This window comes from Streptomyces sp. NPDC057445, from assembly GCF_042802855.1.
In the GTDB taxonomy this organism is placed as follows: Bacteria; Actinomycetota; Actinomycetes; order Streptomycetales; family Streptomycetaceae; genus Streptomyces.
Genome location: NZ_JBHVDH010000003.1, coordinates 261665 through 316871, shown reverse-complemented (window position 1 = coordinate 316871; position 55207 = coordinate 261665). Strand labels below are relative to the sequence as shown.

At 70.7% G+C, this 55207-nt stretch carries 56 protein-coding genes and 3 pseudogenes; 31 read left to right on the top strand and 28 right to left on the bottom strand.

The genetic code is table 11. The features are described from left to right. Window positions 1–56: 56 nt before the first annotated feature. Entirely contained in the window at window positions 57–734 is a 678-nt protein-coding gene (gene afsQ1 / locus ACFU5O_RS09385) for a two-component system response regulator AfsQ1 (protein WP_351229557.1), read from the bottom strand. A 193-nt stretch (window positions 735–927) separates the two neighbouring features. Here afsQ1 and ACFU5O_RS09380 point away from each other — a divergent pair, with 193 nt between their 5' ends. Next, complete coding sequence (locus tag ACFU5O_RS09380) at window positions 928–1692, top strand: SigE family RNA polymerase sigma factor (RefSeq protein WP_384238342.1); 765 nt, start codon at window positions 928–930, stop codon at window positions 1690–1692. Between the two features lie 510 nt (window positions 1693–2202). On the opposite strand, the gene ACFU5O_RS09375 is transcribed toward ACFU5O_RS09380, so the two are convergent. Beyond that, the gene (locus ACFU5O_RS09375; protein ID WP_384238340.1) at window positions 2203–2919 is read right to left on the bottom strand and encodes a uridine kinase; all 717 of its coding nucleotides are present in this window, start codon (window positions 2917–2919) and stop codon (window positions 2203–2205) included. Window positions 2920–2973: 54 nt separating this feature from the next. Here ACFU5O_RS09375 and ACFU5O_RS09370 point away from each other — a divergent pair, with 54 nt between their 5' ends. Further along, complete coding sequence (locus tag ACFU5O_RS09370) at window positions 2974–3318, top strand: hypothetical protein (protein ID WP_384238338.1); 345 nt, start codon at window positions 2974–2976, stop codon at window positions 3316–3318. Window positions 3319–3410: 92 nt separating this feature from the next. On the opposite strand, the gene ACFU5O_RS09365 is transcribed toward ACFU5O_RS09370, so the two are convergent. Genes ACFU5O_RS09365 through deoC form a run of 3 tightly spaced genes read right to left on the bottom strand, consistent with a single transcriptional unit; the run spans window position 3411 to window position 6680 of the window. Then, window positions 3411–4304 carry an aldehyde dehydrogenase family protein gene (locus ACFU5O_RS09365; RefSeq protein WP_384238336.1) on the bottom strand — a complete coding sequence of 298 codons (894 nt, stop codon included), beginning with the start codon at window positions 4302–4304 and terminating at the stop codon, window positions 3411–3413. Continuing rightward, a complete protein-coding gene (locus ACFU5O_RS09360; protein ID WP_384238936.1) occupies window positions 4297–5733 on the bottom strand; it encodes an aldehyde dehydrogenase family protein in 1437 nt (478 codons plus the stop codon). The genes ACFU5O_RS09365 and ACFU5O_RS09360 overlap by 8 nt, the downstream gene beginning before the upstream one ends. Continuing rightward, window positions 5733–6680 (bottom strand): deoxyribose-phosphate aldolase, encoded by a 948-nt coding sequence (deoC, locus tag ACFU5O_RS09355; RefSeq protein WP_384238334.1) that lies wholly within the window; start codon window positions 6678–6680, stop codon window positions 5733–5735. Before deoC ends, ACFU5O_RS09360 begins: the two co-directional genes overlap by 1 nt. Before the next feature lie 475 nt (window positions 6681–7155). Between deoC and ACFU5O_RS09350 the strand changes: the two genes are divergently transcribed. After that, the gene (locus ACFU5O_RS09350) at window positions 7156–7812 is read left to right on the top strand and encodes a PH domain-containing protein (RefSeq protein WP_384238332.1); all 657 of its coding nucleotides are present in this window, start codon (window positions 7156–7158) and stop codon (window positions 7810–7812) included. 15 nt (window positions 7813–7827) lie between these two features. On the opposite strand, the gene ACFU5O_RS09345 is transcribed toward ACFU5O_RS09350, so the two are convergent. The 4 genes from ACFU5O_RS09345 to ACFU5O_RS09330 form a co-directional block, all read right to left on the bottom strand. Beyond that, entirely contained in the window at window positions 7828–9021 is a 1194-nt protein-coding gene (locus ACFU5O_RS09345) for a mannosyltransferase family protein (RefSeq protein ID WP_384238330.1), read from the bottom strand. 137 nt (window positions 9022–9158) lie between these two features. After that, entirely contained in the window at window positions 9159–10808 is a 1650-nt protein-coding gene (locus tag ACFU5O_RS09340) for a phospho-sugar mutase (protein ID WP_384238328.1), read from the bottom strand. A 571-nt stretch (window positions 10809–11379) separates the two neighbouring features. Then, entirely contained in the window at window positions 11380–12189 is an 810-nt protein-coding gene (locus tag ACFU5O_RS09335) for a purine-nucleoside phosphorylase (RefSeq protein WP_384238326.1), read from the bottom strand. Window positions 12190–12291: 102 nt separating this feature from the next. After that, a complete protein-coding gene (locus ACFU5O_RS09330; RefSeq protein ID WP_384238324.1) occupies window positions 12292–12729 on the bottom strand; it encodes a gamma-glutamylcyclotransferase in 438 nt (145 codons plus the stop codon). A 208-nt stretch (window positions 12730–12937) separates the two neighbouring features. Here ACFU5O_RS09330 and ACFU5O_RS09325 point away from each other — a divergent pair, with 208 nt between their 5' ends. Next, a complete protein-coding gene (locus ACFU5O_RS09325) occupies window positions 12938–14377 on the top strand; it encodes an NAD(P)H-quinone dehydrogenase (RefSeq protein WP_384238322.1) in 1440 nt (479 codons plus the stop codon). A gap of 134 nt (window positions 14378–14511) precedes the next feature. Further along, window positions 14512–15438, top strand: coding sequence for a DeoR/GlpR family DNA-binding transcription regulator (locus ACFU5O_RS09320; RefSeq protein ID WP_384238320.1), 927 nt, complete (start codon window positions 14512–14514; stop codon window positions 15436–15438). 676 nt (window positions 15439–16114) lie between these two features. On the opposite strand, the gene ACFU5O_RS09315 is transcribed toward ACFU5O_RS09320, so the two are convergent. Both ACFU5O_RS09315 and ACFU5O_RS09310 read right to left on the bottom strand, forming a co-directional pair. Next, on the bottom strand, window positions 16115–16702 hold the full coding sequence (locus ACFU5O_RS09315; protein WP_384238318.1) for a TetR/AcrR family transcriptional regulator: 588 nt from the start codon (window positions 16700–16702) through the stop codon (window positions 16115–16117). Window positions 16703–16779: 77 nt separating this feature from the next. Beyond that, entirely contained in the window at window positions 16780–18540 is a 1761-nt protein-coding gene (locus ACFU5O_RS09310; RefSeq protein ID WP_384238317.1) for an acetyl/propionyl/methylcrotonyl-CoA carboxylase subunit alpha, read from the bottom strand. Window positions 18541–19005: 465 nt separating this feature from the next. Between ACFU5O_RS09310 and ACFU5O_RS09305 the strand changes: the two genes are divergently transcribed. Beyond that, a complete protein-coding gene (locus tag ACFU5O_RS09305) occupies window positions 19006–19461 on the top strand; it encodes a hypothetical protein (RefSeq protein WP_384238315.1) in 456 nt (151 codons plus the stop codon). A gap of 101 nt (window positions 19462–19562) precedes the next feature. Here ACFU5O_RS09305 and ACFU5O_RS09300 read toward each other — a convergent pair whose 3' ends face one another. From ACFU5O_RS09300 to ACFU5O_RS09285, 4 genes are all read right to left on the bottom strand, one after another. Further along, on the bottom strand, window positions 19563–20180 hold the full coding sequence (locus ACFU5O_RS09300; protein WP_384238313.1) for a Maf family protein: 618 nt from the start codon (window positions 20178–20180) through the stop codon (window positions 19563–19565). 82 nt (window positions 20181–20262) lie between these two features. Beyond that, window positions 20263–20391 carry a morphogenic membrane protein MmpB gene (gene mmpB, locus ACFU5O_RS09295; protein WP_384238311.1) on the bottom strand — a complete coding sequence of 43 codons (129 nt, stop codon included), beginning with the start codon at window positions 20389–20391 and terminating at the stop codon, window positions 20263–20265. Window positions 20392–20609: 218 nt separating this feature from the next. Then, window positions 20610–20816: an acyl-CoA carboxylase epsilon subunit gene (locus ACFU5O_RS09290; protein ID WP_384238309.1), complete on the bottom strand. Its 207-nt coding sequence runs from the start codon at window positions 20814–20816 to the stop codon at window positions 20610–20612. A 21-nt stretch (window positions 20817–20837) separates the two neighbouring features. Next, on the bottom strand, window positions 20838–22433 hold the full coding sequence (locus tag ACFU5O_RS09285; protein ID WP_384238307.1) for an acyl-CoA carboxylase subunit beta: 1596 nt from the start codon (window positions 22431–22433) through the stop codon (window positions 20838–20840). 248 nt (window positions 22434–22681) lie between these two features. On the opposite strand from ACFU5O_RS09285, the gene ACFU5O_RS09280 reads away from it, so the two are divergent. From ACFU5O_RS09280 to hutH, 5 genes are all read left to right on the top strand, one after another. After that, a complete protein-coding gene (locus ACFU5O_RS09280) occupies window positions 22682–23533 on the top strand; it encodes a biotin--[acetyl-CoA-carboxylase] ligase (protein WP_384238305.1) in 852 nt (283 codons plus the stop codon). Window positions 23534–23673: 140 nt separating this feature from the next. Continuing rightward, window positions 23674–24996, top strand: a complete 1323-nt coding sequence (locus ACFU5O_RS09275) for an adenylate/guanylate cyclase domain-containing protein (RefSeq protein ID WP_384238303.1) — start codon at window positions 23674–23676, stop codon at window positions 24994–24996. A 66-nt stretch (window positions 24997–25062) separates the two neighbouring features. Next, window positions 25063–25881 carry an enoyl-CoA hydratase/isomerase family protein gene (locus ACFU5O_RS09270; RefSeq protein ID WP_384238934.1) on the top strand — a complete coding sequence of 273 codons (819 nt, stop codon included), beginning with the start codon at window positions 25063–25065 and terminating at the stop codon, window positions 25879–25881. A gap of 30 nt (window positions 25882–25911) precedes the next feature. Continuing rightward, window positions 25912–27045, top strand: coding sequence for a diguanylate cyclase domain-containing protein (locus ACFU5O_RS09265; protein ID WP_384238301.1), 1134 nt, complete (start codon window positions 25912–25914; stop codon window positions 27043–27045). A 102-nt stretch (window positions 27046–27147) separates the two neighbouring features. Then, entirely contained in the window at window positions 27148–28713 is a 1566-nt protein-coding gene (gene hutH / locus ACFU5O_RS09260) for a histidine ammonia-lyase (protein ID WP_384238932.1), read from the top strand. Between the two features lie 21 nt (window positions 28714–28734). Here hutH and ACFU5O_RS09255 read toward each other — a convergent pair whose 3' ends face one another. Continuing rightward, entirely contained in the window at window positions 28735–29085 is a 351-nt protein-coding gene (locus ACFU5O_RS09255) for a hypothetical protein (RefSeq protein WP_384238299.1), read from the bottom strand. Between the two features lie 118 nt (window positions 29086–29203). On the opposite strand from ACFU5O_RS09255, the gene ACFU5O_RS09250 reads away from it, so the two are divergent. Both ACFU5O_RS09250 and ACFU5O_RS09245 read left to right on the top strand, forming a co-directional pair. Beyond that, window positions 29204–29557, top strand: coding sequence for a hypothetical protein (locus tag ACFU5O_RS09250; protein WP_384238298.1), 354 nt, complete (start codon window positions 29204–29206; stop codon window positions 29555–29557). 265 nt (window positions 29558–29822) lie between these two features. Then, entirely contained in the window at window positions 29823–31085 is a 1263-nt protein-coding gene (locus ACFU5O_RS09245; RefSeq protein ID WP_384238931.1) for an Ig-like domain-containing protein, read from the top strand. Between the two features lie 194 nt (window positions 31086–31279). Here the strand turns inward: ACFU5O_RS09245 and ACFU5O_RS09240 are convergent, their stop codons facing one another. Further along, window positions 31280–32140, bottom strand: a complete 861-nt coding sequence (locus tag ACFU5O_RS09240) for a helix-turn-helix transcriptional regulator (protein WP_384238296.1) — start codon at window positions 32138–32140, stop codon at window positions 31280–31282. Window positions 32141–32267: 127 nt separating this feature from the next. Between ACFU5O_RS09240 and ACFU5O_RS09235 the strand changes: the two genes are divergently transcribed. Next, window positions 32268–33320 (top strand): NAD(P)-dependent alcohol dehydrogenase, encoded by a 1053-nt coding sequence (locus ACFU5O_RS09235; protein WP_384238295.1) that lies wholly within the window; start codon window positions 32268–32270, stop codon window positions 33318–33320. Between the two features lie 84 nt (window positions 33321–33404). Then, window positions 33405–33761, top strand: coding sequence for a DUF1330 domain-containing protein (locus ACFU5O_RS09230; protein WP_384238293.1), 357 nt, complete (start codon window positions 33405–33407; stop codon window positions 33759–33761). A gap of 154 nt (window positions 33762–33915) precedes the next feature. Here the strand turns inward: ACFU5O_RS09230 and ACFU5O_RS09225 are convergent, their stop codons facing one another. Beyond that, complete coding sequence (locus ACFU5O_RS09225; protein WP_384238291.1) at window positions 33916–34788, bottom strand: MBL fold metallo-hydrolase; 873 nt, start codon at window positions 34786–34788, stop codon at window positions 33916–33918. Window positions 34789–35039: 251 nt separating this feature from the next. Between ACFU5O_RS09225 and ACFU5O_RS09220 the strand changes: the two are divergent. The 8 genes and pseudogenes from ACFU5O_RS09220 to ACFU5O_RS09185 form a co-directional block, all read left to right on the top strand. Further along, window positions 35040–35111, top strand: a pseudogene (locus ACFU5O_RS09220) (BTAD domain-containing putative transcriptional regulator); the annotation flags it as partial. A gap of 94 nt (window positions 35112–35205) precedes the next feature. Further along, complete coding sequence (locus ACFU5O_RS09215; protein ID WP_384238973.1) at window positions 35206–35463, top strand: hypothetical protein; 258 nt, start codon at window positions 35206–35208, stop codon at window positions 35461–35463. A 50-nt stretch (window positions 35464–35513) separates the two neighbouring features. Further along, window positions 35514–35798, top strand: a pseudogene (locus ACFU5O_RS09210) (dihydrofolate reductase); the annotation flags it as partial. A gap of 482 nt (window positions 35799–36280) precedes the next feature. Beyond that, complete coding sequence (locus ACFU5O_RS09205) at window positions 36281–36448, top strand: hypothetical protein (protein ID WP_384238289.1); 168 nt, start codon at window positions 36281–36283, stop codon at window positions 36446–36448. A 584-nt stretch (window positions 36449–37032) separates the two neighbouring features. Then, on the top strand, window positions 37033–37851 hold the full coding sequence (locus ACFU5O_RS09200) for a molybdopterin cofactor-binding domain-containing protein (RefSeq protein WP_384238287.1): 819 nt from the start codon (window positions 37033–37035) through the stop codon (window positions 37849–37851). A gap of 120 nt (window positions 37852–37971) precedes the next feature. Then, window positions 37972–38442: a hypothetical protein gene (locus ACFU5O_RS09195; protein ID WP_384238285.1), complete on the top strand. Its 471-nt coding sequence runs from the start codon at window positions 37972–37974 to the stop codon at window positions 38440–38442. Beyond that, window positions 38439–39833, top strand: coding sequence for a hypothetical protein (locus ACFU5O_RS09190; RefSeq protein ID WP_384238283.1), 1395 nt, complete (start codon window positions 38439–38441; stop codon window positions 39831–39833). Before ACFU5O_RS09195 ends, ACFU5O_RS09190 begins: the two co-directional genes overlap by 4 nt. After that, a complete protein-coding gene (locus ACFU5O_RS09185; protein ID WP_384238281.1) occupies window positions 39830–40156 on the top strand; it encodes a hypothetical protein in 327 nt (108 codons plus the stop codon). Before ACFU5O_RS09190 ends, ACFU5O_RS09185 begins: the two co-directional genes overlap by 4 nt. Window positions 40157–40180: 24 nt before the next feature. Here the strand turns inward: ACFU5O_RS09185 and ACFU5O_RS09180 are convergent, their stop codons facing one another. Further along, window positions 40181–40648 (bottom strand): ArsI/CadI family heavy metal resistance metalloenzyme, encoded by a 468-nt coding sequence (locus ACFU5O_RS09180; RefSeq protein WP_384238279.1) that lies wholly within the window; start codon window positions 40646–40648, stop codon window positions 40181–40183. Between the two features lie 166 nt (window positions 40649–40814). Between ACFU5O_RS09180 and ACFU5O_RS09175 the strand changes: the two are divergent. Further along, window positions 40815–41067 (top strand): annotated as a pseudogene (locus tag ACFU5O_RS09175) (ArsR/SmtB family transcription factor); the annotation flags it as partial. Window positions 41068–41314: 247 nt separating this feature from the next. After that, the gene (gene pstS, locus ACFU5O_RS09170; RefSeq protein ID WP_384238277.1) at window positions 41315–42463 is read left to right on the top strand and encodes a phosphate ABC transporter substrate-binding protein PstS; all 1149 of its coding nucleotides are present in this window, start codon (window positions 41315–41317) and stop codon (window positions 42461–42463) included. A 60-nt stretch (window positions 42464–42523) separates the two neighbouring features. Here the strand turns inward: pstS and ACFU5O_RS09165 are convergent, their stop codons facing one another. After that, window positions 42524–43336 carry an aquaporin gene (locus ACFU5O_RS09165; protein WP_384238275.1) on the bottom strand — a complete coding sequence of 271 codons (813 nt, stop codon included), beginning with the start codon at window positions 43334–43336 and terminating at the stop codon, window positions 42524–42526. 38 nt (window positions 43337–43374) lie between these two features. Next, window positions 43375–43689 (bottom strand): ArsR/SmtB family transcription factor, encoded by a 315-nt coding sequence (locus ACFU5O_RS09160; protein ID WP_384238273.1) that lies wholly within the window; start codon window positions 43687–43689, stop codon window positions 43375–43377. A gap of 124 nt (window positions 43690–43813) precedes the next feature. Between ACFU5O_RS09160 and ACFU5O_RS09155 the strand changes: the two genes are divergently transcribed. Continuing rightward, entirely contained in the window at window positions 43814–44227 is a 414-nt protein-coding gene (locus ACFU5O_RS09155; RefSeq protein WP_384238271.1) for an arsenate reductase ArsC, read from the top strand. Window positions 44228–44454: 227 nt separating this feature from the next. After that, the gene (gene msrA / locus ACFU5O_RS09150; protein ID WP_384238269.1) at window positions 44455–44967 is read left to right on the top strand and encodes a peptide-methionine (S)-S-oxide reductase MsrA; all 513 of its coding nucleotides are present in this window, start codon (window positions 44455–44457) and stop codon (window positions 44965–44967) included. Between the two features lie 198 nt (window positions 44968–45165). Here msrA and ACFU5O_RS09145 read toward each other — a convergent pair whose 3' ends face one another. Beyond that, a complete protein-coding gene (locus ACFU5O_RS09145; protein WP_384238268.1) occupies window positions 45166–46251 on the bottom strand; it encodes a hypothetical protein in 1086 nt (361 codons plus the stop codon). Window positions 46252–46906: 655 nt separating this feature from the next. Beyond that, the gene (locus ACFU5O_RS09140; protein WP_384238266.1) at window positions 46907–48010 is read right to left on the bottom strand and encodes a hypothetical protein; all 1104 of its coding nucleotides are present in this window, start codon (window positions 48008–48010) and stop codon (window positions 46907–46909) included. Between the two features lie 60 nt (window positions 48011–48070). Between ACFU5O_RS09140 and ACFU5O_RS09135 the strand changes: the two genes are divergently transcribed. Continuing rightward, on the top strand, window positions 48071–49240 hold the full coding sequence (locus tag ACFU5O_RS09135; protein WP_384238263.1) for a cystathionine gamma-synthase: 1170 nt from the start codon (window positions 48071–48073) through the stop codon (window positions 49238–49240). Between the two features lie 169 nt (window positions 49241–49409). On the opposite strand, the gene ACFU5O_RS09130 is transcribed toward ACFU5O_RS09135, so the two are convergent. The 4 genes from ACFU5O_RS09130 to ACFU5O_RS09115 all read right to left on the bottom strand — a co-directional run bounded on the left by ACFU5O_RS09130 (window position 49410) and on the right by ACFU5O_RS09115 (window position 51028). After that, on the bottom strand, window positions 49410–49601 hold the full coding sequence (locus ACFU5O_RS09130) for a DUF1059 domain-containing protein (protein WP_384238261.1): 192 nt from the start codon (window positions 49599–49601) through the stop codon (window positions 49410–49412). A 79-nt stretch (window positions 49602–49680) separates the two neighbouring features. Further along, window positions 49681–49932, bottom strand: coding sequence for a hypothetical protein (locus ACFU5O_RS09125; RefSeq protein WP_384238259.1), 252 nt, complete (start codon window positions 49930–49932; stop codon window positions 49681–49683). Window positions 49933–49937: 5 nt separating this feature from the next. Next, window positions 49938–50426 (bottom strand): sigma factor-like helix-turn-helix DNA-binding protein, encoded by a 489-nt coding sequence (locus ACFU5O_RS09120; RefSeq protein WP_384238257.1) that lies wholly within the window; start codon window positions 50424–50426, stop codon window positions 49938–49940. An 89-nt stretch (window positions 50427–50515) separates the two neighbouring features. Then, window positions 50516–51028 carry a MarR family winged helix-turn-helix transcriptional regulator gene (locus ACFU5O_RS09115; RefSeq protein ID WP_384238255.1) on the bottom strand — a complete coding sequence of 171 codons (513 nt, stop codon included), beginning with the start codon at window positions 51026–51028 and terminating at the stop codon, window positions 50516–50518. A gap of 147 nt (window positions 51029–51175) precedes the next feature. On the opposite strand from ACFU5O_RS09115, the gene ilvA reads away from it, so the two are divergent. From ilvA to ACFU5O_RS09100, 3 genes are all read left to right on the top strand, one after another. Then, window positions 51176–52405, top strand: coding sequence for a threonine ammonia-lyase (gene ilvA, locus ACFU5O_RS09110; protein ID WP_384238253.1), 1230 nt, complete (start codon window positions 51176–51178; stop codon window positions 52403–52405). A 230-nt stretch (window positions 52406–52635) separates the two neighbouring features. After that, the gene (locus ACFU5O_RS09105) at window positions 52636–53652 is read left to right on the top strand and encodes an ATP-binding cassette domain-containing protein (RefSeq protein WP_384238251.1); all 1017 of its coding nucleotides are present in this window, start codon (window positions 52636–52638) and stop codon (window positions 53650–53652) included. A gap of 53 nt (window positions 53653–53705) precedes the next feature. Then, the gene (locus tag ACFU5O_RS09100; RefSeq protein WP_384238929.1) at window positions 53706–54509 is read left to right on the top strand and encodes an ABC transporter permease; all 804 of its coding nucleotides are present in this window, start codon (window positions 53706–53708) and stop codon (window positions 54507–54509) included. A gap of 93 nt (window positions 54510–54602) precedes the next feature. Here ACFU5O_RS09100 and greA read toward each other — a convergent pair whose 3' ends face one another. Next, window positions 54603–55100 (bottom strand): transcription elongation factor GreA, encoded by a 498-nt coding sequence (gene greA, locus ACFU5O_RS09095; RefSeq protein WP_384238249.1) that lies wholly within the window; start codon window positions 55098–55100, stop codon window positions 54603–54605. Window positions 55101–55207: the final 107 nt, after the last annotated feature.

Sequence of the window (55207 nt, the reverse complement as noted above, 5' to 3'; positions counted from 1 at the left end):
GCGCAGAGGTGCCGGCATCGTGGTCGGCTGCGGCCCGGTGGCCGCGCGTGCGTCGCTCATTGTGGGGCGTCCAGCCGGTATCCCACGCCCCGCACCGTACGGATCAGGGTCGGCGAGGACGGCACGTCCTCCACCTTCGCCCGCAGCCGCTGCACACACGCGTCCACCAGGCGCGAGTCGCCCAGGTAGTCGTGCTCCCAGACGAGACGGAGCAGCTGCTGGCGTGACAGCGCCTGGCCGGGGCGGCGGCTCAGCTCCAGCAGGAGACGCAGCTCGGTCGGAGTGAGCTGCAGATCCTCGCCGTTCTTGGTGACCGTCATCGCGGAGCGGTCGATCACCAGCGAGCCGAACGTCGCCGAGTCCGTGGACTCGCGCTCACCGCGCCGCAGTACGGCCCGGATGCGTGCGTCCAGGACGCGGCCCTGCACCGGCTTGACCACATAGTCGTCGGCTCCGGACTCCAGTCCGACCACGACGTCGATGTCGTCGCTGCGCGCGGTCAGCAGGATGATCGGCAGCTGGTCGGTGCGCCTGATCCGCCGGCACACCTCGAAACCGTCGATGCCGGGCAGCATCACGTCCAGCACGATCAGATCCGGCCGCTGCTCACGCAGCAGTTTCAGGCCGTCCTCTCCCGTCGCCGCGGTGGCCACACGGTGGCCCTGGCGTGACAGCGAGAGTTCGAGGGCCGTGCGGATGGCGTCGTCGTCCTCGATCAGCAACAGGAAAGGCACGGAGGTCATTCTGGCCCATGGGGGAGGCGGAGTTCGACAGGTGGGGAGCGCTCACATGCCCGTGGACAGTACACGCGCCCCCTGTGACAGCCCTGTGACAGTCGGCGGACACCGGCGTGAAGGTGCCCGGGCAGTCTTTTCCCCACAGCCGAAGACGGCAGGCAAGCAGACTCCAACCGACGGGGGGCGCGAGATGAACGCACTGCACAGCACCACCTCAAGCGCAGTTGTCACGCGTCTGCACGACGTCGTGAGGAGCACGGAGAAGTCCGGCGCCGCGAACGGGCGGGGGTGCGTTCGTGGCGCCGGACGCCAGTACAAGCCTTCGGCGTCGGCTCCTGCGTACATGACAGTCGTCGATGCGAACAGCGAGGGTGTGGGGGGCAACGGGGGAAGCGCGTACGGGGAGGCTCAGGGGGAGCGGAGCAGCAGCCTGTCGGAGGCGGAGTTCACCGCCTACGTCCAGGAGCGCCGCGCCTCCCTGTACGCGACCGCGTACCACCTGACCGGTGACCGGTTCGAGGCGGAGGACCTGCTGCAGAGCGCGCTCTTCTCGACGTACCGGGCCTGGGACCGCATCAGCGACAAGGCCGCGGTCGGCGGCTATCTGCGCCGGACCATGACCAATCTGCACATCAGCGCGTGGCGCCGCCGCAAGCTGAACGAGTACCCGACCGAGGAGCTCCCGGAGACGGCGGGCGACACGGACGCGATGCGCGGCACGGAACTGCGGGCGGTCCTCTGGCAGGCCCTGGCCCGCCTGCCGGAGACACAGCGCACCATGCTGGTGCTGCGCTACTACGAGGGCCGCACCGACCCGGAGATCGCGGACATCCTGGGCATCAGTGTCGGCACGGTGAAGTCGAGCATCTGGCGGTCGCTCCGCCGGCTGCGCGAGGACGAGGTCCTCAGCTTCGGCCGTGACGAGGAAGAGTCCTTCGGCGAGCTGGTGGCCTGAAGGCGGTACGGGGGAACACGGGGGAAGCACGGGGGAGTCGAGGGGATCACGGGGGATCTTCTCGACGCTGCGGTGAAACGCACGGGGCCGGCCAGGACCGAAGGGTCCGGGGCGGCCCCGTACGCGTTCGGGGTATCGGTGCGGGCGGCGCCAGGAGCTCGTCGGCCCAGGCCCGTGGGGGCACCCGGGGAGCCGGTGCTTCCAGGACAGGCGCAATGTGCCGGCCGGTCACCGCGGGCGCGCCGGGCGGCGCGGGGACGCACGGTGTGCCCGGTACCGGGCCGGGGCCGGCGTGTCCGTCCTCGGAAACCCGGTCTCCGGCCGAGACCGCCCGACGCCCGGCGACCCAGCCCGTCGGGGGTTCCCCGGACGGGCTGGGGGAGCGTGAGGACGGACGCACCGGACGCCGCCGCGGTACCGGTCGCCACACCTGTGCTCCGGAGGCCACACGGGCCCCGCACCCGTTCGTACCGGGCACACCGCGCAGCGGGCCGGCCGCGCCTCAAGGGCCTACGCGGGCTCCGGAGTCGGCGTCGGAGCGGGGGAGCGGCGGCAGCGGCCCGCAGCCGCGGCGGCCAGGCGGCCGAGGGCCTCCTCCTTGCCGCAGGGGTACGCGCCGAGCGCGGACTGGCGGGCGACGATGCCGCGTTCCGCGCGCATCAGCCGCCAGCCGCGGCGGACGAGGAACGGTACGGACTTGCGGCCCTCGCGCAGATCGCGCAGCAGCCGGCGGCGGAAGGTCGTCGAGGGACGCCCGCGCAGGCACAGCGCGTCGGCGAGCACGCCGAGTTCCTGGCAGCGGCTCACGATGTCCGCGGCGAAGATGCCCTCGGCGACGAACAGCGGCGTGCGCGCGATGTCGAGGGTCTCCCGGCCCGCGCGCGAGCTGGTGGCGATGTCGTAGAGGGGGACGGTGGTACGTCCCGTACGGCACAGCGCCACGACCGCGGCGACCGCCGCGTCCGCGTCCCAGGAGTCCGGGGAGTCCCAGTCGATGTCCGTGCTGCCCATGACCAGCGGCAGCGTGGGGTCGTCCCCTTCCTTGTAGAAGTCGTCGAGGCGCAGCACCGGGAGGCCGGAGCGCGCGGCGAGGGACGACTTTCCTGAGCCGGAGGGCCCGGAGAGCAGGACGACGCGCGTCGGAAGGGGTTGGGAACTCACGGGACACCAGTGTGAGGCATTGACTCCCGCGAGGGACCCCCGGGAGGTCCTGTTGGTATCGAGCATCACATCGGAACTACGCTGCGTGCTCGTCCCGTTACTTCTCGAGGCAGGATTCCCATGGCACGACACACATTGCTCAGGGCCGCCGGACTCGCGGTCACCGCGGTGGGCGCGGCGCTCGGCGCCGGTGCCGGCTCGGCCCAGGCCGCTCAGGTCGGCGACCTCGATCCCGCGGCGGCCCTGCACGCACTGGACGGCACCGCCGGGCACATGAGCGGTCCCGTCGAACACGTGCCGCTCAACCCGCTCGCGAACACGGGTGTGGACCCGCTCGACAATGGCGTCGGTACCCAGGTCGCCGACTTCAGGCCCGTCAACTCCCGGGAGCTCACCGGTTCGCTGGGGGGCGTCGACGACGTGCCGGTCGCCGGTCCGCTGCTGGGCGGCATCACCCCGGGCTGAGCGACTTCCGCACACGACGACGGGCCCGCGGGGGACTTCCCGCGGGCCCGTCGCCATGTGTCGGCAGGCAGGTACGTCAGTTCGTCGGTACGTCAGTACGCCGAGCCGGACGCGCCCAGCGAACCCGTCGGGTGCCAGACGGTCTTCGTCTCCAGGAGGGCGGTCATCCGCTTCGTGCCCGGGTCGGCCGACCAGTCCTCGGCGCGGGGGCGCAGCACCCGCTTGAGGTTGTCCGCGGCTGCGACCTCCAGCTCCTTCGCCAACTGCTCGTCCGCGCCTGTCAGGTCGATCGCGTTGACGTCCTGGTGCGCGGCGAGGGGAGTCGCGATCTCGGCCGTGCGGCCGGAGAGGACGTTGACGACGCCGCCGGGGAGGTCGGACGTGGCCAGCACCTCGCCCAGGGACAGGGCGGGGAGCGGGGCGTTCTCTGAAGCGATCACCACGACCGTGTTGCCGGTGGCGATCGCCGGGGCGACCACCGACACCAGGCCCAGGAACGAGGACTCCTGGGGGGCCAGGACCGTGACCACGCCGGTCGGCTCCGGGGTGGACAGGTTGAAGAACGGGCCCGCGACCGGGTTCGCCCCGCCCACGATCTGGCCGATCTTGTCCGTCCAGCCCGCGTACCAGACCCAGCGGTCGATCGCGGCGTCCACGACCGCGGCCGCCTTGGACTTCGAAAGGCCCTCGGCGTCGGCCACTTCGCGCGTGAACTGCTCGCGGCGGCCCTCCAGCATCTCGGCGATGCGGTAGAGGATCTGGCCCCGGTTGTACGCCGTCGCGCCCGACCAGGCGCCGAACGCCTTGCGCGCCGCGACGACGGCGTCACGGGCGTCCTTGCGGGACGACAGCGGGGCGTTGGCCAACCACTTGCCCTTCGAGTCGGTCACCTCGTACACCCGTCCGCTCTCGCTCCGGGGGAACTTGCCCCCGACGAACAGCTTGTAGGTCTTGAAGACACTCAGTCGTGCCGTCGACTCAGACATCGAGGTAGGCCTCCAGACCGTGGCGGCCGCCCTCGCGGCCGAAGCCCGATTCCTTGTAGCCGCCGAAGGGCGAGGTCGGGTCGAACTTGTTGAAGGTGTTGGCCCACACGACACCTGCGCGGAGCTTGTTCGCGACCGCGAGGATGCGGGAGCCCTTCTCCGTCCAGATGCCGGCCGACAGGCCGTACTGGCTGTTGTTGGCCTTGGCGACGGCCTCGTCCGGGGTGCGGAACGACAGGACCGACAGCACCGGGCCGAAGATCTCGTCGCGGGCGACGGTGTGCGCCTGCGTGACGTTCGTGAAGAGCGTCGGAGCGAACCAGTAGCCGGAGGACGGCAGCTCGCACGGCGCGGACCAGCGCTCGGCGCCCTCGGCCTCGCCGGTCTCGGCGAGGGCCGTGATCCGGGCCAGCTGCTCGGCCGAGTTGATCGCGCCGATGTCGGTGTTCTTGTCCAGCGGGTCACCGAGGCGCAGCGTGGAAAGCCGGCGCTTGAGCGAGTCCAGCAGCTCGTCCTGGATCGACTCCTGGACCAGCAGACGCGAGCCCGCGCAGCAGACCTGGCCCTGGTTGAAGAAGATGCCGCCGACGATGCCCTCGACGGCCTGGTCGATGGGGGCGTCGTCGAAGACGATGTTGGCGCCCTTGCCGCCCAGCTCCAGGGTGACCTTCTTGTCCGTGCCGGCGATCTCGCGCGCGATCGCCTTGCCGACAGCGGTGGAACCGGTGAAGGCCACCTTGTTGACGTCCGGGTGCGCGACGAGCGCGGCGCCCGTGTCGCCGTAGCCGGGAAGGATGTTGACGACGCCCTTCGGCAGCCCGGCCTGGCGGCAGATGTCCGCGAAGAAGAGCGCCGACAGAGGCGTGGTCTCTGCGGGCTTCAGCACCACCGTGTTACCGGTGGCCAGCGCCGGGGCGATCTTCCAGGCCAGCATCAGCAGCGGGAAGTTCCAGGGGATGACCTGGCCGGCGACGCCGAGCGGCCGCGGGTTCGGGCCGTAGCCCGCGTGGTCGAGCTTGTCCGCCCAGCCCGCGTAGTAGAAGAAGTGCGCGGCGACCAGCGGGAGGTCCGCGTCGCGGGTCTCCTTGATCGGCTTTCCGTTGTCGAGGGTCTCCAGGACGGCCAGCTCGCGCGAGCGCTCCTGGATGATCCTGGCGATACGGAAGAGGTACTTGGCACGCTCGGAGCCCGGCAGCGCGGACCACTTCTCGAACGCCTTGCGCGCGGCCTTCACGGCACGGTCGACGTCCTCGGCGCCCGCCTGGGCGACCTCGGAGAGGACTTCCTCGGTGGAGGGGGAGACCGTCTTGAAGACCTTGCCGTCGGCGGCGTCGGTGAACTCACCGTCGATGAACAGGCCGTACGACGGGGCGATGTCGACGACCGACCGCGACTCGGGTGCGGGTGCGTATTCAAAGGCCATGATGATCAGTCCACCGTCACGTAATCGGGGCCGGAGTAACGGCCGGTCGCCAGCTTCTGGCGCTGCATCAGCAGGTCGTTCAGCAGGCTGGACGCGCCGAAGCGGAACCAGTGGTTGTCCAGCCAGTCCGCACCGGCGGTCTCGTTGACCAGCACCAGGAACTTGATCGCGTCTTTGCTGGTGCGGATGCCGCCGGCGGGCTTCACGCCCACCTGGACCCCGGTCTGCGCCCGGAAGTCGCGGACGGCCTCGAGCATGAGCAGGGTGTTCGCCGGGGTCGCGTTGACCGCGACCTTGCCGGTCGACGTCTTGATGAAGTCGGCACCGGCCATCATGCCGAGCCAGGAGGCGCGGCGGATGTTGTCGTACGTGGAGAGCTCGCCGGTCTCGAAGATGACCTTCAGCCGGGCGGCCCCTGAGGCCTCCCTCACGGCCAGGATCTCCTCGTAGACCTTCATGTACTTGCCCGCGAGGAAGGCGCCGCGGTCGATCACCATGTCGATCTCGTCGGCCCCGGCGGCGACGGCGTCACGGGTGTCCGCGAGCTTCACGTCGAGCGCGGCGCGGCCGGCCGGGAACGCGGTGGCGACGGAGGCGACCTTGACGTCCGCACCGCCCAGGGCGGCCTTGGCGGTGGCCACCATGTCCGGGTAGACGCAGACGGCGGCCGTCTTCGGGGCCGTACGGTCGGTCGGATCAGGGTGGACGGCCTTGGCGGCGAGCGCCCGGACCTTGCCCGGGGTGTCCGCGCCTTCCAGCGTCGTCAGGTCGATCATCGAGATGGCCAGGTCGATGGCGTACGCCTTGGCCGTCGTCTTGATCGAGCGGGTGCCGAGAGACGCGGCGCGCGCTTCCAGGCCGACGGTGTCGACCCCGGGCAGCCCGTGCAGGAAGCGGCGCAGTGCGCTGTCGGACGAGGTCACGTCAGCGAATGCAGGTGCAATGGTGGGCATGGTCACCAGGGGAGCATATCTACGCGCGTAGCGACCTGTACACCCCCGCGATGGATCGCGGAGGGAAATAGCAGGTGGGAACATCTGCTCGTGATAGCTGTCACACGACGTCGCCGAGGTCCTTTCCACCGCAGACGCGGACCGCATCGGCCGGTACGACGTGGCCGTCACGCCCGGTGAGAGGGGGCCGGCCGTCCTCGGGCACTTCGCGACCGGCCGCCCTGAGGGATGTAGCCGAAGCGCGGGTGGGAGACGGGATCAGCGTCGTGCGAGCGGACGGTACCACCGCCGTCTCCGCCTCCGTGAACCGGTGCGTGGGCAGGAAGGTCTTCCCGGCGCGGAAGGTCCACGGCGACACGGACCGCCCCGGGCTGCGGCTCATCACCTGCGGCGGGGAACCGGCGGCCACCGGCCGGACGGCATCATCCTGTACGCCGATCTCGCCCCCTGAGGCGCGTGAGGCAGAATCGGGAGCATGACGACCCCCAGCCCGGGCCAGGGCCCCGAGCAGCCGGACGCAGAGCCGACGTACGCCGACCGTGTCCACCGGTCTGCTCCCGCGATGGCGGCCGGCGTGCTGATGCTCGCTCTGGTCGCCTGGATCGCCGGGGACGCGATGGTACGGGGCGAGGGCCGCGCGCCATGGCTGGGACTCGCGGGACTGCTCCTGGTGGTGCCGCTGATCGTCGCCTTCACCCTGCGGCCCGCCGTGTACGTCAACGACGACCGCATCCGGATCAGGAACCCGTTCCGCACCATCACGCTCCCCTGGGGCGCGGTCGCGGACGTGCGGGCCGGCTACTCCAGCGAGATCGTCACGCAGGAGGGCACCAAGTACCAGATGTGGGCGATTCCCGTCTCGCTGCGTCAGCGCAAGCGCGCCGCTCGACGACAGATGGTGGCCTCACAGGACGACCCCCACGGCCGTACCTCCGTGATCGCGGACGTCACCGACTCCACCGCCCGGCTGGCGCCCGCCGACCGGACCGTCGCCGATCTGCGGGAGACGGCCGAACGCAGTGCCTCCCGTCCCGGTGCCCAGGGCGAGTCGCAGGTGCGCTGGGCGTACGAGATCGCCGGACCCGCGGTCGTGGGCGCGATCCTCCTCGTGGTGCTGCTGGCCGTCGGCTGAGCCGGCGCACGGCCCTCATGGCGGCCCGGTCCACACCAGCAGCAGATACGCGCCGAGCCAGGCCGACGACAGCGCCGCCCCGCCCAGCACCAGGACGGCCGCCGCACACCGCGCCCGCGCCACCGCCACCGCGACCGGCAGCAACAGCGGGAACGCGGGTACGAGGAAACGGGCACGCGGGAAGAAGACACCGCCGCTGCCGAGCACGACGAGCAGCAGCACACCCGTGAAGACGAGCAGGACCAGCGGCTGGCGGTCCGCCACACAGAGCACGTACAGAGCCGCCGACAGCACCAGTACGACCGAGACCACCACCAGGAACAGCGTGGGGGTCGCGTCGTAGGCGAGATGCCGGCGCAGCTCCCACAACGTCCTGCGACCGCCGTCCCACTCGTTGCGCCACAGCTTCTGCACGGCGAAGTAGCCGTCCCGCCGCCCGACCCGCTGCCCCACCCAGGCGACGAACCCCCACCAGCCGAGCGGCGCGATCAGAGCCCCCACGAGCGCCCGCCGGTCCCGGGCCCGCACGCAGGCGAGCAGCCCGGCGACGGTCACGGCCGCGGCGACGGCGATCCCCGTCGGCCGGGTCAGCCCGGCCAGTGTCGCCAGCGAACCGGCCCACAGCCATCGGCTCCCGAGCGCCGCGTACAGGGTCCATGCCGTGAACGCCGTGAACAGGGATTCCGTGTAGCCCATCCACTGGACGACCGCGACCGGCGTCGCCCCCCACAGCACGGCGAGCACGGTCCCGGTGCGCCGCCCGTGCAGCCGGTCGCCGACCGAGAAGATCCCCCATGCGGCGACCAGCGACGACACCACGGCGATCGCGAGCGCCACGGAGGCACGGGTCCCCGGCGTCACCGCCGCGACGGCCCTCACCAGCGCCGGATAGAGCGGGAAGAACGCCAGGTTGTTGGAATCCATGGCGGTGCCGAGCTCCCGCTCGTACCCGTGGCCGGCGATGCTCAGGTACCAGCGGGAGTCCCATGACGTGGCGAGCGTCGGCCAGACGCCGCGGCCCTGGACGTGCGCCCATCGGGCCAGCACGAGCAGCCCGAACAGCCGCACCGTGACGTATCCGAGCAGCGCGGGCGCCGCCCTTCGCAGCGCCCGGAGCAAGCGGCTCTCCCCACCCCGCACGCCACCGCCCCCCGTGGCCGGCGGCCGACGGGAGGCGGGAACGGTGGCATGTGTTGCGGTCGGGGGCACGGCTGCTCCGGTGACTCGGCGGGCGGTACCGGGGTCACCTTCGCCCGCGGACCACTGACGGGCACGGGCCGCTGGGTCAGCTGCCGTAGGTGTTTCACCCGTACGGGGGCTGCCGCCCCGGAGCCGGAGCCGTGCCGTCAGATTCCGGCGGCCTGCGCGAGATCGTGCTTGACCGCCGCGAGGATCTCCACGGCGCGCGCCCGCGCGCCCGCGAGCTCGCTCGCGTCGGTGACCGGGACCACGACCTCCAGGTAGCACTTGAGCTTCGGCTCCGTGCCGCTCGGGCGCACGATGACGCGGGCGTCGAACTCGCCCTCGAGGCAGTACCGCAGACCGTCCGTCGGAGGCAGCTCCGCGGTGCCCTTCGCCAGATCCTCCGCCGAGACGACCTGGAGTCCGGCCAGCGTCACAGGCGGCCGCTCGCGCAGCCGGCGCATCGCGTCCGCGATGATGCCGAGGTCCTTCACGCGCACCGACAGCTGGTCGGTGGCGTGCAGGCCGTGCTCGACCGCGAGGTCGTCCAGCAGGTCCAGGAGCGTACGGCCCTGCTCCTTGAGCTCCGAGGTCAGCTCGGCGACGAGCAGCGCCGCCGTGATGCCGTCCTTGTCACGGACGCCTTCCGGGTCGACGCAGTAGCCGAGCGCCTCCTCGTAGCCGTACCGCAGACCCTCGACGCGGGCGATCCACTTGAAGCCGGTCAGCGTCTCCTGGTAACCGAGGCCGGCCGCCTCCGCGATCCGGCGGAGCAGCGACGACGACACGATCGACTCCGCGAACGTGCCGCGCGCGCCCTTGCGGACGAGATGAGCGGCGAGCAGCGCGCCGACCTCGTCGCCCCTGAGCATCCGCCACCCCCCGTCCGCACCGTCGTCGGGGACGGCCACGGCACACCGGTCGGCGTCCGGGTCGTTGGCGATGACGATGTCCGGCCGGGCCTCCCTCGCCTTCGCGAAGGCGAGGTCCATCGCGCCCGGCTCCTCAGGGTTGGGGAAGGCGACGGTCGGGAACGCGGGGTCCGGCTCGGCCTGCTCCGCGACGAGCACCGGCGCCGGGAACCCGGCACGCTCCCACGCGGCCAGCACCACGTCCTTGCCGACGCCGTGCATGGCCGTGTAGACGACCCGCGCGGTGCGGGGGGAACCCTCGCTCAGGACCGCGTCCGTGCGCTCCAGATACGCGTCCAGGACCTCGTTGCCGAGCGTGTCCCAGCCCGCCTCGGGGCGGGGCACGTCGTGGAGACTGCCGACGGCCTCGATCCGGGCGGCGATCTCTGCGTCGGCCGGGGGAACGATCTGCGAGCCGTCGCCCAGGTACACCTTGTAGCCGTTGTCGCGCGGCGGGTTGTGGCTGGCGGTCACCTCGACACCGGCGACGGCGCCCAGATGTCTGATCGCGAAGGCGAGCACGGGGGTCGGCAGGGGCCGAGGCAGCAGGACGGCGCGCAGCCCGGCGCCGGTCATCACGGCCGCGGTGTCGCGGGCGAAGTCGGCGGACTTGTAGCGGGCGTCGTAGCCGATGACGACGAGGCCGTCGGTGTGGCCCTGGTCCTTGAGGTAACCGGCGAGTCCCGCGGCGGCGCGAATGACCACGACGCGGTTCATCCGCATCGGTCCGGCCCCGAGCTCGCCGCGCAGCCCGGCCGTCCCGAACTGCAGCGTCCCGGCGAACCGTGCCTCCAGTTCCGCCGTGTCCTGAGCCTCGACGAGCCCGGCGAGCTCGTCCCGGGTCTCCGCATCGGGGTCCTCTGCCAGCCAAGCCCGGGCCTGTGCGATCAGGTCCTGCGCCACGGTGATGTGCCTCTCGGTCGTGTGTGGTTGTCGGTGTTGACGGAGCCGTGACTGCGGCCGGGGTGTCCGTCCTCAATCTCCCCCAGACCCCCAACGGGCTGTTGGTGGGTGGTGGGGCGGGGCCCCTCCGGGCTCGACTCCTCGGGGCCGGCGGCGTACCACCCACCTCACAGGCTGCCGGGCCGACCCTGCACGGCCCCGCCCCTGGGCGCGTTCCCGACTGCCGCCCGGTGGATGGTTCACCCGACACACGGCGATCGGCCACCCACCCCTGGCCACGAGGGGGGCCGTGGAGGGGTCGTGTCCGGGACACTAAAGCGTGATTTGTGGCGCGGCGCAGGCGCTGCCCTTTGAGGTGCTGGTCAGCGCGCCGTAAATCATGCCGTCCCGGATGCGAGCCCCGGAACGGCCCCCAACGCCCACCACCCGGTACCGGCCGACCCCGACAACCCAGCCCGTCCGGCACTTGAGGACGGACACACCGGCCAACAACACGGCATCGGCCAACCACGACAACCACACCCCGCACCCGCACCGCGCAGCGCCGCGCAGCGGACCCGCACGGTGACGACTACAGCCGCGCCAGCACCTGCGTCAGCAGCTCGCCCATCCGGGACGCCGAGTCGCGTCCCGCCTGCAGGACCTCCTCGTGGTTGAGGGGCTCGCCCGACAGGCCCGCCGCCAGGTTCGTGACCAGGGAGATGCCCAGCACCTCGGCGCCCGCCTCACGCGCAGCGATCGCCTCGAGGACCGTGGACATGCCGACGAGGTCGCCGCCCATCACCCGGACCATGTTGATCTCGGCCGGAGTCTCGTAGTGCGGGCCGGGGAACTGGACGTACACGCCCTCCTCCAGCGACGCGTCGATCTCCTTGCACAGCGTCCGCAGCCGCGGCGAGTACAGGTCGGTCAGGTCCACGAAGTTCGCGCCGACGATCGGCGACGCGGCCGTCAGATTGATGTGGTCGCTGATCAGCACGGGCTGCCCGGGGCGCATGCCTTCGCGCAGACCGCCGCAGCCGTTGGTCAGGACGATGGTCTTGCAGCCCGCGGCGACCGCGGTGCGCACACCGTGGGCTACGGCGGCGACGCCACGGCCCTCGTAGTAGTGCGTACGGCCCAGGAAGACCAGCGCACGCTTGTCGCCGATCTTGTACGAGCGGACCTTGCCGCCGTGTCCTTCGACGGCGGGCGGGGGAAAGCCCGGCAGCTCGGTGACCGGGAATTCGGCCTCGGGAGCGCCGAGGGCGTCGACGGCCGGCGCCCAGCCGGAGCCCATCACCAGGGCGACGTCGTGGGTCTCGGCGCCGGTGAGCTCGCGCAGGCGTTCAGCGGCGTCGGAGGCGGCGGCGTGGGGATCCGGGGTAACAGAAACGTTCACGGGGAAAGCCTAGCCCGTGAATCCCTACGCGCGTAGATGACGATGCTCACTAGTCTGGAATCCGTTCCTTGTCGTAATGCACAAGGACCGGCCCGGCTGCCGTCAGCAGGGGCGCTTGCGCAGCTCCATCACATAGTCGTGCGGTGCACCCGCCGACTCGGCCGCGTCCGCGATCTCGCCCAGGTAGCGCGCGGAGGGCAGTCCGCCCTCGTACCCGTTCAGGACGTACACCCAGGCCGGCTCCTCGCCGTCCAGCGTGTGCACCCGTACCCGCATGCGCCGGTATATGTCGAGACCGACGCCTTCCCAGCGGTCCATGGAGTCCTCGTCCAGCGGCGCGATGTCGTACAGCGCGACGAAGACCTGGGAACGTGGCGCCTCCGCGATCGTGGCCAGTGATCCCTCCCAGCCCATCTGCTCGCCGCCGAACGTCAGCCGCCAGCCGTTGAGCCAGCCCGTGCCGCGCAGCGGGGAGTGCGGGGCGCGGCGGGTCATCAGCCGCGCGTCGAGGTTGCCGGCGTACGCGGCGTAGAGCGACATGAGATCGAGGGTACGGGAGGGGGAGCCGTGACCGCTCGTCCCGATGGCCCTCACCGGGCACGCGGCGCTCGCCCGCCCGGTGCCCGGCGCTCGCGGTACCGGTGCCGCGGACCGGCGGCCGGGCCCCGGCGCGAAGCACCTTGAGGCGTGCGGGACAATGGGTTGCGACGGACCAACCGGCAGAGCGAGAGCGCGAGGCGTAACCCCAGTGACCCGGATCGTGATCATCGGTGGCGGACCCGGCGGATACGAGGCGGCCCTGGTGGCGGCCCAGCTCGGCGCGGAGGTGACCGTCGTCGACTGCGACGGCCTCGGCGGAGCCTCCGTACTCACCGACTGCGTACCCTCGAAGACCCTGATCGCCACCGCCGAGGTGATGACCAACTTCGACTCCTCTCACGAGGAGCTCGGCATCATCGTCGCGGACGACACCCCGCACATCGAGCAGGCCGCCCGGATCGTCGGCGTGGACCTGGGCAAGGTCAACCGACGGGTCAAGCGGCTCGCGCTCGCCCAGTCCCACGACATCACCGCCTCGGTCACCCGTGCGGGAGCCCGTGTCATGCGCGGTCGCGGCCGGCTCGACGGCCGCCAGGCCACGGACGGCTCCCGCAAGGTGGTCGTCACCGCGGCCGACGGCACCGAGGAGACCCTCACCGCCGACGCCGTACTGATCGCCACCGGCGGTCACCCGCGCGAGATTCCCGACGCCCTGCCCGACGGCGAGCGCATCCTGAACTGGACCCAGGTCTACGACCTGGACGAGCTCCCCGAAGAGCTGATCGTGGTCGGTTCCGGTGTCACCGGCGCCGAGTTCGCCGGTGCGTACCAGGCGCTGGGCTCCCGGGTCACCCTCGTCTCCTCGCGGGACCGCGTGCTGCCGGGTGAGGACCCGGACGCCGCCGCCGTTCTCGAGGACGTTTTCCGCCGTCGGGGCATGAACGTCATGGCCCGCTCCCGCGCCCAGTCCGCCAAGCGTGTCGGCGACCGGGTCGAGGTGACCCTCTCGGACGGACGGGTCATCTCCGGTACGCACTGCCTCATGGCCGTCGGCGCGATCCCCAACTCCGCGGGGATGGGCCTGGACGAGGCCGGGGTGCGCCTCACCGAGTCCGGCCACATCTGGACCGACAAGGTCTCCCGCACCTCGGCGCCCGGCGTGTACGCGGCCGGAGACGTCACCGGCGTCTTCGCCCTGGCCTCGGTCGCGGCCATGCAGGGCCGGATCGCGATGTACCACTTCCTGGGCGACGCGGTGGCCCCGCTGGACCTCAAGACGGTCTCCTCGAACGTCTTCACCGACCCCGAGATCGCGACCGTCGGCTACACCCAGGCGGACGTCGACGGCGGGGTCATCGACGCCCGCGGCGTCAAGCTCCCGCTGCTGCGCAACCCGCGCGCGAAGATGCAGGGCATCCGGGACGGCTTCGTCAAGATCTTCTGCCGCCCCGGCACCGGAATCGTCGTCGGTGGTGTGGTCGTCGCCCCGCGCGCATCGGAACTGATCCACCCCATCTCGATCGCGGTCGACAACAATCTGACGGTGGAACAGATCGCAAACGCTTTCACCGTGTACCCCTCGTTGTCGGGCTCGATCGCGGAGGTCGCGCGGCAACTGCACACGCGGAAGACGGCGGGCGGGGCGTAACGCGGGGCAATCGCCGCCAAGCGGGACGTTCCTGAACGTCCGCCATACCACGTTTCGACCCGGGCCGTGCGCAACTTCGCCAATTCGGCGCAAAGCGCTGAAAAGTATCGGCCGCTGGGGTTACTGTCAGTTTCGTGTTCGCTGCAGAACGTCGTCAGTTGATTCTCGAAATGGTGCGCGCCAACGGAGCTGTTTCGCTCCGTGAGCTCGCCCGCGTCGTCCAGACCTCCGAAGTGACCGTACGGCGCGACGTGCGGGCACTGGAGGCAGAAGGACTCCTCGACCGCCGGCACGGCGGTGCGGTACTGCCGGGCGGATTCACGCGAGAGTCCGGCTTCCCGCAGAAATCCCATCTCGCGACCGCGGAGAAGACGGCCATCGCCGACGCCGCCGCGGCTCTGGTCGAAGAAGGCGAGGCCATCGTGGTCGGCGCGGGGACGACCACGCAGGAGCTGGCGCGCCGGCTCGCGCGTGTCCCGGGGCTGACCGTGGTGACCAACTCGCTGCTGGTCGCACAGGCGCTGGCGCATGCGAACCGTGTCGAGGTCGTCATGACCGGCGGCACGCTGCGTGGCTCGAACTATGCGCTGGTCGGCAGCGGGGCGGAGCAGTCCCTGCAAGGGCTGCGTGTCTCCCGGGCCTTCCTCTCGGGAAGCGGTCTCACGGCCGAGCGTGGTCTGTCCACGTCCAACATGCTGTCCGCCAGCGTGGACCGGGCGCTGGTCCAGGCCGCGGCGGAGGTGGTGGTCCTCGCGGACCACACCAAGCTGGGTACGGACACCATGTTCCAGACGGTGCCGACGGATGTCATCACCCGTCTGGTGACGGACGAGCCGCCCCCGCACGACGACCGCGCGGCGACGGAGCTGCAGGCCCTCGCGGATCAGGGCGTCCAGGTCGCGGTTGCGGGCGGCGGCGGTGGCGAGAGCGCCCGCCCTCGCCGTGAGGTCCCCCTCCCGGGCCAGCGCCGCACCCACCCGGGGCCGGGCCTCCGCGCGGCGGCGGCCCTCGCGGCGGACCAGCCGGAACGGGCGCGGGTGGCGGACCTCCGCCGTCGCTGACGGGTCGCGTGCGCGGGCGGTTCGGGTGTGGTTGTCGTGGTTGGCCGGTGCGGTCGCTGCGCGGTGCCGGTGTGGTTGTCGGGGTTGGCGGGTGCGGGTCCGCTGCGCGGTGCCGGTGTGGTTGTCGTGGTGGGCGGTGCCGTGACTGCGGCCGGTGTGTCCGTCCTCAAGTGCCGGACGGGCTGGGTTGTCGGGGTCGGCCGGTACCGGGTCGTGGGCGTTGGGGGCCGTTCCGGGGCTCGCATCCGGGACGGCATGATTTACGGCGCGCTGACCGGCACATCAAAGGGCAGCGCCCGCGCCGCGCCACAAATCACGCTTTAGTGTCCCGGACACGACCCCTCCACGGCCCCCCTCGGGGCCAGGGGTGGGGGCCGATCGCCGTGGTCGCGTGTCTGTGCCCCCTCCGGGGTGCAGTCGGCAACGCTGCCGGGGCGGGGCCGTGCAGGGTCGGCCCCGCAGGGGACGGCGGAACTGCTGGTTGCCTGCGAGGTCGGCGGTACGCCGCCGTCCCCGAGGAGTCGAGCCCGGAGGGGCCCCGCCCCACCCCCCACAGCCCCCGCATCGAGCCCGTCTGGCGATTGAGGACGGACACACCGGCCGCAGTCACGGCAGCGCCAACCCCGACAACCACCCAAGCCCGCGCAGCGACCCGTACCGGCCCATCCCGAAGGGACTACGCCTTCAGGCCTCGCAGTGTCAGTGTCAGCAGGCGGTCCGCCAGTTCAGGGTCCGACGGGTCCTGCTCCGCGGCCAGCGCGATCGCGTTCGTCAGCTGCATCAGGTCGCCGATCGACACATCGACCCGCACCGCACCCGCCTCCTGCGCCCGCGCGAGCAGCCGCGCCCCCGCCTGGCGCAGAGGGACGCTGCACTGGGACAGCGACTCGGACATCAGCGCCCGTGCCACGCCCCGGTACTCGCCCGCGTGGGTGACGATGGCGCGCAGCCATTCCACGAGCGCCCCGCACGGCTGCTCCGCCGACGCCAGTTCCCGGGACCGCTCGAGCAGCGAGGCCAGCGCGTCCTGGAAGACGGCGTTCATGAGCGCGTGGCGGTTGGGGAAGTGCCGGTACAGCGTTCCGATCCCCACGCCCGCACGCCGCGCGATGTCCTCGAGCGACGCATCCGTACCGTGCTCCGCGAACGCGGCACGTGCCTCGACGAGCAGCCGCTCGTAGTTGCGGCGGGCGTCGGCCCGCATCGGCCGCGCCGTGCCGGCTTCCGCGCCGGCTTCCGCGCCTGCCTCCGTGCCCGTGGTCATGCCCACCAGGATGCCGTACGCACGTGTGGGCCTGCCGGGCGTACCCGGCAGGCCCACACATGAGGAGGAACCGGACGTCAGTCCTTGATCTCGCAGATCACCGCGCCCGAGGTGAGCGACGCGCCCACCTCGGCCGCCAGGCCCTTGATCGTGCCGGAGCGGTGCGCGTTGAGCGGCTGCTCCATCTTCATCGCCTCGAGCACGACGACGAGGTCGCCCTCGTTGACCTGCTGGCCTTCCTCGACCGCGACCTTGACGATCGTGCCCTGCATCGGGGACGCGAGGGTGTCGCCGGAGGCCGCCGGGCCGGACTTCTTGGCCGCGCGGCGCTTCGGCTTGGCGCCGCCCGCCGCGGCGGTGCGCGCGAGCGTCATGCCCAGCGACGACGGCAGCGAGACCTCGAGACGCTTGCCGCCGACCTCGACGACGACCGTCTCGCGGCCCGGCTCGTCCTCCACCTCGACGTCGGCCGGGGCGGCGAAGGGCTTGATCTCGTTGACGAACTCGGTCTCGATCCAGCGGGTGTGGACCGTGAACGGCCCGTCCGCCGGGGCGAACGCCGGGTCGACGACGACCGCGCGGTGGAACGGGATGGCCGTGGCCATGCCCTCGACCTTGAACTCCGCGAGCGCACGCGCCGCGCGCTGCAGCGCCTGCTCACGCGTCGCGCCGGTGACGATCAGCTTGGCGAGCAGCGAGTCCCAGGCGGGGCCGATGACCGAGCCGGACTCGACACCCGCGTCCAGCCGGACGCCCGGGCCGGTCGGCGGCGCGAAGGTGGTCACCGTGCCGGGGGCCGGGAGGAAGCCCCGGCCGGGGTCCTCGCCGTTGATGCGGAACTCGAAGGAGTGGCCGCGCAGCGACGGGTCGTCGTAGCCGAGCTCCTCGCCGTCGGCGATGCGGAACATCTCGCGTACGAGGTCGATGCCGGTGACCTCTTCTGTGACCGGGTGCTCCACCTGGAGACGGGTGTTCACCTCGAGGAAGGAGATCGTGCCGTCCGTGCCGACGAGGAACTCGACGGTGCCGGCGCCGACATAGCCGGCCTCCTTGAGGATGGCCTTCGACGCCCGGTACAGCTCCGCGTTCTGCTCGCCCGTCAGGAACGGGGCGGGGGCCTCCTCCACCAGCTTCTGGTGACGGCGCTGGAGCGAGCAGTCACGGGTGGACACCACGACCACGTTCCCGTGCTGGTCGGCCAGGCACTGGGTCTCCACGTGCCGCGGCTTGTCCAGGTACCGCTCGACGAAGCACTCGCCGCGACCGAAGGCGGCGACCGCCTCACGGACGGCGGAGTCGTACAGCTCCGGGATCTCTTCCAGGGTCCGGGCGACCTTCAGGCCACGGCCGCCACCGCCGAAAGCGGCCTTGATGGCGATCGGAAGCCCGTGCTCCTTGGCGAACGTGACGACCTCTTCGGCCCCCGAGACCGGGTCGGGCGTACCGGCGACGAGCGGGGCCCCGGCGCGCTGGGCGATGTGACGGGCGGCCACCTTGTCGCCCAGGTCGCGGATCGCGGCCGGCGGCGGACCGATCCAGGTCAGACCCGCGTCGATGACGGCCTGCGCGAAGTCGGCGTTCTCGGAGAGGAAGCCGTAACCGGGGTGGATCGCGTCGGCACCCGAATCGGCCGCTGCCTGGAGGACCTTGCCCATGTCCAGATAGCTCGCCGCCGGGGTGTCACCGCCCAGGGCGAACGCCTCGTCGGCCGCGCGGACGTGCAGTGCGTCGCGGTCCGGGTCGGCGTAGACGGCTACGCTCGCGATCCCGGCGTCCCGGCATGCACGGGCAACGCGGACAGCGATCTCGCCTCGGTTGGCGATGAGCACCTTGCGCACGATGGCTCCCTCCTTGCTGTGTTGTCCGGGGGGATGCCACCCCCGGTCTGCGGCTACGCCCCCGGCCAGGTCGCTCACCCCGGTCGGAGCACTCGGGCGGGTCACCGCGCCGAAGACTTCGCTGAAACATGCTGAGTTTAGGGACTACCGACACGTCCTTTCGACCCGTTCCCACTCGTGACCTTGCCCACACGGAGGGTTATCCGGGCCCAACGGGTGTGGCGAATTCCCTTGTGGCACCACGGTACGCCGCGTCCCTGCTGTGCAGCGTAGCCTTCGGATGTGGTCAAGGTCTCTGCGTAGCCGGTTAGCGGCGTGACGCGTTTCTTTGTGGAGTCCCTACGAATGGCGGAATGATTCTTTGCCCGTGTCCGGACCCTTGTCCGAAGGTTTACCCGTTAGTAGCGTTCGCGGTGTCGTTCGTACTGCAGGTAACAGATGCTCGGAACTGAGGGGGTGGGCGCCGTGGCGCGCAGACCGGTGGCCGTGGTGGCCGCGCTCGTGCTCTTCCTTGAAGCCATGGGAATCGTGGCGATCAACGGCATTCTCGCCACCGTCGTGGACAACCAGAGCATGTCCCTCGACGGCATGGATCCCGACGTCATGGCGACCGGCACCTGGGCGATGGGCGGCTTCTTCGGCGTCTACCTCGTCGCTTGTGGAATCGTCCTGCTGTTGGCGGGGCTGCGTGACCGTACGCCGGGCCGTTTCGGGCGTGTCCTGCTCATCATCTGCGCCGTGGTGCACGGGGTGCTCGGCGCGCTGACCGTCGGTCTGGTCGGCTGGTCCGCCTTCGTGTTCATGATGGTGGTGCTGGGGCTGATCGTGCTGAGCCTGGTGGCGTACGGAAAGAGCGAGCCCGCCGTCGCGCCGCCGGCCGACGCGGCCCCGTCTGAGGCGAACGGCGCGTCGCCGGCGTAGCCGCGCGAGGCTCTGCCCCGTGGGTCCCGGCCCGGGAACCGCCGCCCGGCGATCCCGGCCCCGGGACCCCGCGGGGTCCCGCCCCGGAAGCCGCGGAAAGCTCAGACCCAGAGATCCGTGATCCGGATCCCCAGCTCGCCGAGCAGCCTCCGCAGCAGCGGCGTCGACAGCCCGATCACATTCCCGTAGTCGCCCTCGATCGAGTCGACGAACGGCGCCGAACGGCCGTCCAGCGTGAACGCACCCGCCACATGCAGCGGTTCGCCGCTCGCGACGTACGCGGCGATCTCGGCGTCCGTCGGGTCACCGAAGTTCACCGTCGTGGAGGCGGTCGCGGAGACGCGACGGCCGCTCGCGGTGTCGATCACACAGTGGCCGGTACGAAGGACGCCCGCACGGCCGCGCATGGACTTCCAGCGGGCGGTGGCCTCCTCCGCGTCGGCCGGCTTCCCCAGAGCTTCGCCGTCGAGCTCCAGAACGGAGTCGCAACCGATGACCAGTGCCCCCGCGACCTCGTCGCGGCCGGCCACCGCCACGGCCTTGGCCTCGGCGAGCACCAGGGCCAGCTCGGCGGGGGTCGGGGCGGTCAGGGCGTCCTCGTCGACACCGCTGACGATCACCTCGGGCTCCAGTCCCGCCTGACGCAGCAGCCCGCGGCGGGCGGGGGAGGCGGAGGCGAGGACGACACGGCGGCGCGGCTGATCGGTCATGCGGGCCATCGTAGGCGCCATCGCCTGCCGGGGTCCGGGAGACCGGGTGACGGCCGGCGCAGCAGGGGCTCCGGGAACGGCCCGGGGTCCTTCAGTGCAGCCCCACGACCACCATCGCGACGATCATCGCGAGCGCCAGCAGGATGCCGGCACGGCGCATCATCGCCTGCATGTCCCGCATCTCCTGCGGGGGTTCGTTCTCGGGGTCGGACCACAGCATGTCTTCGATCGTGATGCCGCGGTGTCCGGTACGCCTGAGTATCCGTACTCAGGCTCCCCGGTGCGAAAGGACTAAATCACGGCTCCGTCACGGACCGGTGGAGGTGCGGTGAAACCGAGGGCCGCCGAGCTGCCGACAGCGGTCAGGCGGCCGGGTACGGAGGAGGGCCGGACCCGTCCAGGGGTCCGGCCCTCCGTGTTCCTTCCGACGCGCAGGCGCTATCCGGGCCAGAACGTGCGGGTCCACGCCCGCGGACCCGGCCGCAGAGCCCGCGCCCGCGCGATCCGTGCCGGATCCGACCACTCCTCCGGCACCTGCGGCGCGCCGGACGCGGCAGAAGCCGTCGCCGCGGCGCGCGCCTGAACCACCGCCAGTGCGGCGGCCAGCTCCTCAGGGGTCGGGTTGCCCCGTACGACCTTGATCACAGCGGCTCCTTCCGGCGGCGCCTACAGGGGAATGTTGCCGTGCTTCTTCGGGGGAAGGTTTTCCCGCTTCGTCCGGAGCTGACGCAGACCCTTGACGATCTGCGCGCGGGTCTCGGACGGCATGACCACCGCGTCGATGTAGCCGCGCTCGGCCGCGGTGTACGGGTTGAGGAGCGCGTCCTCGTAGTCCGCGATCAGTTGGGCGCGCACCGCCTCCACGTCGTCACCGGCGGCCGCGATCGTGCGGCGGTGCAGGATGTTCACCGCGCCCTGGGCGCCCATGACGGCGATCTGCGCGGTCGGCCAGGCGAGGTTCAGATCGGCGCCGAGGTGCTTGGAGCCCATGACGTCGTACGCGCCGCCGAAGGCCTTCCGCGTGATCACGGTGATCAGCGGAACGGTCGCCTCCGCGTATGCGTAGATCAGCTTGGCGCCGCGCCGGATGATGCCGCTGTACTCCTGGTCCACACCCGGCAGGAAGCCGGGCACATCCACGAAGGTCAGTACCGGGATGTTGAAGGCGTCGCAGGTGCGCACGAAGCGTGCGGCCTTCTCGCTCGCGTTGATGTCGAGACAGCCGGCGAACTGCATCGGCTGGTTGGCGACGATGCCGACCGGGAAGCCCTCGACCCGGCCGAAGCCCGTGACGATGTTCGGCGCGAACATCGCCTGCGTCTCCAGGAATTCGCCGTCGTCCAGCACATGCTCGAGCACGGTGTGCATGTCGTACGGCTGGTTGGCGCTGTCCGGGATCAGCGTGTCCAGCTCGCGGTCCTCGTCGGTGATGTCGAGGAGAGCCTCCTCGGGGAAGGCCGGCGGCTCGGACAGGTTGTTCGACGGCAGATACGACAGCAGGGACTTGACGTACTCGATGGCGTCCTTCTCGTCGCCCGCCATGTGGTGCGCGACACCGGAGGTGGTGTTGTGCGTACGGGCGCCGCCCAGCTCCTCGAAGCCGACGTCCTCACCGGTTACGGTCTTGATGACGTCGGGCCCGGTGATGAACATGTGCGAGGTCTGGTCGACCATCACCGTGAAGTCGGTGATGGCGGGCGAGTAGACCGCGCCGCCGGCGCACGGGCCTACGACCAGGGAGATCTGCGGGATCACACCGGACGCGTGGGTGTTGCGGCGGAAGATCTCGCCGTACATGCCGAGGGCCATGACGCCCTCCTGGATGCGGGCGCCGCCGGAGTCGTTGATCCCGATCACCGGGCAACCGGTCTTCAGCGCAAAGTCCATCACCTTGACGATCTTCTGGCCGAAGACCTCGCCCAGCGCCCCGCCGAAGACCGTGAAGTCCTGCGAGAACACGGCCACGGGACGGCCGTCCACCGTGCCGTAGCCGGTGACGACACCGTCTCCGTACGGGCGGGTCTTCTCCAGGCCGAAGTTGGTCGAGCGGTGGCGTGCGAGCTCGTCCAGCTCGACGAACGACCCCTCGTCGAGGAGGAGTTCGATCCGCTCACGGGCCGTCAGCTTGCCCTTGGCGTGCTGCTTCTCCACCGCGCGCGCGGAGCCTGCGTGTGTCGCCTCATGAATGCGGCGCTGGAAATCCGCGATCTTGCCAGCGGTGGTGTGGATGTCGATCTTTTGGGGCTCTGCCGGCTCGGACATCGCGATGCGGCTCCCTGCCTGGTCACGGGGTGTTGGCTACTGACTCGTAGCGTATCGGCGCGGATACGGTTCGGCAGTGCGGCGTTTGCCACACCCCCCTGTGCTTGCGGAGGCGGAGCGAGGCGGTCCGCGAGCGTGGTCCGCGTCGCCCTCCATGCATCGCGTCGCCCTCCACGGCACCGGCACGGCGCCGCGCCGTGCCGGACGCGGTTCGCATCAGGGGCACGGGAGAGGCCAAGCTGGGCCGCATGACGCCTCCCGCCGCATCGCCAGGCCGCTGGTCCGATCTCGACCGGCCCCCGCTCAACGCTTCCGCACTGCGCCGCGCCCTCCTGCGCCCGGGTGGTCTGTGGACCTCGCTCGACATCGTCGAGTCGACCGGCTCCACCAACTCCGACCTCTCCGCCAAGGCCCCCGGGCTCCCCGAGGGCGCCGTGCTCGTCGCGGAGGAGCAGACCGCGGGCCGTGGCCGCCTCGACCGCGACTGGAGCGCGCCCGCGCGCTCCGGGCTCTTCCTCTCCGTACTGCTCAAGCCCGATGTGCCCGTCCAGCGCTGGGGCTGGCTGCCGCTGCTCACCGGAGTCGCGGCCGCGACCGGCCTGGCAAGGGCGGCGGGCACCGACTTCTCCCTCAAGTGGCCGAACGACCTGCTGGTGAAGGTGGGCGGCGAGGAACGCAAGGCGGGTGGCATTCTCGCCGAACGGGTCGGCGACGACGGCGTGGTCATCGGCATCGGCATCAACGTCACGCTGCGTGAGGACGAGCTCCCCGTTCCGGGGGCGGGCTCCCTCGCCCTCGCAGACGCCATCTCCACCGACCGCGACCCGCTGCTGCGGGCGCTGCTGCGCTCGCTGGAGGACTGGTACGGGACGTGGCGCGCGGCCAACGGCGACCCGCATGCCTCACGGCTCCAGGAGATGTACGCGGCGGGCTGCTCGACCCTCGGCCTCAAGGTCCGTGCCGAGCTGCCCGGCGACCGGACGCTCATCGGCGAGGCCGTCGCGGTCGACGGCGACGGGCGGCTCGTCGTGACCACCCCGGACGGCAAGGATCACCCCATCGGGGCGGGCGACATCATCCACCTGCGCCCGGGCGGCTGAACCGGACGGGACACCGGGACGTGAGCTAGGGCACACCTGCCGTATCGTTGAGCCCGCGCCGGGGGTTCGCGGTATGCGCGAACCGGCACGGCATGACAGATCGGCAGGGCAGTGCGCAGGGAACGGGCAGGAGGCGGCCGGTGACCGTCGACGACACGACTTCCGGTTCCGGCGCGGGCGCTTCCGGGTCCCCTGGTGGCTCGGGGACACCAGGAGGAGGTTCGGGCGGTTCCCGTGGCCCAGGCGGCCCGGATGGCTCCGGCGGTCCCGCTGCTTCCGGCGGCCCCAGCGGCCCCACTGGTCCCACCGGCCCTACCGGCCCCGCCGCGGCCGGTGGCCGGCGGCAGCAGTCCTCCGGCTCCCACCCGACGCCGCACCACGAGGTCGACCACACGGTGGAGCCGACCAAGGACCCGCTCGCCATCCGTCTGGAACAGCTGATCCTCGGCGCCGACCGCCGCTACACCCCGTTCCAGGCGGCCAGGGCCGCCGGGGTGTCGATGGATCTGGCCTCCCGCTTCTGGCGGGCGATGGGCTTCGCCGACATCGGCCAGGCCAAGGCCCTCACCGAGGCCGATGTCCTCGCCCTGCGCCGCCTCGCCGGTCTCGTCGAGGCGGGGCTGCTGAGCGAGCCCATGGCCGTCCAGGTGGCCCGGTCCACGGGACAGACCACGGCGCGGCTGGCCGAGTGGCAGATCGACTCCTTCCTGGAGGGGCTCACCGAGCCGCCGGAGCCCGGGATGACCCGCACCGAGGTCACCTATCCCCTGGTCGAGCTGCTGCTGCCGGAACTGGAAGAGTTCCTCGTCTACGTCTGGCGCCGCCAGCTCGCGGCCGCCACCGGCCGCGTCGTACAGGCGGCGGACGACGAGGAGATGGTCGACAGACGGCTCGCGGTCGGATTCGCGGACCTCGTGGGCTTCACCCGGCTCACCCGCCGCCTCGAGGAGGAGGAGCTGGGCGAGCTCGTCGAGTCCTTCGAGACGACCTGCGCCGACCTGGTCGCCGCGCACGGTGGCCGGCTGATCAAGACCCTCGGCGACGAGGTCCTGTACGCGGCGGACGACGCGGGCACGGCCGCGGAGATCGCCCTGCGGCTCATCGAGACCCTGACGCACGACGAGTCCATGCCGGCCCTGCGGGTCGGTATCGCCTTCGGGACGGTCACGACCCGCATGGGCGATGTGTTCGGCACGACGGTGAACCTGGCGAGCAGGCTCACCTCGATAGCGCCGAAGGACGCCGTCCTGGTGGACGGGGCGTTCGCGGAGGAGCTGGCACGGACGGGCGACGCCCCGGTTTCGGAGGCGCAGGCGGCCGAGGAAGCGGCCGTGGCCGAGAAGGAGGGCGAGGAGCCGGGCCCCTCTCCGAAGTACCGCTTTGCGATGCAGCCGATGTGGCAGCGGCCGGTGCGTGGACTCGGTGTGGTGGAGCCCTGGCTGCTGACGAGGCGGTCCACCTAGGATCCTCCCGGTGAACCACCGTTAACCTGGAGGATTTCGATCATGTCCGAGAGTGTGTCCGGCAGCATGTCCGAGCTCACGTCCGAGGCCGTGTCAGAGCAGCGCTTCGGTGAATTCGTCGTCGTACGCCGCCACGAGAACGGGCACGTCGCCGAACTGGTCCTCGACCGGCCCAAGGCGATGAACGCGGTCTCGACGGACATGGCGCGGTCGATCGGCGCCGCGTGCCAGGCGCTGGGGGCGAACCCCTCGGTGCGGGTGACCGTGCTGACGTCCTCGAACGAGCGGGCCTTCTGTGTGGGCGCCGACCTCAAGGAAAGGAACTCCTTCACCGACGCGGAGTTGGTCAGGCAGCGGCCGACCGCTCGTGCGGCGTACACGGGTGTGCTGGAGCTGCCGATGCCGACGGTCGCCGCGGTGCACGGCTTCGCGCTGGGCGGCGGGTTCGAGCTGGCGCTCTCCTGCGATGTGATCGTGGCCGACGGTACGGCGGTCGTGGGTCTGCCCGAGGTGTCCGTGGGTGTGATTCCGGGCGGCGGCGGTACGCAGCTGCTGCCGCGGCGGGTGGGGGCCGCGCGGGCGGCGGAGCTGGTGTTCACGGCGCGGCGCGTGGAAGCGGCGGAGGCGCGGCAGTTGGGGCTGGTGGACGAGCTGGCCGAGGACGCCCGTACGGCGGCGCTGGAGCTCGCCGCGCGCATCGCCGCGAACTCGCCGGTCGGGCTGCGGGCCGCCAAGCGGGCGCTGCGGCTGGGCCAGGGCCTTGATCTGCGGGCCGGTCTGGAGGTCGAGGACGCGGCGTGGCGGTCGGTGGCGTTCTCCGGGGACCGGGCGGAGGGTGTGGCCGCGTTCAACGAGAAGCGCAAGCCGGAGTGGCCCGGCGAGTGAAATGACCCTGAATGTCCCTAAGCTGGGGTGATGGGTGAGGATGTGCGGCTGCGAGCCGTGGTGGCGCTCGCACAGTCGATGGCCGCTGCGCACACTCCGCGGGAGTCGTGGCGGGCCGCCGCGTCGGGCGCGTGCGACGCGCTGGCCGGGAGCTTTGCCGCGCTGTCGGTCTGGGAGCGGGACCACGGCCGGCTGAAGGTGCTCGTCAACGCGGGGGAACGGGCCGCGGACGAGGAGGAGTTTCCGGACGGGGAGACCTATCCCGTGCACCGCTTCCCGGAGATCACGGAATTCCTGCACGAGCAGTGGGCGGGAGGCGGCGCGCCGCGCGCGTGGGTCGAGACCGCGGAGGGGCCGGCGGCGGACGAGCACGGCTACAGCCACCACCGGGTCGACGCGCTCCGGCAGCGCGGGCGGGGCTGCTGTGTCGTCGCGCCGATCGTGCTGCACGGACGGGCGTGGGGGGAGCTCTATGTGGCCAGGGCGGTGGGGCAGCCGGTGTTCGACCGGGACGACGCGGACTTCGCGACCGTGCTCGCGTCGGTGGTGGCCGCCGGGATCGCGCAGCAGGAGCGGCTGGAGGAGGTGCGGCGGCTCGCCTTCACGGACCCGCTGACCGGGCTCGCGAACCGGCGGGCGGTCGACGTACGGCTCGACGAGGCGCTCGAGCGGCACCGGCGGGACCGGTCCGTGGTCTCGCTGGTGGTCTGCGACCTGAACGGTCTCAAGCGGGTCAACGACACCCTCGGCCATGCGACGGGCGACCGCCTGCTGGAGCGGTTCGGCTCGGTGCTGTCGCTGTGCGGGGCGATGCTGCCCGGCGCGCTGGCCGCGCGGCTGGGCGGCGACGAGTTCTGCCTGCTGACGGTGGGGCCCCCGGCCGACGACGTGGTGAAGGTCGCGGACGAACTCTGTGAACGGGCCGGTGAGTTGAAGCTGGGGGAGGGTGTGGCCTGCGGTATCGCGTCGACGGGCGATCCGATCGGCCCGGTCCGCTCGGCCCGTCGCCTCTTCCGTCTCGCGGACGCCGCCCAGTACCGGGCGAAGGCGGCCCGCTCCCGGGGGCCGGTCGTGGCGGGGCGCGACGACACGGTCGTCCCGCTCGCGGACGCCCCGCCGTCCACGCCGCATGACCGCCGCAGGTTCCGCGACGCTCGTCCGTGACGGAGGAAGGCGCCCGGCCGACTGCCGTCCACGGGGCGGGACGTCCGTGCGGAAGAGGTGGTGACAGAGACAGATTCAGTCCGTAGGGTGCTGAATATGGATATGCACACTGTGGTGGTGGGGACGTCCGGTACGACCGTCGAGGACGTCATCGCCGTCGCCCGCGACAACGCACGTATCGAGCTTTCCGAAGAGGCCGTCGCGGCGCTCGCCGCCGCCCGGGCCGTCGTGGACGCGCTGGCCGCGAAGCCCGAGCCGGTGTACGGCGTGTCGACCGGGTTCGGGGCGCTGGCGACGAGGCACATCGGTCACGACCTCCGCACACAGCTGCAGCGGAACATCGTGCGGTCGCACGCCGCCGGGATGGGCCCCCGCGTCGAGCGTGAGGTCGTACGGGCGCTGATGTTCCTGCGGCTGAAGACCGTGGCGTCCGGACACACCGGCGTGCGCCCCGAGGTCGCGCAGACCATGGCCGACGTGCTCAACGCGGGGATCACCCCCGTGGTGCACGAGTACGGCTCGCTCGGCTGCTCGGGAGATCTCGCGCCGCTGTCCCACTGCGCGCTGACGCTGATGGGCGAGGGTGACGCCGAGGGCCCCGACGCGGCCGTACGCCCCGCGGGTGAGCTGCTCGCCGCCCATGGCATCCGGCCCGTCGAGCTGCACGAGAAGGAAGGCCTCGCCCTCCTCAACGGCACCGACGGCATGCTCGGCATGCTGATCATGGCCCTGGCCGACCTCCAGCGGCTCTACACCTCTGCCGACATCACCGCGGCCCTCTCGCTGGAGGCCCTGCTCGGCACGGACAAGGTCCTCGCCCCCGAGCTGCACGCCATCCGGCCCCATCCCGGCCAGGCCGCCGCCGCGGCCAACATGAGGGCCGTACTCAAGGACTCCGAGCTCACCGGCCACTTCCAGGAGGAGGAGGCGCCCCGCGTCCAGGACGCCTACTCGGTGCGCTGCGCGCCCCAGGTCGCCGGTGCCGGCCGCGACACCATGGCCTACGCCCGGCTCGTCGCCGACCGCGAGCTCGCCGCCGCGGTCGACAACCCGGTCGTGCTGCTCGACGGTGGCACCCAGGGCTCCGGGGGAGGACGGGTCGAGTCCAACGGGAACTTCCACGGCGCCCCCGTCGCGTACGTCCTCGACTTCCTCGCCATCGCCGCCGCGGACCTCGGCTCCATCGCGGAGCGCCGCACGGACCGGCTCCTCGACAAGAACCGCTCGCACGGCCTGCCGCCCTTCCTCGCCGACGACGCGGGCGTCGACTCGGGCCTGATGATCGCCCAGTACACCCAGGCCGCCCTGGTCAGCGACATGAAGCGGCTCGCGGTCCCGGCCTCGGTCGACTCCATCCCGTCCTCGGCGATGCAGGAGGACCATGTCTCGATGGGCTGGTCGGCCGCCCGCAAGCTGCGCACCGCCGTCGACAACCTCACCCGGATCATCGCCGTGGAGCTGTACGCGGCGACCCGGGCGATCGAGCTGCGGCGGAGCCTGAGCCCCGCCCCCGCGTCCAAGGCGGCCATCGCGGCCCTGAGGGCGTCCGGCGTCGAGGGCCCGGGACCCGACCGCTTCCTCGCCCCCGACCTGGCCGCCGCCGAGGCGTTCGTACGGGAAGGGAAGCTCGTCGCGGCCGTGGAGCCGGTCACCGGGCCCCTGGCGTAGCCGTGAGCGGGCGCCGGGGGGTCAGAACGCAGCGGCTCCCCGGCGCGCCGCGAAGGTCACGAACGCGGCGCCGATACCGAGGAACGCCGTACCGCCGATGAGGTACGGAGTGGTGTCCACGGTGCCCGTGTCGGCGAGCCGCAGTTCCCGGGTGGCGCCGCCCTGCGCCTCCTGGGCGCCCTGGGGCACCCGCGCTTCACGCGCTCCTTGGGCGTTCCCGGAAGCGGAAGCTCCGGACGACTGCAGCGCGGCCCCTGCGGCCTGCGCGGCCTGCCTTTCCGCTGTCGCGTTCGCCGACGGGACGAACCAGAGCGCACAGAGCAGAGTGCCGGCCGCGGTGGCGGTCAGCAGCGGGCGGCGAGCGACGGACACGAAATGATTCCCCTTGCGGCAGCGGCGAATTGGCCGTGTGCGGTGTTGCTGCCGCGATGCTAATGAAAGCAGCGGGTCGCAGGAAAGTCGTGATCCCGAGGGGCCTACCCTCCGTCGTATGACCACCTCTGAGACATCACGCTATGTACGCCTCCACGTCGAATTGGTACTTGAGGTCGCGGAACCGGAAGCGCTGACCGAGGCCGCGCTCGAGCGCATCGTGGCCGACGAGTACATGCCGGAGGAGGAGCGTGCCCACGCCCGCTCCGCCGTACGTGAGGACTCCGCGGAGGCCCTCGCCTACCTCGTCGACCCCTTCGATCTCGTCAACGAGGTTCCCGGGGTCGATCTCGCGCAGGCCTCCTGGAGCTGCGAGCAGATCGACTACGACCCCGAATCGGAGGAGTGGGACATCGAGCGGGAAGGTACGGACATCGAGGACCTCGGGGACGACGGGAGTACCCGGCCGTAGGGGCGGGCAGGAGCAGCCGGAGCGGGCCCGGGCCGCCTCCCCGCGAACCGGGGCCCGTCGTTGTCCGTGTACTGCTTCGGAGGCGCGGTCGGGGGCCCGGTTCCCGGCCAGGTGGGAGAGGCTGCCGGAGCTCGATGTCCGGTGGATGCAACCGGCGGGACCCGATACGCGTCGGTGAGTGGTGTTGCCCACATCTTTCCTCAGATGTGGAACCGGACGGACCTTTATGGGTCTTCTTGAATGAGTTGGCATGGATTCGGCGACGATGGAGAAGCGTGTGATGACGGACAGCAAGCGGCGCAGGGGCCTGATGGCCGCGTCCGCAGTGCTCGGCAGCGTGCTGGTGCTCACCGGCTGCAGCAGCAACGCCGACAAGGCCGCCGCCGACGGCTCGAAGAAGTCACAGGACCAGGTCGACGAAGCGGCCGCCAAGGACTCGTCGGACGCCCGAATAGTCATCTCGCCCAAGAACGGCGCCGCCAACGCGAGCATCAACAAGGACGCCAAGGTCACCGTCAGCGACGGAAAGCTCACCGATGTCACCATGACCACGGCCGCCGGCGAGAGCGTCAAGGGCACGCTCGCCGCCGACGGCAAGAGCTGGCGCCCCGACGGCCAGCTGGAGCGGGCGACCACCTACAAGATCGCTGCGACGGCCGAGGACTCCAAGGGCCGTGAGGCGCACGAGAACGCCTCGTTCACCACCGTGTCGCCCGACAACAGCTTCATCGGGAACTTCACGCCCGAGGACGGTTCCACGGTCGGCGTCGGCATGCCGGTCTCGATCAACTTCAACAAGGCCATCACGGACAAGAAGGCCGTCCAGTCCGGTATCACCGTCACCTCCAGCAGCGGCCAGGAGGTCGTCGGCCACTGGTTCAACGGCCAGCGGCTCGACTTCCGTCCCGACCAGTACTGGCAGTCGGGCTCCACCGTCACGCTGAAGCTGAACCTCGACGGGGTCGAGGGCGCCGACGGCGTCTTCGGCGTCCAGGAGAAGACCGTCACCTTCAAGATCGGCCGCAACCAGGTCTCCACCGTCGACGCCGTCGCCAAGACCATGACGATCACCCAGGGCGGCAAGACGATCAAGACCATCCCGATCTCGGCCGGTTCCCCGGAGAACCCGACCTACAACGGTCAGATGGTGATCTCGGAGAAGTTCAAGCAGACCCGCATGAACGGTGCGACCGTCGGCTTCACGGACGACGACGGCAAGGGCGAGTACGACATCAAGGACGTCCCGCACGCGATGCGGCTGTCCTCGTCCGGCACGTTCATCCACGGCAACTACTGGGGCGCCGACAGCGTCTTCGGCAGCGTCAACACCAGCCATGGCTGCGTCGGCCTGAACGACGTCAAGGGCGCGGGCGACCCGAACCAGCCCGCCGCGTGGTTCTACGACAACTCGATCGTGGGCGACGTCGTCGTGGTGAAGAACTCCAAGGACCAGACGATCAAGCCGGACAACGGCCTCAACGGCTGGAACCTGAGCTGGGCCGACTGGAAGGCCGGCTCGGCGGTCTGACCCGGACCCCGCCCGCCGGGCCGTGACATGGCCCCCTGGCCGACATGGCGGCGGCTCCCGGAAGCACCTGCTCCGGGAGCCGCCGCCTTTGTCGTACGTCACCGCGTCCGTCGGGGTACGGCGCGGTACGGCGGGGACGGCGCGGTACAGCGTGTTCCGGCGGTTCCGGCGGGGGTGCGGTGGGTACCCCGCACTCAGCGCGTCGCCGCGCCGGTCACCTCGTCGACCCCCCACTGCGCCAGCAGCACCAGCGACTGCGCGGACGCCGTTCCCGGCTCCGCGTGATACGTGACCAGGTGCAGGTCGTCGTCGTCCGGCAGCCTCAGCGTCTCGTACAACAGCGTCAGATCGCCCACGAGCCGGTGGTGCAGCCGCTTGGTGCCGTGCCCCTTCTCCTGCACCGTGTGCGCCGCCCACAGCGTGCGGAAGTCGTCGCTCTTGACCGAGAGCTCACCGATCAGCGCCGACAGCTGCGGATCGTCCGGGTAGCAGCCCGCGCACAGCCGCAGCACGCTCACCACCTCGACCGCCTTGCACTGCCAGTCGACGTACAGCTCCCGCGCGGCCGGGTCGAGGAAGACCAGCCGCGCCATGTTCCGCTCCTCGGGCCGCATGACCGCGAAGTCGCCGAGGAGGGCGCGCGCCATCGTGTTCCACGCCAGGATGTCCATCCGCCGCCCCAGGACGAACGCGGGCACCGCGGCCATCGCGTCGATCAGCATCTGGAGCTGCGGCCGGATCGTCTGCGTGGCCCGCGCCGCCCGCTTCTTCTTCTCCGTCGGCTTCGCGAGATGGGTCAGATGGCTGCGCTCGGTCTCGGTCAGGCGCAGCGCACGGGCGATCGAGTCGAGGACCTCGACCGACACGTTCTGGCCGTTGCCCTGCTCGAGCCGGGTGTAGTACGCGACGGACACTCCGGCCAGCTGCGCCAGCTCCTCGCGGCGCAGTCCCGGCACCCGGCGGTGGCGGCCGAAATCGGGCAGCCCCACGTCCTGCGGCTTGAGCCGGGCCCGCCGGGAACGCAGGAATTCACTGAGTTCGGCACGCTGATCCATACCATCAGTATCGCGGTCCCCGCCTGGTCGTACGAGGGCGATCCTGACCCTGCCAGTAGTAGGCACGGCGGACGTACGTACGACAGAGGGCTGGGTGGCCCGGGCGAAGCGCGGCAGTCTCGAAGACATGACCAGCATCGCTAGCACTGTCCCCGCATACGCAGCACCCGCCGCCAAGGCCCCGCTGGAGCGCACCACCATCCCGCGCCGGGCGGTCGGCGAGCACGACGTGCTGATCGACATCAAGTACGCCGGTATCTGTCACTCCGACATCCACCAGGCCCGCGACGGCTGGGGCGAGGGCATCTTCCCGATGGTCCCCGGCCACGAGATCGCAGGAGTCGTCACCGAGGTCGGCGCGGGCGTCACCAAGTTCGCCGTGGGCGACCGGGTCGGCGTCGGCTGTCTCGTCGACTCCTGCCGTGAGTGCGACAACTGCAAGGCCGGGCTCCAGCAGTACTGCACCGGCGGCAGCGTCCTCACGTACAACGCCGTCGACAAGAACGGCGAGCCCACCTACGGCGGCTACTCCACACACATCGTCGTGGACGAGGCCTTCACCGTCAGGATCCCCGACGGCCTGTCCCTCGACGTGGCCGCGCCGCTGCTGTGCGCCGGGATCACCACGTACTCCCCGCTCCGGCACTGGAACGCCGGGCCCGGCAAGAAGGTCGCCGTGGTCGGCCTGGGCGGCCTCGGCCACATGGGCGTCAAGATCGCGCACGCGCTGGGCGCCGAGGTGACCGTGCTGTCGCAGTCGCTGCGCAAGAAGGACGACGGCCTTCGGCTGGGCGCCGACCACTACTACGCCACCAGCGACGACGCGACGTTCGAGGCCCTCGCGGGCACCTTCGACCTGATCCTCAACACGGTGTCGGCCCCGCTGCCGCTCGACAAGTTCCTGAGCCTGCTGAGGACGGACGGAGCGATGGTGAACGTGGGCGCCCCCGAGGAGCCCGTGTCGCTGAACGTCTTCTCCCTCATCGGCGGGCGCAGGACGCTCGCCGGCTCCGGGATCGGCGGACTCCCGGAGACCCAGGAGATGCTCGACTTCTGTGCCGAGCACGGCCTGGGCGCCGAGATCGAGGTCATCCGGGCGGACGAGATCAACGAGGCCTACGAGCGCGTCCTCGCGAGCGACGTCCGCTACCGCTTCGTGATCGACACCGCGACCATCTGACCCACTTCACCCCCGGTCGACTGCCTCCCGGGCCTTACCCGGGAGGTAATCGACCCGCGTTCGCGGCCGGGGCACCATCGGGACATGAACGCATACGCGATCGGCAACCTTCGGCCCCCGTCCCGTCCCGACGACGAGGTCTTCGACTACATGGAGCGCATCCAGGCCACCCTCGACCCCTTCGGCGGCCGGTTCCTGGTGCACGGCGCCCCGGAGCGCGAAGTGCGCGAGGGGGCGTGGCCGGGGGCGCTCGTCATCATCGGCTTCCCGTCGCTGGAGGCCGCCCGCGGCTGGTACGACTCCGAGGCCTACCAGGTGCTCGTTCCGCTGCGCACCCGGCACATGGCGGGTGACGTCATGCTGATCGACGGCGTCCCGCCGGGGTACGAGGCCGCCGGAACCGCGGCGCGGCTGAGAGCGGCGCACCGCGAGACGGTGTAGTGGCGCCAACGGCGACTTGCGCGGTGGAGCTGCTCCCGGTGTCGGAGGGACGGGGGTCCACACCCCCAAGCCGTGCACCCCAGGCATGAGTTGGAGGCCTGCCACTCCGGTGGCGTCCGGACGTCCGGACGCCACCGGAGTGGAAGGGCCCGTCTCAGGGGAGCCACAGCGTGTCCCTGTCGGGGGCGTCCCCGTCCGGACGACCTCGCTCCTCGTCATCGATGTCCGCGTCGGGCTCGAACCCGGAGAGCATCAGCTCCAGCGCGGCCTGGTCCGGTCCGACCCAGGGCGTCGCGCCCGCCGCCGAGCCCAGAGTCTCGATCAGGCGGCCGGTGATCCCGGGGGCGGGCGGCAGGTGCGAGGAGAGGATGAGGCCGGGGTCGCGCTCCCGTATCGGCTGGAACGTACCCAGGTACTTCCGGGGATCGACATGCTGCACCCACGGACTGTCCACGGTCGCCCACAGCAACTGCGCGGCCTCCAGGTCCTCGGGGTCGACCTCGCTCACGTCGTCGGCCTCTGCGAGGTCGACGGTGGGCGTCGGGCCGCCGAAGCAGTCCGAGCTGAAGCACGCCCCCGACCGGTCGTCGAAGAAGGCGAGGGTCGTGGGGCTGTCGTAGAGGGGAGGGCGGAAGCCGGTGAGTCTACGGTCGCCGACGTCCAGGGACTGTCCGGGGTTCAACAGATACAGGCGCTCCAGCGGAAGGGGCTGCTCGTACGACATGAACCCGGCCGTCCCGAACGTACATACGACCCTGGCCTCGGGTGCGGCGGCGAGCAATTCGAAGATCCCCCCGGTGTGGTCGCGGTCCGGATGCGTCAGCCAGATCCACCGCACATCGGCCGGGTCCATGACGGAACCGAGAGCCTCCGGAAAGTTCCGGTCGGACAGCCCGAGCCCCGTGTCGACGACGACGGGCTCCGCGGCAAGCAGCACAAAGGAGTTGACCGGGAGATACCCGATGCCCGGCACCTCCACGCTGTCGCTGAGGACGCCGATGTCGGGCCGGACCTTGTGAACCCGCATGCATCCATCGTCTGCCCGCGCCGATGTGCGCGCACCCGCGCGCGGCTGCCGGCGGGCGTCCGGATGCGAACCCGCGCGCGGCTGCCGGCGCGGCCCCGGTGCAGCCCGGGTGCCGGTCGGTCGATGCGGGCGCAGAGGTCTCCGCACCGTGCGCCATGGTGCGCTCACCCTGGGCCTGCACGACCGGGTCGTAGCCGATCTGACATCGCTCGCCCGCGAGTTCCCGGCAGGAGCGGCTGGTCGCCGCGCAGATGACCGCCCTCCACTGCAGCGGCCGTACGGCCGACGCCCTCCAGTCCTTCCGGCACACGCGCCGGGCGCTGGTGGACGAGCTGGGCACGGAGCCGGGCACCGGGCTGACGACTCTTCACAGCCGCATCCTGCGCAGCCCCCAGGCCGGACCGGCCCCCGTCCCCTGTGCACGCGGTACGGGTCGGCGACGAGTGGCTGCCCTGGAGCACGAGCGGGCATCCGGCGCTGGAGTCCTGCAACACGTACGCCGGTTGGGGCTGGCTGCGCAGCTACGCCACCCTCGCCGTCCGGACCGGCCACTCGGACCTGGCGGACGACCAGGACGTCGGCCGGTTGCCCCACCAGGGCCGCCGGCGCCCCGCCGCGGCCGCCGCGGCGCTGGGGAGGCCCGGGCGCTCCGCGCCGACCTGTACGCCTGCCTGAGTGACTCCGACGACGTCCGCGCTATCAACGCCGTGGACGCCGTGCAGAAGGGCGCCTTCTTGAGCGGACGCGTCACCCACGAGCTCATGGCGGGATTCTGGCCGACGGCCGACAGCGACCCGTCAAGTACCGGCCCCGTCGCCGAGTTCGCCGGCATCTGGCGCGACATGGCCAAGATCGTGTACTCCCGGACCCTGGAGCGTGCCGACTGGAACGCCAATGTCGTCCGGGACGTCCTCCCCGACGAGGCCATGGCGCTCAAGGCACAACCCGGCGGAGACCTGGCACTCGGCGGAGCCGGCCTCGCCGCGGCCTTCGGACAGCACGATCTGATCAAATCAGCAGTGGCCTGAACTGGCTTGGTGAAGTAGCAAAAAATGCTGCAGAGTCCACCAAGAAATGGGCCAAGGATCACGAGACGTGCCTCGTGGGTGTGGCTGCCGGTCTGGGTTGCGCTGTCGCGATCGCGAGCATGGTTGCAGCGGGCGCATGCGCTGCCATTGTCGGCGTGGCCGTCGGGGTCGGAGCATGGCGGTACAAGAATCCAGGCTCCACGGACACCGACCCGGCGCTGTCCTACATCGGCCAGGGGTCTACGGGCGCCGGGATGGGCTTCGCCCAGGGTGCACCCGTTGTCGTGGGCGTCAGAGGGTATGTCGCAAGACGGGCGGAGCAGAAGGCGGCCAGAATCGCTCAGGAGGAAGCGGCGAAGGCTGAGGAGGCCTTCTATCGCCACTACATGTGACCATGCGGAACTGACTGTACCTATGCTCCATCCTGACCTGCTTGGATAGTTTCGGGCGAGAGGAGGTGTGAAGTGGCTCGTGCTGTTGATTTCTTCTTCGGAATCATGATCGGAGTAGTCTGCGCCGCGATGATTGTCGAGGTGCGTGCGAAGAAGGGCAGACCCGCGCTGCCCTCGCTCCTGATCGCGATGTTCGTCAGCAGCGTGTTGTTCCTCGCTGCCTACGTTGCTGGGTCATAGCCGATCCGGCTCTGTCCGGCCGGGCGTCCGGCAGCCATCCCGGCGGCCGGTCAGATGCTATGAGGCGATTTCTGGACCCAGGCCGGGATCTACCTTTGAGGTCGCCTCGGCTGGTGCCGACTCTGCCGCGGGCGCGGTGTAGGAATGTCGTGGTGAGTCGACTGGACGCCTACCAATCAAGCAGTGAGGTTGGCGGCTTCGGCTCGATTGGCGGCGGGGCGCGACCTCATGAGGTCCTCAGCACCATGACTCTGCCGGTCGCTCAAGGCAGGGAGCGATGAATCGTGCATCATTCCCGATAGGCGTATATGCCGCTTCCGTGGGCGAAAGTCCATGTTGCAGGCGTCAGCACCAACGACGGCCACCGGGCCCCGGGGCCAGCAGGAGCGGGCCCAGACTCGGACGGACATTCGTCCAGCCGTAGATGCGCACTTCGCAGCCACTGGGAAGCATGGAAGACAGGGAAGCGGAGGGGGCGGGCACATGGATGCTCGGGTCACTCCGCGTGTCGACGCCCAGGAACAGACGTTGATGGTCGACACCCGGACGACGCTGCTGGATGCGTCGCGTGAGCGGCTCGGGACATGTCCGCGAAGAAGGGCGGCGATCACGACCAGTGCGGCGCCTGCACCGTACTGCTGGACGGTGGCAGCGTACCGCCCTGTTTGGCACTGGCCGTTGCGCACGAAGGCTTCGGAGGTTGTCACAGCGGCGGGACTGCCGGACGATGCGGGACTGCACCCGGTGCGCGCGCTCATGGAGTACCACGGGTTCCCGTGCGGGTACTGCACCGGGACAGATCTGCTCGGCGGTCGGCGTACTCGAGGAGGCCGCGCCGGCCGGCCCAGCCATGTGACCGAGCATCTCACCGGCCCGACAAGGAGATCGCGCCCGTCCTCGGTCTGGAGCTCGAGCAGATCCGCGTGATCTCCCCTCACGTAGGCGGCAGCTTCGGCTCCAAGTACCAGGCGCCCGCCCATCACATCCTCGTCGCCGTGGTCGCCCGGCGGGCCCTGGGAGGGTTGGTGAAGTTCCCACTCACACGCCGGCAGATGTTCACGCAGGTCGGCTACCGGACCCCCACCATCCAGCGCATTCGGCTCGGTGCCGACCACTACGGCCGTATCACAGCGACCGCGCGACGCGGTCGAACAGACCGCGAAGATTGTGGAGTTCGGAGAGCCGACGGCTGCGTCGCACCGCTCGACGTCCCGATGCCCGGCATCAGGGGGTCCCGGGGTGGCACCCGGGATGTTCCTGGAGTCCGCCATGGAGTCCGCCATGGACGAACGCCAACGCCGCCCACCACGCCACCGGCATCCGTGTCCGGGATCTGCCTGTCTCTGCGGGCCGTTTCCTGCGCTGATCCCGGCACTTGGGCCGGCGGTTCCTCCTGTCGGTGACCCGGCCGGATCGGACGGCTCCGAATCCGCCTGCGCCCCGCGTCTCGTCAGGAGGCAGGGGGGCCGCGACGGCGGCCATTGATCATTTCATCCTCCCGGCGGGTTAACGTTGATCAAGATATGACGCGTTCGGGACGGGTGGGGGAGATCATGTCGTTCGAAGAGGAGTGGGCGCAGCACAAGGCCGCTGCGCTGTCCCAGCAGAGCGCCGTGCGGCTCAACTCGGTCCCGGCGGAGCCCGGCAGCGGCTCCGGGGATGCGGGGAGGCTCGTCGCCGATGCTCCCTCGATCAACGGGAACGCGAACCTCCTGATCGAGATCGCCGCTCTCCTCCACGAAGGCAGGCCTGACGCCGAGACGAGCACCATGGCCAGGACTCCGCGGGCGCACGAGGACGTCTCCGTGCAGGTTGCCCGGTTCGCCCGGTTCGCCGGTGACCAGTTCCTCGACTCCGTCTCCCTCTTCGCCGCACTCGCCACGAAGCTGAAGAGCGCGGGCGGCGACTTCGTGACGGTGGACGACGACAACGCACGGAAGTTCCTCAACAGCGTCCTGGACAACGGTCGTTACGTGGCACCGGAGGCGAGGTGAGCGGGATCGGCCATCGCAGCGACGTACAGTTCCTCGCCGAGTGCAACCCGGCACTCGTCGAGCGCAACGCGGACGAGTTCCAGCGCCTTCGCGATCTGCTCGTCGAAATCGAGGAGCCGGCACGACGTGCCGAGACCCGTACGGAATGGCACAGCGAGGGCAGCAAGAGCTACGAGGCGCGCGTGGCCGAGGCCCGCGCCCTCGTCGTCCACCTCGCCGAGGGCTACAACAAGGCGGCCAGTGCGCTGCGCAGCTACGCTCTCGCCCTCGCGACCGCCAAGTCGCACTTCTCCGACGGCAAGGAATCCGAGCAGGCCCTCGCCTCCCTGATCGCCACCAAAGGCACGGCGATCACGCGCGAGGCCCAGGAGGCCGAACCCATGCGCCAGTGGGAGGACACGAGGGGCACGACGGGCTTCCTCGACTGGCTCGCGGAGTCCACGATGGACATCGACGACATCAAGGACGAGGCGAACAGGCTTCACGACGCCGCCGGTTCGAGCTTCCACCTGGCGAAGAGTGCGGAGAAGGAAGCGCGTGACATATGCGTCCACGCGCTGAAGGCGGCGTACGACCTGCTGCCCGACTTCCGGCTCGGCGCAGGCGTCGAGCGTGCCGATTTCTACGCGGCGATGGCCGCCATGCGGCGCGAGGCGCAGGAGGCGCGGAGCGATCCCCTCACCCACCTGCCGGGCAGCGGCACGAAGCGCGACTTCGCCCCGCCGGTCGGCGACGACCCCGTGTCCCCAGCGCTGCGCGACATCCGGATGCGGGTGGCAGGGCTGCCGGAGGCGAAGGACAACTACTGGGACCCGGCGTCGTCCGACGCGGAGCGCCGGGAGTGGATCGCCACCAACAAGGAGATCATTCAGGCGGCGGCAAAGAGCTCCGGACTGCCGCCGGAGATGGTCGCGGGTATTGCCTGGCAGGAGGTCGGAGGCCAGTGGGGGGCCTTTGACGACATCACGGACACCATCCGCCAGCAGGCCGACGCCCCGTGGGGACTGAGCCCGGTCGCACCCGAGAATCTGCCGTGGCGGCTGGGCGGGAATCCGGACGAGACGTCGTTCGGTCCGATCGCCATCCAGGTGCGACGTGGCGCCGAGGTGCTCGGCTACGACCCGGCGCATCTGACCGAGCAGCAGCGGGCCGTCGTCGAGGAGGCTCTGCAGGACCCTGCGCAGAACATATTCATCGCCTCCGGGTACCTGGCCCAGCTGAAGGCGGAGAGCGAGTTCGCCGATGTACCCGCCGGGAACATGACCCGTGACCACTACCGTGAACTGGCCGCTCGCTACAACGGCGGCCCCTACTGGGAATCCGAGAAAGCCCAGGGATACGGCCGTCGCTTCGACGGCAGCCTCGACCATGTGAAGGACGCTCTGCGATGACCCCCCTCGACCGGTCCGACCTGCCGTATCACCCGGACCAGGACAAGGGCTGTCTCCGCTGGGTCATGGGCGTCCCGCTGGTGATTCTTCACCTCCTGTCGGCCGGTCTGCTCCTGGCGGCCTTTGTCACGCGCCCCGGGGGAGACTGGGACGACGGCGCCTACGCCGGCATCGCTGCTGCCTGCCTTACCGTGTTCGCCTGCAGCGGCCTCGCGCTGGCCGTCACGCTCGTACCGTCCGTGCGGCGGACGATGGGTCCGTGGTGGCTGGCCCCGCCCGTGGCCATGATTCTGCTCGGGGCCCTGCGCATGGCCACCGTCTAGGGGCTTTCTTCGGATCAGGCAGGATCAGCAGCAGCCACCTGGGGCGACCGGTTCGCGCGTATCGGTGTCACTGGTCGGCGAGCCGCAGCGACACGTGCCGCTGCTCCCCTCCTTGTTCAGGACGTCGGCTTCCGCCTTGACCACGTACACCTCCCACGGTTCCCCGCCGGGGCCGTGGACCCAGACCTTGTCCTGCAGGGCGTAGCAGCAGCTGGTGTCGTTCTCTTCTGCCGTCGCCAGGCCTGCCTCGCTCAGGCGGGTGGTTGCGGAGTGGACGGCCTCGGTGCTTTCGACTTCGACGCCGAGGTGATCCATGCGGGTGTCCTCGCCCGCTGCGCCTTCGATCAGGACGAGCTTGAGCGGCGGTTCGGCGATGGCGAAGTTGGCGTAGTCCTCGCGGAGTTTGGCCGGCTCGGTGCCGAAGAGCTCGGTGTAGAAGGCGACGGATGCGGCGAGGTCGGGGACGCGGAGGGCGAGCTGTACGCGGGACACGGTGAGCCTCCTGGTGGTGTCAGCAGCCGACGGACGTGGACGGCGCCGCGATGCCGATCTAGAGGGACCGCAGCGCTGAATCCGCGCTATTCCAGCTGTTTCGACATCCATCGATGTCTGATATTGCCAGGATGGCGCCTGCTTCGATGGGCGTCAACATAGATGTATGTCGAATACGCAGGCGCTGCCGCTGCTCGAGCCCGCGACCGTCGCCCGTGCTGCCCCCGCTGACCGAGCGTCCGCTGACGGCCGAAGAGGCTGAGCGGACCGCCGCGGTGTTCAAGGCGCCCGGTGACCCGGTCCGGCTGCGACTGTTCTCGCCGATCGCCTCGCACGAGGGCGGCGAGGTCTGCGTGCGCGACATCTCCGACGTCGGCGTCTCCCAGTCGACCGTCACCCATCACCTGAAGAAGCTCAAGGCCTTCTGCCCGCGGGTCGCTGGTCATGCCGGCGCCGGGCGCCGCGTCCTGAGTCGCTGGCGCAACCGTAAGTCCAGTGATACGACACCAAGTGTTCGCCCGGGCTTCGCCCTGCGATTCCGAACATCGCTGACCATCTGTACATCTGGCGTAGAAGCGCCAACTGCGACGAGGTGTCGGCGTGCCCCTCCGAGCCGACGCTGCGGTCTCGGCAGCCGCCTGCCATCAGAGAGGACCGGGGTTCAGGGTGGAACATCGGCGTCGCAAGAACCGCAGAGGTTTCCTGCCTGTGGGTGCGGCGGTGGCCGCGGTCGCGTGCGCGGTGACGGGCGCGGTCGTGATCGCGATGAGTCAGCTCGGTGACTCCGCCGACAGCGACGGTCGTGACGTCTCCCTGCCGCCTCCTGCCCGGATCGCGTGTGCCGAGGAGGGCAAGGTCGCAGGTTCCGGTTCTTCGGCGCAGAAGAACGCGATGGAGCGCTGGATCAAGGAGTACCAGCGGGCCTGTCCGTCGGTGCGGATCGCGTACAACCCGGTGGGTTCCGGTGCGGGCGTGGCCCAGTTCATGCGGCAGGCAACGGTCTTCGGAGGTACCGACGGTGCGCTGAAGCCTGCGGACGTGGAGCGGTCGGAGAAGGTCTGCCCGGGTGGCAAGGCGATCGACCTGCCGATGGTGGGCGGCCCCATAGCCATCGGCTACAACCTCGCCGACGTCAACGACCTCGTGCTCGACGCGAAGACTCTCGCGAAGATCTTCGATTCCGGGATCACCAACTGGTCCGATCCGGCGATCCGGAAACTGAACCCCGGCGTGAAACTGCCTGACCTGCGGATTCGGGCAGTCCATCGGTCCGACGACTCCGGTACCACTCAGAACCTCAACGCCTATCTCTCCGGCGCTGCGCCACGGGAGTGGCCGTATCCGAAGGAGAAGGCCTGGCAGGGCAAGGGCGGCCACTCCGCGGCCGGCTCCGACGGGGTGGCGAACGCCGTGCGCAACACCGAGGGGACGATCGGCTACTTCGAGCTTTCCTTCGCGACCGGGCTGAAGATCCCCACCGTCGGGATCGACACCGGAGCGTCGAAGCCTGTCGCGGCCAGCCCCGAAACGGCGTCGGCCGGTATCGCGACCGCGGAAGTCGTGGGCAAGGGCGACGACCTGAGCCTGAAGTTCGACTACGCCACAAGGGCCGAGGGTGCCTACCCGATCGTCCTGGTCACTTACGAGGTCGTCTGCGACAAGGGCAATCCGGCCGAGACGCTTCCCGCGCTGAAGTCCTTCCTCACCTACACGGCGGGCGAGGAAGGGCAGAGGATCCTTCCTGCCAACCACTACGCGCCCCTGCCCGAGAAGGTCGCCGTCCGGGTGCGGCAAGTCATCGACACACTGTCCTGAGGCTCCCTCCGCCCGAGGGCGGGGTGCCGCACCGGGCCCCACGGCGTGGGGCGTACTCGGTCATGCCTCCCGCTGAGGTCCGTCCTTGCCGGGCATGAAGATGATCGCCACCAGCGCCAGACCCACGACGGCGCCCGCGAGTTGGGCGCCGATGAAACCGGGGAGGGAGCCGGGGGCGATTCCGGCGAAGGTGTCGGTGAACGCCCGGCCGATGCTCACCGCGGGGTTGGCGAAGGACGTGGACGAGGTGAACCAGTAGGCGGCCCCGATGTACGAGGCCACAGCCACGGGGGCGAAGCGCAGCCGGTCGGTGCGGGCGAGGCCGAAGATCAGCAGGATGAGCCCGGCGGTTGCGACGACCTCGCCGAGCAGCAGGTTCCCGGCGGTGCGGTCGTGCGTGGACCACTTCACCAGCGGTTCGCCGAACATCGCGTTCGCCGGTACGGCGCCCACGATCGCGCCGATCACCTGGGCGGCGATGTAGACGGCGGTCTCACGGGCCGTGACCCCCTGGCCGCCGCGGCGAGCGGTCCACCACTCGGCGAGGGTGACCGCGGGGTTGAAGTGGGCGCCGGAGACGGGGCCGAGCAGCGCGATCAGGACGCCGAGACCGAAAACCGTGGCGGTCGAGTTGGCCAGCAGTTGGAGTGCGACGTCGTCGGTCAGCCGGGTGGCCTGGATGCCGGAGCCCACGACGACCGTGACCAGCGCGGCGGTGCCGACCAGTTCGGCGGCGGCCCGGCCGGCCAGTGGTGCGGGAGGCGGCGTCGCGCCCGGGGCGGGCTGCGGACCGGCGGAAGGCGTGCCGGACTCGGCAACGAAAGGTGTACCGGACTCCGCAGCGGTCCCGGGTGTGGCCTCGGCGCGGTTCAACGGGTCTCCTCGGTCAGGGGCTGTGTCGGGGTGCGTGGTCACGGGCAGGCGCGTCTGACGTCGGCGTCTGCAGTGGCACGTGCGGTGGCGGCGAGGTCGGTGAAGGATCCGGCCAGCTTTTCGATGACGTCCGGCCGCACCTTGTAGTAGGTGAAGCGCCCGCACGGCTCGGTCTCCACGACGCCGGCCTCGCGCAGCACCCTCAAGTGGTTGGAGAGGTTCGTCTGCCTGGCACCGGTCTCCTCGACGAGATGTGTGGTGCAGAGGGTCTCGTGGGCGAGGAGGGTGACGATGTGGAGCCTGAGCGGGTCGGCCAGCACTCGGATCAGTTCAGTGTCGACTGATGTCATCATGGGCTGATACTCTCACATCAGCACTGACTGACATCACCAGATGCTGATGTCATGTGCATCTGGCTCGTCACATGTGTACCTGACGCGTCATGAGACATCGTCCATGAGACAAGAGAGACCTCTGATGTCCGAGAAGCCCTCCGTCCTGTTCGTCTGTGTCCACAACGCCGGCCGTTCCCAGATGGCCGCCGCGTGGCTGACCCACCTGGCCGGGGACCGCGTCGAGGTCCGCTCCGCAGGCTCCGCCCCCGCCGACCACGTCAACCCGGCCGCCGTCGAGGCGATGCGCGAGGTCGGCATCGACATGTCCGCGGAGACCCCGAAGATCCTCACGGTGGACGCGGTCAGGGCGTCGGACGTGTGCATCACCATGGGCTGCGGCGACACCTGCCCGGTCTTCCCCGGCAAGCGGTACCTGGACTGGACGCTGGAGGACCCGGCGGGCCAGGGCGTGGAGGCCGTCCGACCCATCCGGGACGAGATCAGGAAGCTCGTCGCGGGCCTGATCGAGGAGATCGCCCCGGAGAAGACGACGTGACCTGCGCGACCTGACGTACGCGAAGCCGACGGGAGCGCAACGCGGCAGTCACCCCGGAGGCGGCACGGCGGTGCACTCGTCGTCGGCGGCCGGCGACCGCAGGACCGGTCGGGCGGGCACGGAATCGCCTGGAACCCTCGCGCGTTGGAGCAGGTGGATGTGGGATGCCGGTGGTGTGCGAACCGAGCAGCCCGAGTGACCGAGCCGACACATATTGGAGGGCTGCAATGGCGGCGCAGACGCAGAGGGCCGTGCTGGCGGGCGGATGCTTCTGGGGGATGCAGGAACTGATCCGCCGGCTCCCGGGCGTGACGGCGACACGGGTCGGATACACCGGGGGCGACGTGCCGAACGCGACGTACCGTAACCATGGCACGCACGCGGAGGCCATCGAGATCCTTTTCGACCCCGAGAAGACCGACTTCCGCGCGATCCTGGAGTTCTTCTTCCAGATCCACGACCCGAGCACCAAGAACCGCCAGGGCAACGACATGGGCCTCAGCTACCGCTCGGCGATCTACTACGTGGACGACGAGCAGAAGCGGATCGCCGAGGACACGATCGCGGATGTGGACGCCTCCGGACTGTGGCCGGGCAAGGTCGTCACCGAGGTCGAACCGGTGGGCCCCTTCTGGGAGGCCGAGCCCGAGCACCAGGACTACCTGGAGCGTTACCCCGACGGCTACACCTGTCACTTCCCGCGCCCGGGATGGCGGCTGCCCGCCCGCGCGGAAGGCTGACCGCCCGCGGTGAGGCCGGCGGCGGGCGCAGGCCTCCTGTAGGAGGCTCCGCGGCCGGGTCGTGCTTGCGCCCCGCGGGGCCGGCGGTGCCGCGCCGTGGACGATGGGGGTGCCGGGCGGCGGGACGCAGTTTCGCTGCTCGGTCCATGGGGTCCGTACACAGGAAAGTACGGACCCCGCACGGCGTTCCTGGCGCGGTCAGGCCGCCTTGTACACCGTGAGGTCGCGGGCCGCCGCGTACTTCGCCGCCGGGTCCGGGAAGCGGTTCCACGGGAAGGCTCCCGCGTAGCCGTCCACGGCGCGGAACTGCTCCAGGGCCTCCTCCGAGCGGTCCAGCTGCACCAGGTACCAGGCGAGCAGCAGCCGTACCTCGTGCAGCCGCGGGTGGCCGGGGTCGGCGGCCGCCACGTCGGCCGTCAGGGCGTCGGCCAGGGCGGACACCTCAGGTGTCCTGAAGCCCCGCGAGGTGTGGCCGAAGGTCTCGTGCTCGAACCAGCAGATGAGCGGGAACGCGTGGAAGAGGCTGCCCAGGGGTGCGGACGCTGCGGCCTCCGCCGCGAATTCCGTGCCCAGTTCCACCGACCCCATCCACTTCTGGCACCAGTACTGGAGCGCGCTGAAGTGCGCCGGGTAAAGGTACGGAGCGCGGGTGGTGACCTCCTCGAAGTGCCCCCGCATCTCGTCGTGGGGGCGGCCGAGGCCGACCATGACCCAGATCCCGACGGCGGCGGGCCTCGGGTCGTCGTCGCCGGCCAGTTCCGCGGCACGTTCCACCGCGGTCCCGGCCTGGAGCAGCAGCTGGTGGAAGCCCTGGAACTGTTCCTGCGTGGTGTCCTTCGCCCGCGCGCCGCCGCGCGCCGCCCAGGCCAGCCCGATGGCGCTCTCGGCGCGTACGACGGCGGCGTCCGGGTCGTCCGGGCGCGCCGCTTCCCAGGCAAGCAGCCAGGTGTCGTCGTCGACGGCCACGCCGCTCAGCGCGGTCGTGTACCGGGAGCTCAGCTCCCAGTCCTTCCCGGTCGAGGCGAGGAGTGCGGCGGCGGGTTCCCAGTCGCCGGCGCGGGCGGCGGCCAGGGCCGCGGTCAGCTCGGGTGCCTGTGGGCCGGCGTGTTCCGCGTCGATCTCGTCCTGCGGTACGAAGCCGAGTTGGACGGCGCGGTGCGCCATCGCGTCGCGGGCCGCGGCGATGCGCTCGGGCGACGCGGCTTTCGACGAGGTGTCGCGGCGGTGCTTGAGCCAGAAGTAGACGGCTGCCGCGATCATGATGAGCGGGATCAGTCTGGGCACGTGTGTGGTCCTCAGGGATGGGGGGGTGGCGAGTGTGGGGCGTGGGCCCGGTCGGTCGGTCGGATCCGGATGCAGAGGCTCCGGGCACCGCCGCGTTCCGCCGCCTGCGGTGGCTCTCCGCCTTGTCCGACCGATGGCGCCGAGGCAGCGCGTCGACGTAGCGGCCGACCGGGCGGAACTGCTCCGGTGCGGCCTCGTGGCGGCCCTGCGGCGTGAGGTGGTACGCGGGCGGGTGGCGCACTTGCGGTAGCCGTGGGTGGTCCGGGTCGGCCGGGCCGCGTCAGCGAGGGCGGCGACGGCCACGGCGGGTGTCGGGTTGTTGTCGGCGGCGCTTTCGCCGGTGTTCGCGTCAGGTTCGTCGTGCTCGAAGACGGCGCGGATCGCGCGCAGAGTGGTGCCCATCGCTCCCCCACGGAAATGGACATGACGAAGTGTGGTGGGGGGAGGGCGAGTATCACCCGGCGATCTTGCTGGTGGCAAGCCGAATATCCAGGGGGCCGGGAGAGGCAGTTGTGACTGCCGCCACCGCTGCCGAAGGCTGTTGCGTCTGCGTCGGCATTGCCGACAGACCGAGGGGCGGGCCGCACCACCACGGTGCGGCCCGCCCCTCGCCTCATGCGCGTCCGCTCGGTGCGGCGGCGTCGCCGGGCTGCCGTCAGTGCGGCAGTGTCGCCGGGCTCCCGCCGTTCGCCTCGTAGCCCGCGACCGCCAGTGCCCGGTAGACCGTGTACTCCGCCGCGGGGTCGCCCCCGTGCGTCCAGGGCAGCGCCCCGACGTGCCCGTCCACGTGGACCAGCTGGTGCATCGCCTCTGCCCAGCGCTCCATGCGCACCAGGAACAGCACCAGCAGATGCCGTACGTGCGGGAGCACCGGATCGTCCGCGCGTGCCGTGTGCACCGCGTGCAGCGCCCCCTCGACCGCCCTGGTCACGACGGCGCTCTCGAAGAAGCCGCTCACCAGGATGACCTCCGGCAGATGCTCGTAGACCGCGAACAGCGGCAGCGCGGCGAGCAGGGACCCTTCCGGGGCGCGGGCGGCGGCCGTCGTGGCGAAGTGGTCGGCCTCCTCGCGGGAGCCGTGCCACTTCTCGCACCAGTAGTGCAGAGCGGCCAGATGCGCGCCCATGTGGGTGGGGGCGCGGTCGATGACCTTCGCCCACACCTGGTCGAACTGCTCGTGGGAGTAGCCCAGTCCACGGGCCGCGGCCAGTTCCACGATGTACGGAACGGGGTCGCCAGGGGCGAGCAGAGCCGCCTCTGCGCAGACCGTACGGGCCTCCTCGAGGATGATCCGGAAGTCGTCCGCGCCTGTCGAGGACGACCGCCACGCCTGTTGCACCAGGAACTCGGCGTGCACGGCCGCACCGCCCGCGTCCTTCGGCGACTCCGCGCGCCAGGTGCGCAGCCAGGAGCCGCCCGTGCCGGGCTGCTGCTGGAGCTCCAGGGACGCCGCGCCCGCGAAGGCCTGGACGCGCTGCCAGCGCAGCTCGCCCTCCTTCGGCGTGCCCGCGAGCAGCTGGGACGCGGCACGCGGGTCCTGGGTGCGCTGGACGACCTCGAGCACGTCCAGGAGGTCCTGGTCCGGGCCCGGCAGCCGCAGATCGAGCAGTTCCTGCCGGACAAAGCCGTAGGCGGCGGGGTCCGCGGCATCCGGCGCACCGGGGGCGACCTGCCGGACGGCGCCCCTGCGGCGCAGGACGAACGGACCGATGACCGCGGTGAGCATGACCATCGCGATCAGGAACCAGAGAATCTCCATACGGCCATTGTCCCGGACGCCGTCGGGGTGGAGACCGGCCGGGGACTACGCTCGGACCTCATGAGTGAGCAGCACACCAACGAGCACACCGACGAGCGCGGTTTCGAGACGATCGCCATCCACGCGGGCAACACCGCCGATCCGCTGACGGGTGCGGTCGTCCCTCCCATCTACCAGGTGTCCACCTACAAGCAGGACGGTGTGGGTGGACTGCGCGGCGGCTACGAGTACAGCCGCAGCGCCAACCCGACCCGGACCGCGCTGGAGGAGAACCTCGCGGCGCTGGAGGGCGGCAGCCGCGGTCTTGCGTTCGCCTCCGGTCTCGCGGCAGAGGACTGCCTCCTGCGCACGCTGCTGGTGCCCGGTGACCACGTGGTCATCCCCAATGACGCGTACGGCGGCACCTTCCGACTCTTCGCCAAGGTCGTCCAGCGGTGGGGCGTGGAGTTCTCCGTGGCTGACACCTCCGACCCGGCGTCGGTGCGGGCCGCGCTCACCGACCGTACGAAGATCATCTGGGTCGAGACGCCGTCGAACCCCCTGCTCGGCATCACCGACATCGCGCAGGTCGCGGCCATCGCCCGCGCGGCGGGCGCCAAGCTCGTCGTCGACAACACCTTCGCCAGCCCCTATCTGCAGCAGCCGCTGGCGCTCGGCGCCGATGTGGTCGTCCACTCGCTGACGAAGTACATGGGCGGGCACTCGGACGTGGTCGGCGGCGCGCTCGTCACCGCCGACGAGGAGCTCGGCGAGGAGCTCGCGTACCACCAGAACGCGATGGGTGCGATCGCCGGGCCGTTCGACTCCTGGATCGTGCTGCGTGGCATCAAGACCCTTGCGGTGCGCATGGACCGGCACAGCGCGAACGCGGCGCGGATCGCGGAGATGCTGACCAAGCACCCGCAGGTGACGCGCGTCCTCTACCCGGGGCTGCCCGAGCACCCGGGCCACGAGATCGCGGCGAAGCAGATGAAGGACTTCGGCGGCATGGTGTCCTTCCAGGTCGCGGGCGGCGAGCAGGCGGCGGTCGAGGTCTGCAACCGTGCGCGGGTCTTCACCCTCGGCGAGTCGCTGGGTGGCGTGGAGTCCCTGATCGAGCACCCGGGCCGGATGACGCACGCGTCGGTGGCGGGCTCGGCCCTCGAGGTTCCCGCGGACCTGGTGCGGCTGTCGGTGGGCATCGAGTCGGTGGACGATCTGCTGTCCGACCTCAAGCAGGCCCTGGGCTGACCAGACTCCGACCGAGCCGGAAGCGCTGACCGAGCCGACGGCTCCGATCCAGTCGGCGGCTCCGATCGAGTCGGCGCCGCTGTCGAGTGGGCGGCGGAGCCGGACCCGGTGCACGACACGACCGGGTCCGGCTCCGTGCCGGTTCCGGGCCGGCTCCGGACGGGTGCCGTCAGGCGCCGACCTTCTCCTCCTCGAGCATCCCGCGGATCTGTTCGCGCAGTTCAGAGCTGTCCTGGTGGCCGTGGACGGAGACCGCGTGCTCGGTGGCGGCCTTGAGGACCTCGTCCTCCTCACCCGTGATGGTGAGCGTGCAGTCCATCTCGCTCGGGAACTTGCGGCAGTCGGCGACTTTTCTGGTCATGACGACCTCCTGGTGGTGCGTTGCGCCGCTCGTTCCAGGGTAGGTCCGGGCCCCTTGAGGGCGCGTCCGCGGGCGTCGCTCACCAGCCCTCGATCTCGGGTGTCGTCTCGGCCGGGGGCACGGTCCACGGCTCGACGACCGCCGCCCACACGGCGAACGCGATCGCCACTGCCACCAGCACGAACCAGCCCGCGCGGCGCAGGGTGCGCCGACGGCGCAGCAGCCGGGTGCCGAGGCCTGTCGCCCGGACGAGCAGATCGGCGGGGACCGGCGCGGGCGGAACGTCCAGCATCCGCCGGACCTCCTCCTCCCGGTGCCCGTGACCGCTCATGCCGCTCATGACGCGCCCGCCGCGCGATACCGGGGGCGGGCACCGGGCGTACCCGTGCCCGGGGCGCGCAGGATGGTGACGGCGCGGCTGCAGATCGCCCGTACCCGCTCGACCGGCAGGCCCAGCAGCGCCGCCGTCTGCTCCTCGGCCACGGCCTCGTAGAGCCGCAGCACCACGATCAGCCGCTCCTGCGGGGTGAGCCGGGACAGCACACCCCCCGAGGTCCGGCGAAGGCGCCAGGCGCAGCGGGCGAAGCGGGTGGCGAGTTCGGCGCGGGTGCGGTCGTACGGATCCTCGCCCCGCAGCCGGTCCCACTCCGCGTACGTGTGCGCGAGCGCGGCCACGAGCAGCCGCTGCGCCTGCGGGTTGTGCCGGGGCTGCTCGCCGGTCAGCAAGGTCGCGGCATGCAGCAGCCGGCCGGCCGCGCCCGCGACGAAGGCGTCGAAATCACGGGCGCGGCGGCCGGGGACCTGGACGTGCCCAAGCCGTCGCATGTGCTCATATCAAGCCAGCGCGGCGCTCTGGTCAAGAGGTCGGACGCCGCCGGTCGGCGGTGCGGTCGGTTCCGGTGGCGCGGCGGCTGTCAGGAGCCGGCCTGCGCCTCCGGGTCGGCGGCCGGGAGCCCGGACTGGCGGGCCGAGAGCGCCGAGTTGAACCGGGTGAGCAGGGTGCAGAATGACTCACGCTCGTCCTGCGTCCAGCCGTCCGTCACCTGTGCCATGAGCTCGCGCCGCGAGGAGCGGACCTCCTCGAGGCGCGACTGGCCGCGGGGCGACAGCTGAAGCACGACCGCGCGCCCGTCCTCGGGGTGCGAGGTGCGCTTGACGAGGCCGGTGTCGACGAGCGGAGCGACCTGGCGGGTGACGGTCGACGAGTCGATGCCCATCCCGGCGGCGAGCGCCTTGACGCCCATCGGACCTTCCTGGTCCAGCCGGTTGAGCAGCAGATACGCGGCGCGGTCCATCGAATTGCGGACCTGGCCGACCCCTCCGAGCCGGGTCTGCTCGGCACGGCGTGCGAAGACGGCCACCTGGTGCTGGAGGGCATCGAGGAGACCGGGGTCTAGATCAGTCGTCATGTCCTGAGATGTGGGCATGGCTGCGGGGGCTCTCTCGTGCGGTGGTCGGTTGGTGGGGGACAGAGTACGCGGACGCGAGCGGGTCCGTACCGGCCCTGCGAAATCCTGTGGACAACTGTGTGACCGAGACGGCCGTCAGGCCGCTGAGCTGCGAGACTTGCTGTCATGAGCTTCCGCAATACCGGCCCCCTCCACCCGCTCATCCTCGATGACGTCAAGGGGGCTCAGAAGATGCTCGCGGGCGTGGCTCGGATGACCCCGATGGAGGGCAGCCGGTATCTGTCGCACCTGGTGGGAGCTCCTGTCCATCTCAAGTGCGAGAACCTGCAGCGGACCGGCTCGTTCAAGCTGCGCGGCGCCTACGTGCGGATCTCCGGGCTGCGGCCCGAGGAGCGGGCGGCGGGCGTCGTCGCCGCGTCGGCCGGCAACCACGCGCAGGGAGTCGCCCTGGCCTCCTCGCTGCTCGGCGTGCGTTCCACCGTGTTCATGCCGGTCGGCGCCCCGCTCCCGAAGGTCGCGGCGACCCGTGAGTACGGCGCGGAGGTGCGGCTGCAGGGCCAGGTCGTGGACGAGACCCTGGCCGCCGCGCAGGAATACGCGCACGACACGGGAGCGGTGTTCATCCACCCCTTCGACCACCCCGACATCATCGCCGGGCAGGGCACGGTCGGCCTGGAGATCCTCGAACAGTGTCCGGAGGTGCGGACGATCGTCGTCGGAGTCGGCGGCGGAGGGCTCGCGGCGGGCATCGCGGTGGCGGTGAAGGCGCTGCGTCCCGATGTGCGGATCGTCGGTGTGCAGGCCGAGGGCGCGGCGGCGTATCCCCCTTCCCTCGCGGCGGGCCGCCCGGTGGCGCTCGAGGAGCCGGCGACGATGGCGGACGGCATCAAGGTGGGCTGCCCCGGCGATGTGCCGTACGCGATCGTCGAGGAGCTGGTCGACGAGGTGCGCACGGTCTCGGAGGACGCGCTCTCCTCGGCGCTCCTGCTCTGTCTCGAGCGGGCCAAACTGGTCGTCGAACCGGCAGGGGCGAGCCCGGTCGCGGCGCTGCTCAGCGACCCGAAGGCCTTCCAGGGACCGGTCGTCGCGGTGCTGTCGGGCGGCAACGTCGACCCGCTGCTGATGCAGCGCATCCTGCGGCACGGCATGGTGGCGGCGGGCCGCTATCTGTCGCTGCGGCTGCCGCTGCCCGACCGGCCGGGGGCCCTTGCGACGCTGCTCGGTGTCCTCTCGGAAGCGGACGCGAACGTGCTGGACGTGGGCCATGTCCGCACCGACCCGCGCCTCGGGCTCACGGAGGTCGAGGTCGAGCTCCATCTCGAGACGAAGGGCCCCGAGCACTGCGAGGAGGTGGAGGGGGCGCTGCGCGGCGCGGGCTATCGCATCATTCGCTGAGAGGCGCTGAGCTGAGGAGAAGGTCCCCGGACGGTCGTTGTCCGGTCGGTCGCACCTCTTGTGTATCGCGATGTATCGCGTTAACTTGAGGCCGGGCCGCAAAACCACCTGCGCGGGACCGGGGCCCTGCCTAAGCTTGCGTGGAAAACGCGGCAGGTAAGAGACGCGTAAGTGTCATTCAGCGGAACTCGACCGCGCAGCAACCCTTCACCGTCACTGGGAGAACCCACATGCCAGGCGCCATTTACGCCGAGGGTCTGGTGAAGACCTTCGGCGACGTCCGGGCTCTGGACGGCGTTGATCTCGATGTCCCCGAGGGCACCGTCCTCGGACTGCTCGGCCCCAACGGCGCCGGCAAGACCACCGCGGTCCGCGTACTGACCACCCTGCTGCAGCCCGACAGCGGCAAGGCGGTCGTCGCGGGCATCGACGTCCTCAAGAACCCCAACGAAGTCCGCCGGAACATCGGTCTCTCCGGCCAGTTCGCCGCGGTCGACGAGTATCTGACCGGCCGCGAGAACCTCCAGATGGTCGGCCGTCTCTACCAGATGAGCGCCGCGGCCGCGAAGACCAGGGCGGCCGAGCTGCTGGAGCGGTTCAATCTCGCCGACGCCGCCGACCGCACCGCGAAGACCTACTCGGGCGGTATGCGCCGCCGTCTCGACCTCGCCGCGGCCCTGGTCGTCCAGCCTCCCGTGATGTTCATGGACGAGCCGACCACCGGCCTCGACCCCCGCAACCGCCAGGCGCTGTGGGAGGTCATCAAGGAACTCGTCGGCGGCGGTACGACGCTGCTGCTGACCACCCAGTACCTGGAGGAGGCCGACCATCTCGCCGACGACATCTGCGTCGTCGACCAGGGCAAGGTCATCGCCCGCGGGACGTCGGACCAGCTCAAGGCGCGCACGGGCGGCGAGCGCGTGGAGGTCGTCGTCCACCAGCGGGATCAGATCTCCCCGGCCCGCAGCGTTCTGGCGGGCTTCGGCAAGGGCGAGGTCACCGTCGAGGACCACACCCGCAAGCTGACCGTCCCCGTCACCGGCGGCGCCAAGCTGCTGGCCGAGGTCATCCGCGATCTCGACTCCCGGGGGGTCGAGATCGACGACATCGGTCTGCGCCGTCCCACCCTCGACGACGTCTTCCTCTCGCTGACCGGCCACCACGCCGAGCAGGGCGCGGAGAACGGTGAAGTGCCGGCGGCCCGGCCGGCGAAGGACCGCAAGGCCAAGAAGGAGGCCGTGAAGTGACCACCGTCCAGGAAGCGGCGGACCGCGTCGCGGCGCCCCGCCCGCGCGGCGGCATCGCGCAGGCGGTCGGTGACTCGCTCGTCGTCGCCAAGCGCAATCTCATCCGGATGACCCGGATCCCGGAAATGATCATCTTCGGGATGATCCAGCCGATCATGTTCGTGGTGCTCTTCACCTACGTGTTCGGCGGCTCGATCCAGGTCGGCGGTTCCACCTCGCCGCAGGCCTACCGGGAGTTCCTGATGGCGGGCATCTTCGCCCAGACCGTCACCTTCGCCACCGCTGGTGCGGGTGCGGGCATCGCCGACGACATGCACAAGGGCCTCATCGACCGCTTCCGGTCGCTGCCCATGGCGCGCGGCGCGGTCCTCACCGGCCGCACGCTCGCCGACCTGGTGCAGACGGCACTCACGCTCGTCGTGCTCGCCGTCGTCGCGCTGATCGTCGGCTGGCGGACCCACGAGAACCTCGGGAAGGTGCTGCTCGGCTTCGGGCTGCTGCTCCTGCTCGGGTACGCGTTCTCCTGGATCGGCGCGCTGATCGGCCTCTCGGTCCGTACGCCGGAGGCCGCCACGTCCGGCGGACTGATCTGGCTCTTCCCGCTGACGTTCATCTCGAACGCCTTCGTGGACGCCAACCAGATGCCGACCTTCCTGCGGCACATCGCCGAGTGGAACCCCTTCAGCGCCACGGTGCAGGCCTGCCGTGAGCTGTTCGGCAATCTCCCGCCCAACTTCAAGACCCCCGACGCCTGGCCCATGCAGCACCCGATCCTGGCCTCGGTGCTCTGGTCGGTGGCGATCCTGCTGTTCTTCCGGACCCTGGCGGTCCGCAAGTACCGCTCGGCGACGGTCTGACCCGTATCGCCGCTCGCAGAAGCCGAAGGCCCCCCGCACCCGAAGGTGCGGGGGGCCTTGTGCATACGGCAGACAGCCTGCGTGCGGCGGGGCTCAGCTCTGGTACGGCTTGGCTTCGAGGACCTTGACCATGGCGGTCCTGCCGTTCGGGAGCTCGTACTGGGCTTCCTCGCCGACCCTCTTGCCGTTGACGCCGGCGCCGAGCGGCGACTGCGGGGAGTACGTCGAGATGTCCCCCGACGCGTACTCGCGGGAGGCGAGCAGGAAGGTCTCGGTGTCGCTCTCGTCGCCGTCGAAGGCGACCGTGACGACCATGCCGGGGGCCACCGTGCCGTCGTCCGCCGGGGCCTCGCCGACCTTCGCCTTCTCCAGGAGCTGGGTCAGCTGGCGCACACGGAGCTCCTGCTTGCCCTGCTCCTCCTTGGCCGCGTGGTACCCGCCGTTCTCCCGCAGGTCGCCCTCCTCACGGGCCGCCTCGATCTTCTTCGCGATCTCGACGCGCGCGGGACCAGACAGGTACTCCAGCTCGGCCTTGAGCTGGTTGTACGCCTCCTGGGTGAGCCAGGTGACGTTCTCACTGGTCTGGGTCACAGGTGCTCCTCGTAGGTACTGGGAATACAAAGCATCGCCCTACCCAGAAGCATGTGCCTCCAGGAGTGGGCGAAACCACGAGCCTAACAATCCGAGGCGGAAAGGGG

Bases quoted from the DNA above. Each gene is read 5' to 3' on its own strand.
- ACFU5O_RS09130 (WP_384238261.1), bottom strand. From the start codon at position 49,601: ATGACCAGAAAAGTCGCCGACTGCCGCAAGTTCCCGAGCGAGATGGAC.
- ACFU5O_RS09195 (WP_384238285.1), top strand. From the start codon at position 37,972: ATGACGCGTTCGGGACGGGTGGGGGAGATCATGTCGTTCGAAGAGGAG.
- ACFU5O_RS09140 (WP_384238266.1), bottom strand. From the start codon at position 48,010: ATGGAGATTCTCTGGTTCCTGATCGCGATGGTCATGCTCACCGCGGTC.
- ACFU5O_RS09155 (WP_384238271.1), top strand. From the start codon at position 43,814: ATGTCCGAGAAGCCCTCCGTCCTGTTCGTCTGTGTCCACAACGCCGGC.
- ACFU5O_RS09365 (WP_384238336.1), bottom strand. From the start codon at position 4,304: ATGTCTGAGTCGACGGCACGACTGAGTGTCTTCAAGACCTACAAGCTG.
- ACFU5O_RS09315 (WP_384238318.1), bottom strand. From the start codon at position 16,702: ATGACCACGGGCACGGAGGCAGGCGCGGAAGCCGGCGCGGAAGCCGGC.
- ACFU5O_RS09185 (WP_384238281.1), top strand. From the start codon at position 39,830: ATGACCCCCCTCGACCGGTCCGACCTGCCGTATCACCCGGACCAGGAC.
- ACFU5O_RS09300 (WP_384238313.1), bottom strand. From the start codon at position 20,180: ATGGCCCGCATGACCGATCAGCCGCGCCGCCGTGTCGTCCTCGCCTCC.
- ACFU5O_RS09235 (WP_384238295.1), top strand. From the start codon at position 32,268: ATGACCAGCATCGCTAGCACTGTCCCCGCATACGCAGCACCCGCCGCC.
- ACFU5O_RS09230 (WP_384238293.1), top strand. From the start codon at position 33,405: ATGAACGCATACGCGATCGGCAACCTTCGGCCCCCGTCCCGTCCCGAC.
- ACFU5O_RS09350 (WP_384238332.1), top strand. From the start codon at position 7,156: ATGACGACCCCCAGCCCGGGCCAGGGCCCCGAGCAGCCGGACGCAGAG.
- ACFU5O_RS09245 (WP_384238931.1), top strand. From the start codon at position 29,823: ATGGAGAAGCGTGTGATGACGGACAGCAAGCGGCGCAGGGGCCTGATG.
- ACFU5O_RS09225 (WP_384238291.1), bottom strand. From the start codon at position 34,788: ATGCGGGTTCACAAGGTCCGGCCCGACATCGGCGTCCTCAGCGACAGC.
- ilvA (WP_384238253.1), top strand. From the start codon at position 51,176: ATGAGCTTCCGCAATACCGGCCCCCTCCACCCGCTCATCCTCGATGAC.
- ACFU5O_RS09250 (WP_384238298.1), top strand. From the start codon at position 29,204: ATGACCACCTCTGAGACATCACGCTATGTACGCCTCCACGTCGAATTG.
- ACFU5O_RS09200 (WP_384238287.1), top strand. From the start codon at position 37,033: ATGTCCGCGAAGAAGGGCGGCGATCACGACCAGTGCGGCGCCTGCACC.
- ACFU5O_RS09135 (WP_384238263.1), top strand. From the start codon at position 48,071: ATGAGTGAGCAGCACACCAACGAGCACACCGACGAGCGCGGTTTCGAG.
- ACFU5O_RS09270 (WP_384238934.1), top strand. From the start codon at position 25,063: ATGTCCGAGCTCACGTCCGAGGCCGTGTCAGAGCAGCGCTTCGGTGAA.
- ACFU5O_RS09265 (WP_384238301.1), top strand. From the start codon at position 25,912: ATGGGTGAGGATGTGCGGCTGCGAGCCGTGGTGGCGCTCGCACAGTCG.
- ACFU5O_RS09105 (WP_384238251.1), top strand. From the start codon at position 52,636: ATGCCAGGCGCCATTTACGCCGAGGGTCTGGTGAAGACCTTCGGCGAC.
- deoC (WP_384238334.1), bottom strand. From the start codon at position 6,680: ATGCCCACCATTGCACCTGCATTCGCTGACGTGACCTCGTCCGACAGC.
- ACFU5O_RS09375 (WP_384238340.1), bottom strand. From the start codon at position 2,919: ATGCTCGATACCAACAGGACCTCCCGGGGGTCCCTCGCGGGAGTCAAT.
- ACFU5O_RS09120 (WP_384238257.1), bottom strand. From the start codon at position 50,426: ATGCGACGGCTTGGGCACGTCCAGGTCCCCGGCCGCCGCGCCCGTGAT.
- ACFU5O_RS09160 (WP_384238273.1), bottom strand. From the start codon at position 43,689: ATGATGACATCAGTCGACACTGAACTGATCCGAGTGCTGGCCGACCCG.
- ACFU5O_RS09115 (WP_384238255.1), bottom strand. From the start codon at position 51,028: ATGCCCACATCTCAGGACATGACGACTGATCTAGACCCCGGTCTCCTC.
- hutH (WP_384238932.1), top strand. From the start codon at position 27,148: ATGCACACTGTGGTGGTGGGGACGTCCGGTACGACCGTCGAGGACGTC.
- ACFU5O_RS09370 (WP_384238338.1), top strand. From the start codon at position 2,974: ATGGCACGACACACATTGCTCAGGGCCGCCGGACTCGCGGTCACCGCG.
- ACFU5O_RS09380 (WP_384238342.1), top strand. From the start codon at position 928: ATGAACGCACTGCACAGCACCACCTCAAGCGCAGTTGTCACGCGTCTG.
- ACFU5O_RS09125 (WP_384238259.1), bottom strand. From the start codon at position 49,932: ATGAGCGGTCACGGGCACCGGGAGGAGGAGGTCCGGCGGATGCTGGAC.
- ACFU5O_RS09330 (WP_384238324.1), bottom strand. From the start codon at position 12,729: ATGTCGCTCTACGCCGCGTACGCCGGCAACCTCGACGCGCGGCTGATG.
- ACFU5O_RS09280 (WP_384238305.1), top strand. From the start codon at position 22,682: ATGACGCCTCCCGCCGCATCGCCAGGCCGCTGGTCCGATCTCGACCGG.
- mmpB (WP_384238311.1), bottom strand. From the start codon at position 20,391: ATGCTGTGGTCCGACCCCGAGAACGAACCCCCGCAGGAGATGCGGGAC.
- msrA (WP_384238269.1), top strand. From the start codon at position 44,455: ATGGCGGCGCAGACGCAGAGGGCCGTGCTGGCGGGCGGATGCTTCTGG.
- ACFU5O_RS09240 (WP_384238296.1), bottom strand. From the start codon at position 32,140: ATGGATCAGCGTGCCGAACTCAGTGAATTCCTGCGTTCCCGGCGGGCC.
- ACFU5O_RS09285 (WP_384238307.1), bottom strand. From the start codon at position 22,433: ATGTCCGAGCCGGCAGAGCCCCAAAAGATCGACATCCACACCACCGCT.